Annotated in this window: 62 protein-coding genes (1 of these 62 cut by a window edge); 37 read left to right on the plus strand and 25 right to left on the minus strand. The window is 46.5% G+C overall.

The annotated features are described in order from the left end of the window. Positions 1 to 161 precede the first annotated feature (161 nt). Positions 162 to 881, minus strand: coding sequence for a transcriptional repressor LexA (gene lexA / locus ICN46_RS07295; RefSeq protein WP_216206662.1), 720 nt, complete (start codon positions 879 to 881; stop codon positions 162 to 164). 62 nt (positions 882 to 943) lie between these two features. On the opposite strand from lexA, the gene ICN46_RS07300 reads away from it, so the two are divergent. The 6 genes from ICN46_RS07300 to dnaB all read left to right on the plus strand — a co-directional run bounded on the left by ICN46_RS07300 (position 944) and on the right by dnaB (position 6158). After that, complete coding sequence (locus tag ICN46_RS07300) at positions 944 to 2020, plus strand: asparaginase (protein ID WP_216206664.1); 1077 nt, start codon at positions 944 to 946, stop codon at positions 2018 to 2020. A 138-nt stretch (positions 2021 to 2158) separates the two neighbouring features. Then, a complete protein-coding gene (gene rpsF, locus ICN46_RS07305; RefSeq protein WP_216206667.1) occupies positions 2159 to 2533 on the plus strand; it encodes a 30S ribosomal protein S6 in 375 nt (124 codons plus the stop codon). Positions 2534 to 2592: 59 nt separating this feature from the next. Next, positions 2593 to 2886, plus strand: a complete 294-nt coding sequence (gene priB, locus ICN46_RS07310) for a primosomal replication protein N (protein ID WP_216206669.1) — start codon at positions 2593 to 2595, stop codon at positions 2884 to 2886. Positions 2887 to 2899: 13 nt separating this feature from the next. After that, positions 2900 to 3172, plus strand: a complete 273-nt coding sequence (gene rpsR / locus ICN46_RS07315; RefSeq protein WP_096672288.1) for a 30S ribosomal protein S18 — start codon at positions 2900 to 2902, stop codon at positions 3170 to 3172. Between the two features lie 13 nt (positions 3173 to 3185). After that, the gene (rplI, locus tag ICN46_RS07320; protein ID WP_216206672.1) at positions 3186 to 3638 is read left to right on the plus strand and encodes a 50S ribosomal protein L9; all 453 of its coding nucleotides are present in this window, start codon (positions 3186 to 3188) and stop codon (positions 3636 to 3638) included. A gap of 69 nt (positions 3639 to 3707) precedes the next feature. Then, complete coding sequence (gene dnaB / locus ICN46_RS07325) at positions 3708 to 6158, plus strand: replicative DNA helicase (protein WP_370625500.1); 2451 nt, start codon at positions 3708 to 3710, stop codon at positions 6156 to 6158. Here dnaB and ICN46_RS07330 read toward each other — a convergent pair whose 3' ends face one another. The 10 genes from ICN46_RS07330 to ICN46_RS07375 all read right to left on the minus strand — a co-directional run bounded on the left by ICN46_RS07330 (position 6159) and on the right by ICN46_RS07375 (position 16224). Continuing rightward, the gene (locus tag ICN46_RS07330; protein WP_370625495.1) at positions 6159 to 6734 is read right to left on the minus strand and encodes a C40 family peptidase; all 576 of its coding nucleotides are present in this window, start codon (positions 6732 to 6734) and stop codon (positions 6159 to 6161) included. Next, positions 6673 to 8340, minus strand: coding sequence for a PhoH family protein (locus ICN46_RS07335; protein ID WP_216206676.1), 1668 nt, complete (start codon positions 8338 to 8340; stop codon positions 6673 to 6675). The genes ICN46_RS07330 and ICN46_RS07335 overlap by 62 nt, the downstream gene beginning before the upstream one ends. A 232-nt stretch (positions 8341 to 8572) precedes the next feature. Continuing rightward, complete coding sequence (locus tag ICN46_RS07340; RefSeq protein ID WP_216206679.1) at positions 8573 to 9040, minus strand: peroxiredoxin; 468 nt, start codon at positions 9038 to 9040, stop codon at positions 8573 to 8575. Positions 9041 to 9077: 37 nt separating this feature from the next. After that, the gene (locus ICN46_RS07345) at positions 9078 to 9995 is read right to left on the minus strand and encodes a polysaccharide deacetylase family protein (protein WP_216206681.1); all 918 of its coding nucleotides are present in this window, start codon (positions 9993 to 9995) and stop codon (positions 9078 to 9080) included. 12 nt (positions 9996 to 10007) lie between these two features. Then, the gene (locus tag ICN46_RS07350) at positions 10008 to 11054 is read right to left on the minus strand and encodes a bifunctional UDP-4-keto-pentose/UDP-xylose synthase (protein WP_216206683.1); all 1047 of its coding nucleotides are present in this window, start codon (positions 11052 to 11054) and stop codon (positions 10008 to 10010) included. Positions 11055 to 11098: 44 nt separating this feature from the next. Next, complete coding sequence (locus ICN46_RS07355) at positions 11099 to 11971, minus strand: formyltransferase (RefSeq protein ID WP_216206688.1); 873 nt, start codon at positions 11969 to 11971, stop codon at positions 11099 to 11101. After that, positions 11972 to 12934, minus strand: a complete 963-nt coding sequence (locus ICN46_RS07360; protein WP_216206691.1) for a glycosyltransferase — start codon at positions 12932 to 12934, stop codon at positions 11972 to 11974. A gap of 49 nt (positions 12935 to 12983) precedes the next feature. Next, positions 12984 to 14144: a DegT/DnrJ/EryC1/StrS family aminotransferase gene (locus ICN46_RS07365; RefSeq protein ID WP_216206694.1), complete on the minus strand. Its 1161-nt coding sequence runs from the start codon at positions 14142 to 14144 to the stop codon at positions 12984 to 12986. Positions 14145 to 14152: 8 nt separating this feature from the next. Next, positions 14153 to 15847: a glycosyltransferase family 39 protein gene (locus tag ICN46_RS07370; protein WP_216206698.1), complete on the minus strand. Its 1695-nt coding sequence runs from the start codon at positions 15845 to 15847 to the stop codon at positions 14153 to 14155. Further along, on the minus strand, positions 15847 to 16224 hold the full coding sequence (locus tag ICN46_RS07375) for an Mth938-like domain-containing protein (protein ID WP_216206702.1): 378 nt from the start codon (positions 16222 to 16224) through the stop codon (positions 15847 to 15849). The genes ICN46_RS07370 and ICN46_RS07375 overlap by 1 nt, the downstream gene beginning before the upstream one ends. A gap of 78 nt (positions 16225 to 16302) precedes the next feature. Here ICN46_RS07375 and ICN46_RS07380 point away from each other — a divergent pair, with 78 nt between their 5' ends. From ICN46_RS07380 to ICN46_RS07415, 8 genes are all read left to right on the plus strand, one after another. Next, positions 16303 to 17559: a pyridoxal phosphate-dependent aminotransferase gene (locus tag ICN46_RS07380; protein WP_216206705.1), complete on the plus strand. Its 1257-nt coding sequence runs from the start codon at positions 16303 to 16305 to the stop codon at positions 17557 to 17559. Then, a complete protein-coding gene (locus ICN46_RS07385) occupies positions 17556 to 18866 on the plus strand; it encodes a homoserine dehydrogenase (protein WP_216206707.1) in 1311 nt (436 codons plus the stop codon). Before ICN46_RS07380 ends, ICN46_RS07385 begins: the two co-directional genes overlap by 4 nt. A gap of 6 nt (positions 18867 to 18872) precedes the next feature. Further along, a complete protein-coding gene (gene thrC, locus ICN46_RS07390) occupies positions 18873 to 20315 on the plus strand; it encodes a threonine synthase (protein ID WP_216206710.1) in 1443 nt (480 codons plus the stop codon). A gap of 40 nt (positions 20316 to 20355) precedes the next feature. After that, on the plus strand, positions 20356 to 21597 hold the full coding sequence (locus ICN46_RS07395; protein WP_255538790.1) for a molybdopterin molybdotransferase MoeA: 1242 nt from the start codon (positions 20356 to 20358) through the stop codon (positions 21595 to 21597). Between the two features lie 18 nt (positions 21598 to 21615). Continuing rightward, positions 21616 to 21873, plus strand: coding sequence for a molybdopterin converting factor subunit 1 (moaD, locus tag ICN46_RS07400; protein ID WP_216206713.1), 258 nt, complete (start codon positions 21616 to 21618; stop codon positions 21871 to 21873). A 1-nt stretch (position 21874) separates the two neighbouring features. Next, positions 21875 to 22336: a molybdopterin synthase catalytic subunit MoaE gene (gene moaE / locus ICN46_RS07405; protein WP_216206716.1), complete on the plus strand. Its 462-nt coding sequence runs from the start codon at positions 21875 to 21877 to the stop codon at positions 22334 to 22336. Positions 22337 to 22452: 116 nt separating this feature from the next. Further along, the gene (locus ICN46_RS07410) at positions 22453 to 22794 is read left to right on the plus strand and encodes a hypothetical protein (protein ID WP_216206719.1); all 342 of its coding nucleotides are present in this window, start codon (positions 22453 to 22455) and stop codon (positions 22792 to 22794) included. A 26-nt stretch (positions 22795 to 22820) separates the two neighbouring features. Further along, positions 22821 to 23129: a hypothetical protein gene (locus tag ICN46_RS07415; RefSeq protein WP_216206721.1), complete on the plus strand. Its 309-nt coding sequence runs from the start codon at positions 22821 to 22823 to the stop codon at positions 23127 to 23129. On the opposite strand, the gene ICN46_RS07420 is transcribed toward ICN46_RS07415, so the two are convergent. Then, positions 23126 to 23368, minus strand: coding sequence for a GIY-YIG nuclease family protein (locus tag ICN46_RS07420; protein WP_216206723.1), 243 nt, complete (start codon positions 23366 to 23368; stop codon positions 23126 to 23128). The two genes, ICN46_RS07415 and ICN46_RS07420, sit on opposite strands and share 4 nt — an antisense overlap. A 103-nt stretch (positions 23369 to 23471) precedes the next feature. Between ICN46_RS07420 and clpB the strand changes: the two genes are divergently transcribed. The 7 genes from clpB to ICN46_RS07455 all read left to right on the plus strand — a co-directional run bounded on the left by clpB (position 23472) and on the right by ICN46_RS07455 (position 31839). Beyond that, positions 23472 to 26075 (plus strand): ATP-dependent chaperone ClpB, encoded by a 2604-nt coding sequence (gene clpB / locus ICN46_RS07425; RefSeq protein WP_216206725.1) that lies wholly within the window; start codon positions 23472 to 23474, stop codon positions 26073 to 26075. Positions 26076 to 26121: 46 nt separating this feature from the next. Beyond that, on the plus strand, positions 26122 to 27351 hold the full coding sequence (locus ICN46_RS07430) for an MFS transporter (RefSeq protein ID WP_216206728.1): 1230 nt from the start codon (positions 26122 to 26124) through the stop codon (positions 27349 to 27351). Between the two features lie 275 nt (positions 27352 to 27626). Continuing rightward, complete coding sequence (gene aceA, locus ICN46_RS07435) at positions 27627 to 28925, plus strand: isocitrate lyase (RefSeq protein WP_216206731.1); 1299 nt, start codon at positions 27627 to 27629, stop codon at positions 28923 to 28925. 103 nt (positions 28926 to 29028) lie between these two features. Further along, positions 29029 to 29469, plus strand: coding sequence for an HIT family protein (locus tag ICN46_RS07440; protein WP_216206734.1), 441 nt, complete (start codon positions 29029 to 29031; stop codon positions 29467 to 29469). Between the two features lie 65 nt (positions 29470 to 29534). Next, a complete protein-coding gene (locus tag ICN46_RS07445) occupies positions 29535 to 30206 on the plus strand; it encodes a 3-oxoacid CoA-transferase subunit A (protein ID WP_216206736.1) in 672 nt (223 codons plus the stop codon). Then, positions 30203 to 30865, plus strand: coding sequence for a 3-oxoacid CoA-transferase subunit B (locus tag ICN46_RS07450; protein WP_216206739.1), 663 nt, complete (start codon positions 30203 to 30205; stop codon positions 30863 to 30865). Before ICN46_RS07445 ends, ICN46_RS07450 begins: the two co-directional genes overlap by 4 nt. Further along, complete coding sequence (locus ICN46_RS07455) at positions 30862 to 31839, plus strand: Bug family tripartite tricarboxylate transporter substrate binding protein (RefSeq protein WP_216206742.1); 978 nt, start codon at positions 30862 to 30864, stop codon at positions 31837 to 31839. Before ICN46_RS07450 ends, ICN46_RS07455 begins: the two co-directional genes overlap by 4 nt. Position 31840: 1 nt before the next feature. On the opposite strand, the gene ICN46_RS07460 is transcribed toward ICN46_RS07455, so the two are convergent. The 8 genes from ICN46_RS07460 to ICN46_RS07495 are packed head-to-tail and all read right to left on the minus strand — an operon-like array spanning position 31841 to position 38867. Further along, a complete protein-coding gene (locus ICN46_RS07460) occupies positions 31841 to 32905 on the minus strand; it encodes an isocitrate/isopropylmalate dehydrogenase family protein (RefSeq protein ID WP_216206745.1) in 1065 nt (354 codons plus the stop codon). Between the two features lie 24 nt (positions 32906 to 32929). Beyond that, entirely contained in the window at positions 32930 to 33904 is a 975-nt protein-coding gene (locus ICN46_RS07465) for a tripartite tricarboxylate transporter substrate binding protein (RefSeq protein ID WP_216206749.1), read from the minus strand. 22 nt (positions 33905 to 33926) lie between these two features. Then, entirely contained in the window at positions 33927 to 34481 is a 555-nt protein-coding gene (locus ICN46_RS07470; protein ID WP_216206752.1) for a cupin domain-containing protein, read from the minus strand. Positions 34482 to 34518: 37 nt separating this feature from the next. Then, positions 34519 to 34944 carry a DUF1841 family protein gene (locus ICN46_RS07475; RefSeq protein WP_216206933.1) on the minus strand — a complete coding sequence of 142 codons (426 nt, stop codon included), beginning with the start codon at positions 34942 to 34944 and terminating at the stop codon, positions 34519 to 34521. Continuing rightward, on the minus strand, positions 34937 to 35593 hold the full coding sequence (gene nth / locus ICN46_RS07480; RefSeq protein ID WP_216206755.1) for an endonuclease III: 657 nt from the start codon (positions 35591 to 35593) through the stop codon (positions 34937 to 34939). Before nth ends, ICN46_RS07475 begins: the two co-directional genes overlap by 8 nt. Then, positions 35590 to 36294: an electron transport complex subunit RsxB gene (rsxB, locus tag ICN46_RS07485; protein WP_370625502.1), complete on the minus strand. Its 705-nt coding sequence runs from the start codon at positions 36292 to 36294 to the stop codon at positions 35590 to 35592. The genes nth and rsxB overlap by 4 nt, the downstream gene beginning before the upstream one ends. 52 nt (positions 36295 to 36346) lie before the next feature. Beyond that, a complete protein-coding gene (locus ICN46_RS07490) occupies positions 36347 to 37636 on the minus strand; it encodes a polyhydroxyalkanoate depolymerase (protein ID WP_216206760.1) in 1290 nt (429 codons plus the stop codon). A 28-nt stretch (positions 37637 to 37664) separates the two neighbouring features. Beyond that, positions 37665 to 38867, minus strand: a complete 1203-nt coding sequence (locus ICN46_RS07495) for an amino acid aminotransferase (protein WP_216206763.1) — start codon at positions 38865 to 38867, stop codon at positions 37665 to 37667. A 169-nt stretch (positions 38868 to 39036) separates the two neighbouring features. Between ICN46_RS07495 and uvrB the strand changes: the two genes are divergently transcribed. The 11 genes from uvrB to ICN46_RS07550 all read left to right on the plus strand — a co-directional run bounded on the left by uvrB (position 39037) and on the right by ICN46_RS07550 (position 47812). Next, complete coding sequence (gene uvrB / locus ICN46_RS07500) at positions 39037 to 41190, plus strand: excinuclease ABC subunit UvrB (protein WP_255538791.1); 2154 nt, start codon at positions 39037 to 39039, stop codon at positions 41188 to 41190. A gap of 117 nt (positions 41191 to 41307) precedes the next feature. Further along, positions 41308 to 41877 carry a Fe-S cluster assembly transcriptional regulator IscR gene (gene iscR, locus ICN46_RS07505; protein ID WP_216206767.1) on the plus strand — a complete coding sequence of 190 codons (570 nt, stop codon included), beginning with the start codon at positions 41308 to 41310 and terminating at the stop codon, positions 41875 to 41877. A 31-nt stretch (positions 41878 to 41908) separates the two neighbouring features. Continuing rightward, a complete protein-coding gene (locus tag ICN46_RS07510) occupies positions 41909 to 43168 on the plus strand; it encodes an IscS subfamily cysteine desulfurase (protein ID WP_370625496.1) in 1260 nt (419 codons plus the stop codon). A gap of 31 nt (positions 43169 to 43199) precedes the next feature. After that, positions 43200 to 43586, plus strand: a complete 387-nt coding sequence (iscU, locus tag ICN46_RS07515) for a Fe-S cluster assembly scaffold IscU (protein ID WP_216206770.1) — start codon at positions 43200 to 43202, stop codon at positions 43584 to 43586. A 7-nt stretch (positions 43587 to 43593) separates the two neighbouring features. Beyond that, positions 43594 to 43917: an iron-sulfur cluster assembly protein IscA gene (gene iscA, locus ICN46_RS07520; protein WP_216206773.1), complete on the plus strand. Its 324-nt coding sequence runs from the start codon at positions 43594 to 43596 to the stop codon at positions 43915 to 43917. Beyond that, positions 43895 to 44422, plus strand: a complete 528-nt coding sequence (gene hscB / locus ICN46_RS07525; RefSeq protein WP_370625497.1) for a Fe-S protein assembly co-chaperone HscB — start codon at positions 43895 to 43897, stop codon at positions 44420 to 44422. The genes iscA and hscB overlap by 23 nt, the downstream gene beginning before the upstream one ends. Positions 44423 to 44439: 17 nt before the next feature. Next, the gene (hscA, locus tag ICN46_RS07530) at positions 44440 to 46305 is read left to right on the plus strand and encodes a Fe-S protein assembly chaperone HscA (protein WP_216206779.1); all 1866 of its coding nucleotides are present in this window, start codon (positions 44440 to 44442) and stop codon (positions 46303 to 46305) included. 29 nt (positions 46306 to 46334) lie between these two features. Further along, positions 46335 to 46673, plus strand: coding sequence for an ISC system 2Fe-2S type ferredoxin (gene fdx / locus ICN46_RS07535; RefSeq protein WP_216206781.1), 339 nt, complete (start codon positions 46335 to 46337; stop codon positions 46671 to 46673). A gap of 230 nt (positions 46674 to 46903) precedes the next feature. Then, positions 46904 to 47221 (plus strand): ArsR/SmtB family transcription factor, encoded by a 318-nt coding sequence (locus ICN46_RS07540; RefSeq protein ID WP_216206784.1) that lies wholly within the window; start codon positions 46904 to 46906, stop codon positions 47219 to 47221. A 14-nt stretch (positions 47222 to 47235) separates the two neighbouring features. After that, the gene (locus ICN46_RS07545; RefSeq protein WP_216206786.1) at positions 47236 to 47448 is read left to right on the plus strand and encodes a YgaP family membrane protein; all 213 of its coding nucleotides are present in this window, start codon (positions 47236 to 47238) and stop codon (positions 47446 to 47448) included. 16 nt (positions 47449 to 47464) lie between these two features. Next, complete coding sequence (locus ICN46_RS07550) at positions 47465 to 47812, plus strand: carboxymuconolactone decarboxylase family protein (protein ID WP_370625498.1); 348 nt, start codon at positions 47465 to 47467, stop codon at positions 47810 to 47812. A 38-nt stretch (positions 47813 to 47850) separates the two neighbouring features. Here the strand turns inward: ICN46_RS07550 and ICN46_RS07555 are convergent, their stop codons facing one another. Together ICN46_RS07555 and ICN46_RS07560 are read right to left on the minus strand one after the other, a co-directional pair. After that, a complete protein-coding gene (locus ICN46_RS07555; protein ID WP_216206966.1) occupies positions 47851 to 48015 on the minus strand; it encodes a hypothetical protein in 165 nt (54 codons plus the stop codon). Positions 48016 to 48124: 109 nt separating this feature from the next. Continuing rightward, entirely contained in the window at positions 48125 to 48901 is a 777-nt protein-coding gene (locus tag ICN46_RS07560; RefSeq protein WP_216206791.1) for a ferredoxin--NADP reductase, read from the minus strand. A gap of 167 nt (positions 48902 to 49068) precedes the next feature. Here ICN46_RS07560 and ICN46_RS07565 point away from each other — a divergent pair, with 167 nt between their 5' ends. The 5 genes from ICN46_RS07565 (at position 49069) to ICN46_RS07580 (ending at position 53030) form a co-directional block, all read left to right on the plus strand. Then, the gene (locus ICN46_RS07565) at positions 49069 to 49548 is read left to right on the plus strand and encodes a disulfide bond formation protein B (protein ID WP_216206793.1); all 480 of its coding nucleotides are present in this window, start codon (positions 49069 to 49071) and stop codon (positions 49546 to 49548) included. 94 nt (positions 49549 to 49642) lie between these two features. Then, positions 49643 to 49765 (plus strand): hypothetical protein, encoded by a 123-nt coding sequence (locus ICN46_RS12005; protein ID WP_255538792.1) that lies wholly within the window; start codon positions 49643 to 49645, stop codon positions 49763 to 49765. Positions 49766 to 49863: 98 nt separating this feature from the next. Then, positions 49864 to 50862 (plus strand): tripartite tricarboxylate transporter substrate binding protein, encoded by a 999-nt coding sequence (locus ICN46_RS07570; protein WP_216206796.1) that lies wholly within the window; start codon positions 49864 to 49866, stop codon positions 50860 to 50862. A gap of 42 nt (positions 50863 to 50904) precedes the next feature. After that, positions 50905 to 51306: a cupin domain-containing protein gene (locus ICN46_RS07575; protein WP_216206798.1), complete on the plus strand. Its 402-nt coding sequence runs from the start codon at positions 50905 to 50907 to the stop codon at positions 51304 to 51306. Continuing rightward, positions 51303 to 53030: an acetolactate synthase catalytic subunit gene (locus ICN46_RS07580; RefSeq protein WP_216206801.1), complete on the plus strand. Its 1728-nt coding sequence runs from the start codon at positions 51303 to 51305 to the stop codon at positions 53028 to 53030. Before ICN46_RS07575 ends, ICN46_RS07580 begins: the two co-directional genes overlap by 4 nt. An 81-nt stretch (positions 53031 to 53111) precedes the next feature. On the opposite strand, the gene lysS is transcribed toward ICN46_RS07580, so the two are convergent. From lysS to recJ, 3 genes are all read right to left on the minus strand, one after another. Beyond that, entirely contained in the window at positions 53112 to 54656 is a 1545-nt protein-coding gene (gene lysS / locus ICN46_RS07585; RefSeq protein WP_216206804.1) for a lysine--tRNA ligase, read from the minus strand. A 29-nt stretch (positions 54657 to 54685) separates the two neighbouring features. Next, positions 54686 to 55790, minus strand: a protein-coding gene (gene prfB, locus ICN46_RS07590; protein ID WP_216206807.1) for a peptide chain release factor 2 whose coding sequence is annotated in 2 segments (ribosomal slippage) — positions 54686 to 55708 and positions 55710 to 55790 — 1104 coding nt in all. Because the reading frame shifts where the segments join, the coding sequence is not laid out codon by codon here. 35 nt (positions 55791 to 55825) lie between these two features. After that, positions 55826 to 56569, minus strand: partial view of a single-stranded-DNA-specific exonuclease RecJ gene (gene recJ, locus ICN46_RS07595; RefSeq protein ID WP_216206810.1) — the final stretch only. The gene runs 1002 nt beyond the window's last position; 744 of the gene's 1746 nt are visible here — the last part of the coding sequence; the start codon falls outside the window, past its right edge; the stop codon is at positions 55826 to 55828.

Genomic DNA, 56569 nt, shown 5'->3' on the forward strand with positions numbered 1-56569 from the left:
GTTTTAAAACCACCCCTACCGGAGAGGTAATGCTCAATGACTACTAGCTTGAACTCTTTGCTGTATTTGGACATGAGACTGACCCTGTTGAGTTGGATTGGGTGTCCAACTTTTGTGGGTCAGTTCAAACTGAGGTCTTTTTTATTGATGTTTGTAGCTATTTACAAGCCCTCAGCCCTGATCAGACCGACAGCTTGACCTTCTACTGCAAAGTTGGCTTGTCGCTCATCAACCAAGATATTTTTAAAGTCGGGATTTTCGGCTTGCAATTCGATTACTAAGCCAGTTGAGGTTTTTTTCTGGTTCCAACGTTTTACTGTTACCTCATCATCTAAGCGTGCGACCACGATATCGCCATTGCGCACTTCAGTAGTTTTTCTGACTGCCAAATAATCGCCATCCAAAATTCCCGCATCGCGCATACTCATGCCGACAACTTTGAGCAGATAATCTGCACCCTTGCTAAATAAGCTTGGATCAATGGGGACATGCTTTTCAATATGCTCCACTGCCATGATGGGCGAACCTGCAGCAACGCGTCCAATGAGTGGAAGCGTGAGTTGTTGAAGTGCGCCAGAAGGGAGCGACATCTGACGGTATTTATTTGGGTTGTGCGATTGATTAAAGCGTTGTGGAATCCGAATGCCGCGCGAAGTTCCTGGCGTGAGTTCGATATACCCTTTTTTTGCGAGAGCGCGGAGATGTTCTTCAGCGGCATTGGCAGATGCAAAGCCTAGTTGAGTGGCAATTTCTGCACGCGTTGGGGGAAGTCCACTCTCCCCAATGGCATTGGTAATTAAATCCAAAATCTCACTTTGACGTGCGGTGAGTTTTGGGAGGGCAGTTAGCTCCTCAATTAAATCGACTGTATTTATGTCCATACTGGGATTGTATACAGCTTTTTCGGTATTTCAAGAACTTTTCTGGCGGTAGATAATGGCTTATGAGTTCTATTGACCTAAAAGCAACGCAATCTCCCCATATTTTGGTTTTGGGCACGGGCGGAACCATTGCCGGTCTGGCAAAGGAGCCTGTTGGTAAGCCTTTGGAGTATCAAGCTGGTCAGGTTGGTATCGAGGGTTTGTTGGAGCAAATTCAAGAGTTGATTCCAGGCAGCCTCAAACTGCTCTCTAAACAGCTTGCCAATATCAACAGCAAGGACCTGAGTGAGGCCCTGTTGACTCAGCTTGGGAGTGTTGTTAGGACTGCTCTAGAAGATTCGGCTGTGCAAGGGATTGTGATTACCCACGGCACGGACACCATTGAAGAGACTGGATTCTTTCTTCAAGCAACTTGCGGAAAGGCTGCTCAACAATTGGGCAAGAGGGTAGTCTTGACGGGCGCTATGCTGCCAAGCAATGCAAGTGGTGCTGATGGCCCAGATAATCTATTGGGCGCCATTCGGTGGGCCTCCACCCCTCTAGAAAACTGCCCGGGAGGTATTTATGGCGTGTTTTCTGGCAAAGTTTGTATGGCGAGGGATCTTGCTAAGCGTCATGGCACCGCCTTAGGCGCCCCCTTAATGGATTCACCCTCCAGTCCAATTGGTTTGATTAATCCATCTTGGTTATCTGGTGTCAAGGCTGTTGAGTCAGCCTGGCATGAGGATTTGCCGATCCCTCAGGCAGCTCAATGGCCTTGGGTAGAGATTCTGACGAGTCATGCAGGTGCTCGCTCAGAAACAATTGATCATTGGTTAGCTAGTCAGGTTCAAGGCTTTGTAATAGCCGGCTCGGGGATGGGGGGAGTTCATGAGGCGTGGAAGATTCCCTTGGCTAAGGCCTTAACAATGGGCATTGCACTCATCAGGACTAGCCGGACTGGAGCTGGCAGAACCCGCCCTGATATTCCAGAGAAGGATCTGGAGGGAAGTATGGCTGCGGGCGTACTTTCTGCACCTAGAGCTCGGATTGCGCTCCAATTGGCTATCTATGCGGCAAAACAGGCACACTTGGTTGGTAAACCCCTGACTTGGCAGGATTTTTTTGCTAGAATAGCGGACTTACCTGAAATTCGGTAAGCGTTGTTAAATGAGTATTAAAAGTGTGTTGTAAGTTTTACCTACAATTTGTTACTACCTTGTCACACTGGCTCTAACTTTAAAAACCATCGAAAGTTAGCAAGACGCCCAGGTGACTTTATCCTTAAGGAGCGTTTGATGCGTCATTATGAAATCGTCTTTATCGTCCATCCGGACCAAAGCGAGCAAGTTCCAGCGATGATTGATCGTTACAAAGCTACATTAGCAGCTGCGGGCGGCAAAGTTCATCGTATTGAAGATTGGGGTCGTCGTCAGATGGCTTACATGATCGACAAGCTTGCTAAAGCCCACTACGTTTGTATGAACATTGAGTGCGACCAGAAAACTCTGGAAGAGCTTGAGCATGCGTTCAAATTTAACGATGCTGTTTTACGTCACCTCATCATTAAGACAAAGAAAGCCGAAACCGAGCCTTCGATCATGATGAAAGAAGTGCAACGTGAAGAAGCGCGCAAATCAGCTCAATCCGAAGCTCCTGTAGCAGCGGAATAAGTTAGAAATTTGAAGAGGAATACAGAGACTAGAAAACGTATCAGAGTGGCGGAACGGCGTTGAATCATTTCACCCTAACTGCATGCTTGGTAGCTAAAGACGCGATTCGATTTACACCTGCAGGAATACCAGTGATGCATTGTCAGCTAGAACATAGCGGCGAGGTAAACGAGGTAGGAGTGGCAAGGAAAATTCAGATGAGTGTTGAAGCCATAGCGATTGGCCCGATTCAAAAGGGTCTTGAGCAAATGGATTTAGGGGCCAAGGCAGTGTTTGAAGGATTCTTGGCACCCAAGACCCTACGTAATCAAAGACTTGTTTTCCATATCACCCATATTCAATTGAAAAATTAAAGAGGAAATCATCATGGCGTTTGGAAAGAAACCCGATTTCAAAAAGAAACCAGCTCAGAACCCATTGTTCAAGCGTAAGCGTTATTGCCGTTTCACCGTTGCTGGTGTTGAACAAATCGACTACAAAGATGTCGATACATTGAAGGATTTTGTTGGCGAAAACGCCAAAATTACTCCTGCTCGTTTGACAGGCACAAAAGCTAAGTATCAGCGTCAGTTAGACACCGCTATCAAGCGCGCTCGTTTCCTGGCTCTGTTGCCGTTCTCTGACCAACATAAGAAATAATTGGGAGCCCTCAATGCAGATCATTCTTTTAGAAAAAGTAACAAACCTGGGCAACCTCGGCGACGTAGTACGCGTTAAAGACGGTTTTGCTCGTAATTTCTTAATCCCACAACGTAAAGCGCGTCGTGCAACTGAAGCAGCGATTGCTGATTTCGCACTCCGTCGTGCTGAGTTGGAAAAGTTAGCTGCTGAGAAATTAGCTGCTGCTGAAGCAGTAGGTACAAAGCTTAAAGATCTCGTTCTCGAAATCGGTCAAAAGGCTGGCGTTGATGGTCGTTTGTTTGGTTCCGTAACCAATCACGATGTTGCTGATGGCTTGAAGGCAAAAGGCTTTGCAATCGAAAAATCTTCAGTGCGTATGCCTACTGGCCCATTGAAAATGGTTGGTGATCACCCTGTAGCGGTTGCTGTTCATACCGATGTAGTGGTTGATATCACTATCCGTGTGGTTGGCGAGCAAGCGTAATTTTAAAGTCTGTACACTAGCCTCATGGCTGAATCCCGCTCACGTTCCGTTATGCTCAATCCTGGCATGATGGGCTCTGGGGATTCAGTCGTGCAGGCTTTAAAAGTCCCACCACATTCTGTAGAAGCCGAGCAATCTTTGCTGGGCGGTCTACTGATCGATAACACAGCTTGGGATCGCTTGGGTGGCGTCTTAACCGATAAAGATTTCTATCGCCCAGAACATGCTCTCATCTTTAAGGCGATTCAGCGTTTAATTAGCGATAACCATCCAGCTGATGTCATTACTGTTCATGAGGCTGTTAAGTCAGAGCAGGGTGGTGATTTGGTAGGGATTGATTACCTTAATTCCTTAGCGCAAAACACCCCCAGTGCAGCGAACATCAAAGGCTATACCGATATTGTTCGTGATCGCAGTATTTTGCGTCGCTTGATTGAAGTTTCTGACAATATTGTGAGCTCTGCATTTGTGCCTGAAGGTCGTTCGGTGAGAACACTTTTGGATGAAGCTGAAGCCCGTATTCTGCAAATCGGTGAAGACGGTAGTCGTAAGGCAGACTATCTTGAGATTGAACCGCTTTTAAGAACAGTAGTTGCTCGTATCGATGAGCTTTATAACCGCCAAGGTGGCAGTGACATTACGGGCATTGCTACCGGCTTTATTGATTTGGATAAGCAGACTAGTGGCTTGCAAAAAGGCGACTTAGTGATTGTTGCTGGAAGGCCCTCGATGGGAAAAGCGCAACCGCTAGATGCAAAGATTAAAACCCTAGATGGCTGGAAGCTTATGGGGGAATTGCAGTATGGGGATCAACTTGCCTCTGTTGATGGTGAGCGCTCCATGGTTACGGGTATCTATCCTCAAGGCCTCAAGCAAATATACAAAGTCACTTTTTCAGATGGGCGTCAAGCCGAATGTTGCGATGAGCATTTATGGCAAGTGATGTATCGCGATTGGTCTGAGCCGCGCGTGATAAATACCGCTCGCCTAATTGAAATGTTGCAATGTGTTCGGTACAAAAATAGATTATGGATTGAGCCAGTCACTGGAGATTTTGGCTGCTCTGAAGATCTTCCTATTAATCCTTGGGTACTGGGCGCTCTTTTGGGGGATGGAACTTTAGCCTTGTCTCATGGGAGCGTGTCATTTTCCACTAACTCTCCTGAGTCGCTAGAGCGCATGAATGCGCTGGCAGGATATGAGATGGAATTGGTTCATGCTGGTGCATACGACTGGAGGCTAGTTTCAAAAGCCAGAGTTGCTGTTAATGGTCAAAGATCTGCAGTAAAAACTAATTACTTTAGGGCTGCATTGGATAGCTTAGGCGTATTGGGCTGCAGGAGTTTTGATAAATTTATTCCTTCGCAATACTTAGAGTCAGATAAGGCCTCTCGCTTAGCTTTATTTCAGGGCTTGATGGATACCGATGGATGGATTGAAAAATGGGGCTCTATTCGTTTTTGTTCTGTGAGCGAGCAATTAGCGAAAGATGTAGCATCTTTAGCGAGATCTCTGGGTGGATTTTGTTCGATCTCAACCAAGAAAACGAGCTATTCCTATAAAGGCGAGCTCAAGCAGGGTCGTTTGGCCTATATTTTAAATATGAGCTTTAAGGCAGGATTTCAAGCCTTTACCTTGCCACAAAAGAAAGAAAGACTCAGAATGAGCTGGGATCGACAGCGCAGATTAACTTTCAAAAGCATTGAGCCCGTTCGAGTCGCCCAAGCTCAGTGCATATCCGTCAGTCATCCCGCTAGAACTTACGTAACCAATGATTATGTAGTGACTCACAACACTGCGTTTGCCCTAAACATTGCCGAGAACGTTGCCCTAGCAGAAGGTTTGCCAGTCGTTATTTTCTCCATGGAGATGTCAGGCGAGCAATTGGCCGCGCGTTTATTGGGTTCAGTAGGGCGAGTTGACCAAGGTCGCATGCGTACTGGTAAATTGCAAGATGATGAGTGGCCACGTGTAACGGATGCTATAGCTAGGCTTAGCAATACCCAGATTTTAATTGATGAGACTGGCTCTTTATCAAGCATGGAGTTGCGTGGGCGCGCACGCCGGATTGCCCGAAACTTTGGTGGAACACTCGGTCTTGTTGTGATCGACTATTTACAACTAATGAGTGGCTCGGGCTCTGAAAATCGCGCAACCGAGATCTCTGAGATTTCACGTTCTTTAAAATCTCTCGCAAAAGAATTGCAATGTCCAGTAGTTGCTTTGTCACAGTTAAATCGTGGTCTAGAGCAGCGGCCTAACAAACGTCCAATCATGTCTGACTTACGCGAGTCAGGAGCGATCGAACAAGACGCTGACTTGATTATGTTTATCTATCGCGATGAGGTGTATCACCCAGATACCACCACTGATAAAGGTATGGCAGAGATCATCATTGGCAAACAACGTAACGGCCCGATTGGCACTGTGCGCTTAAGTTGGCAAGGGCCATATACCAAGTTTGATAACCTGGCGATGGGCTCGGTTGCTTACTCCTCAGGCGGTTACGAGCCCTTCTAGTTAAGGGGGTGTTAGCCTTCTTGCCTCGGTAAATCTTGCCGCCCAGTATGGGCTATCAATTTGCTCTAAACGAACTGTGCCACCAGCGCTTGGGGCATGCACAAATCTTCCTTGACCTACATAGATTCCAGCATGAGAGTATTTTTCGCCGGTAGTGTTAAAGAATACAAGGTCGCCTGGGGCAGGCGGCTGATTGTCAATTCCTCTGCCTTTGGCGCTCATTAACTGGATGGTGCGCGGCAGTTTAATATCAGCCGCTTTGTTATAGACGTAGACAATCAGCCCGCTGCAATCAAAACCACCTTTGGGGGTATTGCCACCATACACATAGGGCACACCTACGAGACCAACTGCTGCAATAGAGATATCTTCTGTGCCGACACTCGTGTCTTGCTTGAACTGAACAAGCTTTGAGGAGGCCGATTTACTGCCAAATGTGCCGCAGCCCGATAGCGTCAATAGAGCGCAAATAAAAATGCCGCACCCTATTAGAGTGCGGCATGAGAGAGGTCTATCAGAGTGCGTCGGCTGCATGATCCGCAAGACGTGAACGCTCGCCACGAGCAAGCGTGACATGACCACCATGACGCCAGCCCTTAAAGCGGTCGACTACATAAGTAAGGCCTGAAGAGCCTTCGGTTAAGTACGGCGTATCGATCTGGGCAATATTACCCAGGCAAACAATCTTGGTTCCTGGGCCTGCACGGGTTACCAAGGTTTTCATTTGTTTGGGGGTTAAGTTTTGCGCCTCATCAATGATTACAAATTTGCTGACAAAAGTTCTGCCACGCATGAAGTTCATGCTCTTCACCTTAATTCGTGAACGAATTAGCTCTTGTGTAGCAGCGCGACCCCATTCACCCGCATTATCTTCATTGCGATGCAGTACTTCAAGGTTATCGTCAAACGCACCCATCCAAGGCTGCATCTTTTCTTCCTCGGTGCCTGGTAAGAAACCAATATCTTCGCCAACGGGTACGGTAGCGCGGGTAATGATAATTTCGTTATAGCGCTTGCTGTCGAGGACTTGTTCTAAACCGGCAGCCAGTGCTAGCAAGGTTTTTCCTGTACCCGCCTGACCCAAGAGAGTTACAAAGTCTACATCTGGGTTCATCAGTAAATTCATGGCAAAGTTTTGTTCGCGATTACGCGCAGTCACACTCCAGACATTATTTTTCTGATGCGAGAAGTCTCTTAGTGTTTGCAGGAGGGCGGTCTTGCCATTGATTTCTCGAACTTGGGCATAGAAGGGGGTAGAGCCATCAGGATTTTCTTGATATACAAACTGATTTACCAGCATACTCGGTACGCTCGGTCCAGTAACGCGATAGAACATAGTGCCAGATTTGCTATCAGCCCAACTTTCCATTGCTTTGCCATGTTTAGGCCAAAAATCAGCCGGTAAAGTCATGACGCCTGAGTACATCAGGTCGCGATCTTCTAAAACCTGGTCATTGAAATAATCTTCCGCAGGCAAGCCCAGGGCGCGAGCCTTGATGCGCATGTTGATATCCTTGGATACCAGCACTACTTCTTGACCCTTGCGGGTCTTTTGCAGCTCGCTAACTACTGCCAGAATCATATTGTCGCCCTTGCCTTCGGGCAGACCTTCAGGGAGTGACTGAGTAGTCAGTTTGGTTTGGAAAAAGAGACGTCCCGATACATCTTGGTTGCCCAACTTGTTTAAGGGAATGCCTTCATCCAGCGAACCACTAGTACCGGCTACCAGTTGATCTAAGGATCTACTAACAGTACGAGCATTACGTGCAACCTCAGTCATACCTTTTTTATGGTTGTCCAACTCTTCGAGTGTGGTCATTGGCAAAAACAGGTCGTGTTCAGAGAAGCGGAACAGAGAGCTTGGATCATGCATTAATACATTGGTATCAAGCACAAACAAACTTGGGGGGCCAGTGCGAATTACACGCTTTGGTTTTTCTGGGGTGCTGACGGATTTACCGTTATTGCGCTCAGGGCCAACATCTCGGTGATCTGCTTTAATTTTTTCCAGAGCCACTTCTGCAGCAGAGAGGTCTTCTTGGGCGCCGCTTGTCCAATCAGAGGCATGACTTTCCATAGCAACTGGTTTTGCTGGAGAAGGGCGTTTCTTTAAGTCAGGAGTATCTTTACGACCCAATTTCACCTGATCAGCAATTTGAGTTGGGATGGGGGGTAGTGGCATGCAGATTCTCCTAAAAGAAAAAACCGTCAGGCAGAGCTTTGACGGTTTGTGATGAAACTGGACTTGAAGCGCTGATTGGTAAAACGAAGGGGGTTGCTGGCCGTGCCTGTTAGGTGCTCAGGCTGTTGATTCAAACGGATTGTTAGTCTTTCCCGTCGTTTACGGTGCATATGACTTTACTTTACCCCAAATTTTGGGCTTTGCAAGCTCCCAATCAAAAATTATTAATAAATTACTTTATGGCCTGGGCTGCTTGTAATACTTCTGTCACATGGCCAGGAACTTTCAGCCCGCGCCACTCTTTTGCCAGCTTTCCGGAAGAGTCAAAAAGAAAGGTGCTGCGCTCGACGCCACGAACTTGTTTGCCATACATATTCTTCATTTTCATAACACCAAAGAGTTGGCAAAGCTTCTCTTCCGTATCGGCCACCAATTCAAAGGGCAGATCCAGCTTGCTGCGGAAGTTATCGTGTGACTTAAGGCTATCGCGTGATACGCCCACTATCAAGGTGTTGGATTTAGTGAAGGCTTCAATATTGTCGCGGAATTCACCTGACTCAGCAGTGCATCCAGGGGTCATGTCTTTGGGGTAAAAATAAATGACTAATTTTTTTCCTTGCGCAGATGCGGGTGTAAATGTAAGACCTGAAGTAGCAGGGATTGCACACTCGGGAATGGGTTGGCCAATAGCTACTGTCATATTAATCCTCTTGAAAAATAAAATGTCGCGGGTGCTTCTAATTACTTTGAATAATTAACTCGCCACTGCGGTTCGGAATTTCGCCCCAGCTAACGGGTAATACTGCTATTTTATCGAGTTGTTTGGTAATGTCCCAAGAATGGTGTAGCTCGCCCATGGTGACCAAGTCGTGGCCTTGGTTTAGCCAGCCAGCTAGCAATTGCTCAAATGCCGGAAGTAGTTTTTGACCTTCGAGCTCAGCATGGAGGGTAAAGACTTGATCATTTGGGTTGCTTTGGGTTATTTCTAGTAGCTTTCTGACTGCTCCGAATTCATCGGCATCATTTATCCCAATCAACTCATCAAAGGTTGGGAGGGTGGTCGGGTATTGGACGTGTTTAGCTTTCCCGTGAGGGAGGGTTAAGCGGTAGGGCATAAGGTTCGGCTCCGCCCTGCCATCGGAGGAGTATTTCATGCCCCATTGGTCCAGTTGCTCGAACGCCGCTTCATTCATTTGCCAGCCAGCTGCACCGTAAGTTGCCGGTACATGTCCAAAGATTTCAACAAAGCGATTCCAGCTCTTTTGCATTTGAGCCTTAGTCCACGCGGCATCTTTAGAACGGACTGCATCTTGCCAGGCCACATGATCCCAAGTGTGGATACCTACTTCATGACCGGCCTGATCAATAGCGCGCATTTCAGCAGCAGCCTTTTTACCAATATCGGGCCCAGGAAGTAGGACGCCATACAGCAGTGTTTTGATGCCGTAGTGTTCGACAACGGAGGTGCGACTTACCTTCTTTAAAAATCCTGGGCGAAAGACACGCTTGAGAGCCCAGCCAGTATGATCAGGCCCAAGACTAAATAAGAAAGTGGCCTTTAGACCAAAGCGCTCCAGGGTGCGAGCTAGGTTCGGAACACCTTCTTTGGTGCCACGTAAGGTATCAACATCTACCTTGAGGGCGATCTTTGCCATGGACCTTGGGACTTATTCGTTGTCTACTAAGTGACGTGCTTTTTCGACGTCTTCACGGTAGGCCTCAAATATATTTTTTAGCGCATCAGTCATATTGGTTGTTGGCTTCCAGCCTAATTCATTCATCGTGTTATCGATAGCAGGAACGCGATTCTGAACGTCTTGATAGCCTTCACCATAGTACGCACCGGAGGTCGTTTCTTGAATCTTGACTTCATTGGCAGTCTTTGCATACTCAGGAATGCTTGTGGCAATTTCTAGCATTTGTGTGGCAAGTTCGCGAACGGAATGATTATTTTTTGGGTTGCCGATGTTGTAGATTTTGCCGTTAGCAACACCATCTTTATTGTCGATAATTTTCATCAAGGCGTCGATGCCATCATCGATATAAGTAAAGGCGCGTTTTTGAGCTCCGCCATCGACAAGATTAATGGGCTCACCGCGAACGATGTGACCTAGGAATTGAGTTACTACGCGTGAGGAACCTTCTTTAGGTGTATAGATGCTGTCTAGGCCGGGTCCTATCCAATTAAATGGGCGGAATAGGGTGAAGCGCAGACCTTCCATTCCATAACCCCAGATCACGCGATCCATCAATTGCTTAGAGCAGGCATAGATCCAGCGTGGTTTGTTGATGGGGCCATAAACCATATTGGAAGCAGCTGGATCAAACTCACCGTCTTCGCACATTCCATAAACTTCAGAGGTGGATGGGAATACCAAATGCTTTTTATATTTCACAGCTGAGCGAACGATGGGAAGATTTGCTTCAAAGTCGAGCTCAAATACTTTTAATGGTTGCTGCACATAAGTTGCCGGAGTGGCAATTGCTACTAAAGGGAGAATCACATCGCACTTGCGGATGTGATATTCCACCCATTCTTTATTGATGGTGATGTCACCTTCAAAGAAGTGCATGCGCGGATGTTCAATGAGATCTCCAAGGCGATCATTTTGCATATCCATGCCATAGACATCCCAGTCGGTTGTCTCCAGAATGCGCTTTGATAGGTGGTGGCCAATAAAGCCATTTACGCCAAGAATGAGTACTTTTTTCATCTTTACTGCCTCGTTTTAATCTAATAAGTTTGTTGCTGCATTTGTTACTGATCTAAAGCAGGGAACCAATCCAGGATTTCAACTGCCTGATGGTCGCCACAAACGCCGAATACCCGATTATCAACCACTTGTATACCTGGCGCCCGAAGATCTAGGTTGGCTGGAAATGGTCCTTTTAGTGTGGTACGCGCCACAATCATCTTCTGACCTAAATTATCAGTAAAAGCCCCTGGATACGGGGGCGCTACAGCCCGCACGAGATTGTGGACCTGTTTGGCGCTTTGCTCCCAATGAATGCATCCATCTGCTGGCTTGCGACCGCCAAAATAACTGCCCTGATCTATTCGATTTGGTTTTTTGGGAACCCGTCCTTGAATGAGCTCCGGTAATGCCTGCTGAATAACCTCAACCGCAGCTTCACTTACTTTGCCAAAGACATCCGTAGCGGTTTCATCAGGGCCAATTGAGACGGCAGATTGGCCAACGATATCTCCAGCATCAGGCTTGACTTCCATAATGTGCAAAGTGGCACCAGTTTCAATTTCTCCATGAAGGATCGCCCAATTGACTGGCGCTCGACCACGATATTTGGGTAGTAGAGAGCCATGCATATTTAGGGCGGCAATTTTGGCGCAAGCAATTAGCTCCGCTGGAATCATATGGCGATAGTAGAAAGAGAAAAGATAGTCTGGTGCTAGATTCTGAATTCTGGGAATAAGTCCCGTTAACTCTTGTGCCGAGGGAGTAAGGAAGGGAATGCGTTGATCTTCGCAGAGTTTGGCTACACTTCCAAACCACACATTTTCATTTGGATCGTCTAGATGAGTTAATACCAAATCAATCCGGATGCCAGCGTTAATTAAGGCCTTTAAGCAATTGACGCCAACGTCATGATAGGCAAAGACGACTGCGTGCAATTATTTTTTCTCTAAAACAGTTTGTACAACATAACGTGGACGTTGTCTTACTTGTTGATAGATTCGGCCAATATATTCGCCCAGTAAACCTAGACCAAAGAGCATTACACCAATTAAGAAGAAGGTAAGGGCGAAGAGTGTAAATACACCCTCCACCTCAGCGCCCAATACAAAGCGCCGTACAAGTAAGTAGATAAATAAACTACCTGCCGCTAAAGAGAGCAGCATCCCAAGCGCCGAGAAGATCTGCAGGGGCATTACCGAGAAACCAGTTACCAAGTCAAAATTCAGACGAATGAGCTGATACAGACTGTATTTAGATTCCCCGGCATAGCGCTCTTCGTGTTTAACGATAATTTCAGTGGGGTTTGCTGCAAAGGTATATGCCAGCGCCGGAATAAACGTATTGCTTTCATCACACTGGCGTACTAGATCCACAATCCGACGACTATAGCCCCGCAACATGCAACCTTGATCGGTCATCGTAATGCGAGTGATGCTTTGGCGCAGATGATTCATCGCGCGTGAGGCAAATTTTCTAAACAAGCTGTCGCGACGATCTGCGCGAATAGTGCCGACATAATCATGACCTTTTAATAGCTCATTGGTCAGGGCATCAATTTCTTCGGGAGGATTTTGTAAGTCTGCATCCAAGGTGATGATGTATTCACCGCGAGCATACTCAAAGCCAGCCATGATGGCCATGTGTTGTCCAAAGTTGCTATGAAATAACACTGCACGCGTGACATCGGGACGAAGTTCAACTTGTTTGGCCAGTATTCCGGCCGAGCGATCTTTGCTGCCATCATTAACAAAAACTACTTCGTAGTTAATGTTGTGCTTTGCGGATAGAGTGTCTAGCGCTGGGTAGAGGCGATCAAAGAGTGCCTGCAGGCCATCTTCCTCGTTGTAAACGGGGATAACAATACTGAGCTTTGGGGCGGCATCTAAATTGGCTGTCATGGTGCAATTTTGCCTGATCTTGGCAATCAAGCCTATTTATCGCAAGTGGCTAGTTTTTATGGTGTTTTTTCAGGATGCCGCATAGTCCTTGGGCAATTCGACTGGTATCCCCAGCTACCATCCCAGGAAATAAGGGGAGAGTCAAAATGGAGCGACCAATGCGCTCTGCAATTGGGGTGTCTGTCGTTTTATAGGCTAAATTTTTGTAAAGAGTAAAGCCCGTAATGGCTGGGTAATGAACGCCGGTCCCAATTCCCAGGTCTTTGAGTTCTGTCATCACTTGAGCCCGATCTACGGTAAGTTGATCCAGTGGCAGGATGACTTGAAACATATGCCAATTACTGTCCGTGAAATTTTCAGGAGGCAATTCTAATTTGAGATCTCCGATGCCAGCGGATTTCATTTCAGCGCGGATGACGCTAAAGTACTCGCGCGCTAGATCAGTTCGTCGCGCTTGAAACGCGGGCAGTTGTTTGAGTTGATGTAGACCAATAACAGCGTTAACATCGGTTAAATTATCTTTGCCGCCAAGTAGATCTACATCCATCCCATCGATACCTTGACGCGTTAATCCTTGCAGACGAAATTTCTCTGCTACTTTTGCTTCATCTAGGGTATTAAAAACCAAGCAACCACCCTCAATGGTAGAGAGGTTTTTGTTTGCCTGAAAGCTGAAGCTCACGAGATCTCCAATGGCGCCAATCTTTTGATCTTTCCAACGAGAGCCAAAGGCTTGTGCAGCATCTTCAATCACGCGCAGATTGTATTGCTTGGCTAGCGCATACAGTTGATCCATGTCCACAGGCAGCCCAGCTAGATAGACCGGCATGATAGCACGTGTTTTGGGGGTAATGGCAGCAGCAACTTTACTTAAATCGATGTTGCGAGTGATGGGATCAATGTCCACAAAAACAGGTTTTGCCCCAACGCCTAAAATCACATTGGAAGTAGCAACCCATGAGATGGGGGTGGTGATCACTTCATCACCTGCGCCGATACCCAGTACTTGCAGGGCAATTTTCATGGTGGCAGTGCCATTGGCAAAGCAGCGAACTGGTCTGCCACCAAAATATTCGCTTAATGTGGATTCAAATTCGGTGAGTTTTGGACCTGAAGTTACCCAACCGGAACGCAAGACTTCACTTACTGCATCAATTGTTTCTTGATTGAAGCTTGGGCGGGTGAAGGGGATGAATGGCAGTTCTGACATAAGGAGCCTTATGGTTTTGTGGGGTTTGCAAAATCTGGGTGTTTCACAATCACTCTACGCGAATCTCTGCCAACCTCTTGCATTGGCAGCCCTTGTTTTTGCAGTTCAATGTATTGCTCGGGCACCATTAATGCATAAGCGGTGGAGTCTTCTTTCCAGCGAGTAATGAAAGCAGCTAGAGTTGCTAGCCATAGACCAGGCTCCTGATGAACGCCAAACTCTAGCTCATCCGGGGATTGGACCATGATCATGGTCCTACCTAAGTAGAAGGGCATTGTGTGGTCTAGGATATTGACCGAGTAGAAATTCACCTTCTCGGGAAGGTTTACTTTGACTCGCTCAGCTAAATCAACCCCAGAAACTGCGCGACCCAGAGTTTCGTGACCTGTGCCAGCGATAATGGCACAGAGGAAAAATCCCCCAGCAAAGCTAGCGATACTCAGTAGGCCATTGCGCTTGCTTTGCCATGCGGCTAGAAGACTAAAGATCATGAGCGCTATTAATGCTGCAACGACCCACTGAGTGTATTGCGCATAAGCCATGATTTCATCTGGTCTCGCCTGTCGGCCAATCTCAGACAGGAAGCCAAAGCCAACTGCACTCAAGATGGCAAAAGCAATGGCTTGCAATTTCCATGACACTCCAAGTGAATTAGATTGACCAAGGAGTTGATCAAGCTTGATTCCAACCAGCATTGCCAATGCGGGAAAAATAGGAATGATGTAACCCGGCAACTTAGAGTGGGAGGCGCTAAAAAAGGCAAAGATTACAGCGGACCAGCATGCCAATAACCAGCTACTGGAGAAGTCACGACAATGAGTCCTCCAGGCTTTTCTGAATGCTCCAGATAACTGCATGACCCAAGGCAGAAAACCGACAACTAGTAAAGGAATGAAATAGTAGACAGGTCCTGTTCTGCTGTGAGCATTCTGCGTAAAGCGTTGCAAATGTTCGTGTATGAAAAAGAATTCTAAGAATTCAGGATTGCGTTGAGCTACCAACAGAAACCATGGCGCCGTGATGACTAGGAAAAGGAGCATGCCGCTCACAATGTGCAGGCGTTTCCAAATCTTCCAGTCCCAGTTGGTAAAGGAATAAGCGATCAACACCATAGCGGGAATAGCCCCACCAATTAGACCTTTAGATAGGGTGGCGAGCGCCATGAAGGTCCAGCAAAGCCACATCCAATGACGAGTAGATGATTTGCTTTGCGAAGACTGCGCTAGCAATAGACTGCATAGTGCTGCTACTAAAAATGCCGATAGGCCCATATCAAGAGAGTTCATGTGCCCACTGATAATCCACATGGGGCTAGATGCCAAGACGGCAGCTGATAAAAACCCTGCTCTTGAGCCATAGAGTTTGGCGCTGGTAAGACCAACTGCAATGATAGTCAGGAAACCAGTCAGCGCAGTCCACAGCCTAGCTTGCCAATCGCCTATCCCAAAAGCTTTAAAGGCAAGTGCGGTAGCCCACACCTGCAGTGGTGGCTTCTCAAAATATTTATAGCCGTTATAGCGGGGCGTTACCCAGTCGCCCGTAACCAGCATTTCTCGCGCCATCTCTGCATAACGACCCTCATCCGAGGGGATTAAGTGTCGATAATTTAATGTACCAAACCACAGAAGCGCATAAATCAGAGCAAGCAGCAGAATTTTGCTGGGGCTTAAGAGATTCAGCCGTTTGGTTTGCTCTAATTCCATCAACTGGGTTCCACAATCAAAGCTAATAGAACTTGACGACCTTCGCCAACTAAGATGTTGTAGGTTCGACAGGCTGCTTGGGAATTCATGATTTCAAAGCCAATCTTGGCTGAAATGAGGGCTTTCATGAGCTCAGGCTTGGGAAAATGCTGTTTATTGCCGGTGCCGATAATGATTAATTCAGGCTGAAGCGTAACCATTTGCTCAAAATGACTGGTTTCCAGGTCTTTAAATGCCTTGATTGGCCATTCTGAGATAGCTCCAGCGGAGCTAATCAAGACGGCATGGCTATAGGGGATCTTGTTGATTTCGACATAGCCATCACCGTAGCCAGTGATCGTATTCGATCCGAAGTGGGGGTCAGATTGAAGCTTCACGTGCACTCTCTGTCATAATTATATTGATTATAGCCAGCTGTTTTTTCCTAGATTTCAAGAACTTACCTTTAATTTATTGTGAAACCGATCCTAAAGTCCGAAAAACTCAATCACGTCTGTTATGACATTCGTGGGCCGGTGCTTGAGCTTGCTCAGCGCATGGAGGAAGAGGGTCAAAAAATCATCAAATTAAATATTGGGAATGTGGGGGTATTTGGCTTCGATCCGCCCGAAGAAATCCAGCGGGACATGATCCGTAATTTAAGCAATGCCTCAGCGTACTCTGATTCCAAGGGAATCTTTGCGGCACGTAAGGCCATCATGCAGTACTCCCAGGAAAAAGGCATCCAAGGTGTCACTTTGGATGATATCTATACTGGCAATGGCGTTTCCGAGCTCATTGTGATGTCCATGAATGCATTGCTCAACAATGGCGATGAAGTGTTGGTTCCTGCTCCTGACTATCCTTTATGGACGGCTGCTGTAAGTCTTTCAGGTGGCACCCCCGTGCATTACCTATGTGATGAATCAAAAGAGTGGGCGCCCGATTTAGTTGACTTGCGTAAAAAGATTACGTCTCGCACAAAAGCGATTGTGGTGATTAACCCCAATAATCCAACGGGCGCGATTTATTCCCAGGAAATATTGCTGGAGTTAACTAAGATTGCACGCGAACACGATTTAATTTTGTTTGCCGATGAGATTTACGACAAGATGTTGTATGACCAGGAGAGACATGTTTCTCTGGCGTCACTGTCTACCGATGTGGTTGTCATCACGTTTAATGGTTTATCGAAAAACTACCGTTCCTGCGGCTATCGTGCTGGTTGGATGGTGGTGTCCGGCGATAAAGAAATGGTCCGCGACTACATTGAAGGGCTTAATATGCTCTCCTCTATGCGGCTGTGTGCAAATGTCCCAGGTCAGTACGCAATCCAAACTGCGCTTGGTGGATATCAAAGCATTAATGACCTTGTGAGTGAGGGTGGGCGTTTGGCTAAGCAGCGCGATCTTGCCTGGAAGCTCATTACAGATATTCCGGGTGTGACATGTGTCAAACCCAAATCTGCTTTGTACCTCTTTCCAAAATTGGATCCAGAGATGTATCCGGTTGAGAATGACCAGCAATTTATTGCTGATTTCTTGAAGGAGGAAAAGGTATTACTCGTTCAGGGATCTGGATTTAATTGGGCCAAGCCTGATCATTTCCGTGTAGTGTTCTTGCCCCATGAGGATGTGTTGAAGGAGGCAATTAGTCGCCTTGCACGTTTTCTGGAGCGCTATCGTCAAAAGTATGGCCGCAAGGCTTCTTCAACTGCAGCAAAGGCATCATGAAACCGATTCAAGTAGGTCTATTAGGTATTGGCACTGTTGGTGGTGGTGTATTCACTGTTCTCGAGCGTAATCAAGATGAAATTCTGCGTCGCGCTGGTCGCGGCATTCGGATTCATACGGTTGCCGACCTCAATGTAGAAAAAGCCAAAGAGTTGGTCAAAGACCATGCGCTGGTTGTGAACGATGCTCGCGCTGTAATCAATAATCCTGAGATTGACATTGTTGTCGAGCTGATTGGTGGCTACGGCATTGCTAAAGACTTGGTGCTTGAGGCAATTGCTGCTGGCAAGCATGTGGTCACTGCTAACAAGGCGTTAATTGCAGTTCATGGCAATGAAATCTTTAAAGCTGCACATGAAAAAGGCGTAATGGTTGCGTTTGAAGCTGCCGTAGCTGGCGGTATTCCTATTATTAAAGCCTTGCGTGAAGGCTTGACAGCGAATCGTATTGAGTGGATTGCCGGCATTATCAACGGCACAACTAATTTCATTTTGTCGGAGATGCGTGACAAAGGTTTGGACTTTGCTACCGTCTTAAAGGAAGCGCAACGCTTGGGTTACGCAGAAGCTGACCCCACTTTTGATATCGAAGGTGTTGATGCCGCTCATAAGGCAACCATCATGAGTGCAATTGCATTCGGTATTCCTATGCAATTTGAAAAAGCGCACGTCGAGGGCATTACAAAATTAGATGCCATTGACATTAAATATGCCGAGCAGTTGGGCTATCGCATTAAATTATTGGGTATCGCTAAAAAGACAACAACCGGTGTTGAATTGCGCGTTCACCCAACCTTAATTCCGACAAAACGCTTGATTGCAAACGTTGAAGGCGCTATGAATGCGGTACAAGTCTTTGGTGACGCTGTTGGCACGACCCTCTATTACGGCAAAGGCGCAGGCTCTGAACCAACTGCTTCGGCGGTGATTGCAGACCTGGTCGACATTACTCGCTTACTGAGCGCTGATCCTAAAAACCGCGTTCCTTACTTAGCGTTCCAGCGTGATTCAGTGCGCGATACACCGGTACTGCCCATGGGCGAGATTACTACTAGTTATTACCTGCGGCTGAGGGTTGCTGATCAAGCTGGTGTGCTAGCTGATATCACCAAGATCTTGGCGGCACATGGCGTTTCAATTGATGCACTTTTGCAAAAAGAGGCGGACGAGGGTGAGAGTCAGACTGATCTAGTTGCGCTTACCCATGAAACCAAAGAAAAGAATATGCTGGCGGCAATTGAAGAGATTCAGAATCTAAAAACAGTTGACGGTGAAGTGGTCAAGATCCGTTTAGAAAATCTTTCTTAATACACGATGCGTTACCAATCGACACGCGGTAATAGCCCGCAACAATCTTTTCTAGAAATTCTGCTGGGCGGCTTAGCTCCAGATGGCGGCTTATATTTGCCTGTAGAGTACCCCACAGTAACAACTGCACAACTTGATTCTTGGCGCGGCTTGTCTTATGCCGATCTAGCCTATGAAGTTTTGAGTTTGTACTGTGATGACATTCCTGAAGATGATTTACGTACCTTGTTGCGTAAAACTTATACAGAGCAGGTCTACTGCAATGGCCGATCACAAGATAGCGCTAAAGACATTACGCCTCTACACTGGCTGGGTGAAGAGCACGGCACTCGCATTGGTTTGCTAAGTCTTTCTAATGGGCCAACCTTGGCATTCAAAGATATGGCCATGCAGTTATTGGGCAATCTTTTTGAGTACGCATTAAAGCGCGCTGGTCAAAAGCTTAATATCTTGGGTGCCACATCTGGAGATACTGGTAGTGCTGCTGAATATGCGATGCGTGGCAAAGAGGGCGTGACAGTTTTCATGCTTTCTCCCCGCGGCAAGATGAGCTCCTTCCAGTCTGCGCAGATGTACTCTTTACAAGACCCCAATATTTTTAATTTAGCAGTTGCAGGCGTATTTGATGATTGTCAAGATATTGTGAAGGCGGTGAGTAATGATCACGCCTTTAAAGCAAATAACCATATTGGGACGGTCAACTCCATTAATTGGGGTCGCGTTGTTGCTCAAGTGGTGTATTACTTCCAAGGCTATCTCCTGGCCACTAAATCCAGTAGTGAAAAAGTATCTTTTACTGTGCCATCCGGTAACTTTGGCAATATCTGCGCTGGCCATATAGCGCGCATGATGGGTTTGCCAATTGCACATTTAGTGGCAGCCACGAATGAGAATGACGTCCTAGATGAGTTCTTTCGCACAGGGGTATATCGTGCTCGCAAGTCAGCTGAAACGCTCCATACCTCTAGTCCTTCAATGGATATCTCCAAGGCGAGTAACTTTGAGCGCTTTGTTTTTGATCTCCTCAGTCAGGATGGCAAAGCGACTGCAGAGAAATTTAAGCAGGTTGATGAGGTTGGCGGCTTTGACATCTCTCACGAGCCCATCTTTAAAGAGATGGGTAAATATGGCTTTCAATCGGGTCGTAGCACTCACGAAAATCGCTTAGAAACTATTCGTAATGTTTATCAACAGTACGGAACGATGATCGATACGCATACTGCTGATGGCGTGAAGGTTGCCCGCGAGCATTTGCAGGCGGGTATTCCGATGATTGTGTTGGAAACGGCGTTACCAATTAAATTTGAAGAGACTATCGAGATCGCTCTTGGCCGTCCTGCTGAGTGCCCTCCTGCATTTAAAAACATCAAGTCTTTACCGCAGCGCGTTGAAAACATTGACGCTGATATTAATCAGGTTAAGAATTTCATTACGACACATCTCAACTAGATTTATAACCAATTCATCTAAAGTATTACTCCCTATTGCTATGACTAAGCCACCAATGTTGACCGCTCAGCAGGCATTAGATCATTTGCTCTCACATGCGCATGCCGTGAGTGAGTGGGAGATGGTCACTACGCAGGCTGCTCTTGGGCGAGTCTTGGCGGAGGATGTCAGCAGTCTGGTCGATGTGCCGCCACTCAATAACACTTCAATGGATGGTTATGCCGTGAGAACGGCTGATACCCAAGTTTTAGGAAGTATTCTTAAGATTGCACAACGTATTCCAGCAGGATCCGTTGGTACTCAACTCGAGCCGGGTACTGCGGCACGTATTTTTACTGGCGCCCCTATTCCTGCTGGCGCGGATGCGGTAGTGATGCAGGAAGATTGCGCCATTCCTGAAGGCCAGGTCGAGGAAGTCCAAGTCAACACTATTCCAGTTGCTGGACAGTGGATTCGTCGTCAGGGCGAAGATCTGACGGCAGGCAAAACAGCATTAGTTGCGGGAACATTTCTGCGCCCACAAGAGTTAGGTGTTGCCGCTTCAGCAGGTTTAACGCATTTAAATGTCAAGCGCCGCGTTAGGGTGGCAGCGTTCTTTACGGGCGATGAATTGGCCTTGCCGGGCGAGTCTTTGAAACCCGGTGGCATTTACAACTCTAATCGCGATACTTTATTGGCATGTCTCAAATCTCTGGGGTGTGATGCTACTGATCTAGGTATCATTCCCGATCGCTTGGATGCAACTCGGGATGCCTTACGTCGCGCAAGCAAAGATCATGATCTGATCATTACCTCAGGTGGTGTATCGGTTGGTGAAGAGGATCATATTAAGCCTGCCGTTACTGCAGAGGGGCGTTTAGATCTTTGGCAAATTGCTATTAAACCAGGGAAGCCATTGGCCTTTGGTGCAGTCCGTAAATCTGATGATCCTGCACAGGGCGAGGCCTGGTTCATGGGTCTGCCGGGCAATCCTGTATCGAGTTTCGTTACGTTCTTATTATTTGTAAGACCCTTCATTCTGAAGCTTCAGGGGCGAGAGATGATTGCCCCGCAGCCTTATCCTATGCGAGCTGATTTTGATTGGCTTAAGGCAGATCGCCGTAATGAATTCTTGCGTGTCAAAATCAATCCTCAGGGTGGTCTGGATTTGTTCCCTAATCAAAGCTCAGGCGTCCTCACCAGCGCTTCTTGGGGTGATGGCTTAGTAGATTGCCCTCCTGGAGTCACTTTTAAGACTGGCGATCTGGTCAAGTACATTCCATTTAGTGCACTTTTGAGTTAATCGGATTACGATTCCCCCATGAAAATCGAATTACGATTCTTTGCTTCCTTACGCGAGGCCCTTGGTATTTCCCAAGAGAGCATCACCACTCCTGTGGAAGTGAAAACGATTGCGGATCTACGCAGCCACCTTGCTCAACGAAGTGAGGTGTGGGCAAAAGTGTTAGGTAATAACCAAGTGATCCGCTGCGCCTTCAATCATCATATGGTGGATAGCAACACTCTTCTGGAAGAGGGTGCTGAAGTAGCTTTCTTTCCCCCGGTGACTGGTGGATAGGATGGCCAATACCTTCATACGTGTTCAGGAAGCTGATTTTGATCTCACCACAGAGATTAAAAATCTTCGTAACGCTGATCCTCAAGTTGGCGCAGTAGTGAGTTTCTTGGGTACTGTGCGCGATATGAATGAGGGTAGCGAGGTTAAGGCAATGACACTAGAGCATTACCCGGGGATGACCGAGAAGGCCCTCCAAAACATCATGGATCAAGCCAGAGTCCGTTGGGATATACGCAATTCATTGGTGATTCATCGGGTGGGAGCATTGCTGCCGGAAGATCAAATTGTTTTGGTTGCCGTCACAAGCGCGCATCGTGGTGAAGCTTTCTCAGCCTGCGAATTCATCATGGATTACCTCAAAAATGCTGCCCCATTCTGGAAAAAAGAAGAGACGGCAGAGGGTGGACGCTGGGTAGACGCCCGCGTGGCCGATGGGGCTGCAATGGCTCGCTGGAAGATATAAGTATTTATTGCCATGACTACAGTAGGTTAATTTTTCAGCATAGCTATAAGTTTTAAATATAAAAGTTATTTTCGATTCCCTTAGGTGAATAGCCTAACAGGGAATACGATAAACGCATGTCTGAATTAAGCTTTAAATACCTTCATTTCTCCAATTCTATTAGGAGAATTAATAAACGCTACAAGTTGACCGAATATAAACAGGTCATGGTGCTTGAGGCCGTTCTTTTTGCCCATTCAGAAAAAGTTTCCTTATCAATACTGGATTTAATACTGCAAAACGAGATCGCCTCCCAAGCGACCCTCCATTCAATTACAAGGCAGTTAATGGATTTAAAGTTGATTAAGACTGAAGTTTCCAAGACCGACGCAAGGCGCAAATATGTCTCGCCAACCAAATTGGGGATGTCTTGGTTAAATGACTGCTCAGAAGCCTTGGCTTCAGCGAGTCAAAAATGATGCGATTGGTATTCAGGAGTAGCCTATTGATTGCATGCGTATTGTTATTCATGCCACTAGTAAGCTCTGCAGAAGCCCCAAAAGAGGATGCCATTCTTTGTTATAAAACGGCCATTAAAGAGCCATTAACCTTTTATGGCAACCCGCTAGATAGCTTCACGCTCTATGACAATAGTAAATGGAAGGTAAGTAGCGGTGGTACCTATGAATTCATTCCTTTACGCTATCGTAAAGTACTGATTTGCCCTAGCGAGCAAATGCTCATCATAGACAAGAAGGTGTTGTTCGTTGAGAAACTTCAAGCTGCAAATTCAAAACCTTCGTCTTTGAATTAGCCTTTAAAAAAATCCAGCTTTTCAGATCGCGGAAGCTTCTTCAATCTAGCCTCGGCCCTGGAGGCTTCAGATCGATCTGGGTGCGCTTGAGTTGCTAACAGGCTAACTGGTCTGCGCGATCTTGTATAGCGAGCACCTAGCCCCGAGTTGTGGGCTTCTAGACGATGTTCAAGGCGGTTGGTGATGCCAGCATAAAAGCTGCCATCGGAGCATTCAAGAAGGTATACAAGCCAAGTCAAAGTAGGGGTAAATCCGTCTCAAAAAGGGTGATAAAGCCTTGAAATTCGGCATATTGTCCTTATATTCTATAGGTAGATACACATAGAGTGGATAGGTACAAAAATGAGAATAGATAAATTAACAACTAAGTTTCAAGAAGCGTTGAGTGAGGCTCAAAGCCTCGCCTTAGCTAAAGATAATCAATATATCGAGCCAGCCCATTTGCTGCTGGCTATGTTGCGTGATTCTGATGCTGGCGCTAAGGGCCTCTTAACAAGAGCCGGGGTCAATGTTTCTGGCTTAGAAAAAGGCGTTGAAAAACTGATTAGCAACTTGCCTGAGGTGCAGGGCACGAGTGGCGAAGTTCAGGTCGGGCGCGATTTAAGTAATTGGCTCAATTTATGTGAAAAAGAAGCCAATAAACGCAATGATCAATTTATCGCTGGTGAATTGTTCTTGCTCGTGGTTGCCGATGATAAGGGTGAGTTGGGTAAGCTTGCTCGTGAGAATGGATTAAATCGTAAATCATTAGAAGCGGCTATTGATTTAGTGCGCGGGGGAGAGTCGGTGAATAGCGCAGATGCAGAAGGGCAACGTGAGGCCTTAAAAAAATATACGATAGATTTAACCGAGCGTGCACGAATGGGTAAGCTCGATCCTGTCATTGGTCGTGATGATGAAATTCGTCGCACTATTCAAATTCTTCAGCGTCGTGGCAAAAACAATCCCGTACTTATTGGCGAGCCTGGTGTAGGTAAGACTGCGATTGTGGAGGGTTTGGCGCAGCGCATTGTGAATGGCGAAGTGCCTGAAACTTTAAAAAACAAGCGCGTCTTAGTTTTGGATATGGCTTTGCTATTGGCGGGTGCTAAGTATCGCGGTGAGTTTGAAGAGCGCTTGAAGGCTGTACTCAGTGATGTTGCTAAAGATGAAGGTCAAACCATAATCTTCATCGATGAAATTCACACCATGGTTGGCGCCGGTAAGGGTGATGGCGCAATGGATGCGGGTAATATGCTCAAGCCTGCCTTGGCTCGGGGTGAACTGCATTGCATCGGCGCAACTACTTTAGATGAATATCGCAAGTACATCGAAAAAGATGCTGCCTTAGAGCGTCGCTTCCAAAAGGTGATGGTCGACGAGCCTACCGTAGAGGCAACCATTGCCATTTTGCGTGGTTTGCAGGAACGTTATGAGCTACACCATGGCATTGAAATTACGGATCCGGCGATTGTGGCAGCTGCAGAGTTATCTCATCGCTATATTACCGATCGTTTCTTGCCAGACAAAGCAATCGACTTAATCGATGAAGCGGGCTCACGCATTCGGATGGAGATTGATTCCAAGCCGGAAGTGATGGATAAGTTGGAGCGTCGTTTAATTCAATTAAAAATTGAGCGTGAAGCCGTTAAGAAGGAGAAGGACGAAGCTTCGCAGAAACGTCTTGCTTTGATTGAGGATGAAATCAAGCGCCTCGGCGCAGAGTACGCTGATTTAGAGGAAATCTGGAAGGCTGAAAAGGGCGCTGTTCTAGGTGCCGCCAATATTAAAGAGGAGATCGAGAAGATCAAGGCCGACATTGTTAAATTTCAGCGTGAGGGTAAGTTAGAAAAGGTGGCTGAGTTGCAATATGGCAAATTGCCTGAACTTGAAGCCAAGCTCAAATCTGCCGCTGCTGCTGAAGCAAAGGGCGCCAAAGATGGGGTTGTAAAGAATAAGCTTTTACGAACTCAGGTTGGCGCCGAAGAAATTGCTGAAGTGGTCTCGCGCGCCACAGGTATTCCGGTTTCCAAGATGATGCAGGGTGAGCGCGATAAATTGCTAAAGATGGAAGAGTTGCTCCATCAGCGTGTGGTTGGTCAAGAAGAGGCTATTCGTGCAGTCTCTGATGCTATCCGCCGTTCGCGTGCTGGCTTGGCTGAAGAGCATCGACCTTATGGATCATTCTTATTCCTTGGGCCTACAGGCGTTGGTAAAACGGAACTCTGTAAAGCGTTAGCCGGTTTCTTATTTGATAGCGAGGATCACTTAATTCGTATCGACATGAGTGAGTTCATGGAGAAACACAGTGTCGCCCGTTTAATCGGTGCGCCTCCAGGCTACGTTGGCTATGAAGAGGGTGGATACTTAACTGAAAAAGTACGCCGTCACCCCTATAGCGTGATCTTGTTTGATGAAATCGAGAAAGCGCACCCTGATGTATTTAATGTACTCTTGCAGGTATTGGATGATGGTCGCTTAACCGATGGTCAGGGTCGAACAGTTGACTTTAAAAACACTGTGATTGTCATGACCAGCAATATTGGATCGCAACTGATTCAATCGATGACCGGCAAAAAACAGGCAGAGGTGAAAGAGGCCGTATTTGGAGAACTAAAGAATCATTTCCGTCCGGAATTTTTAAACCGAATTGATGAGATTGTTGTGTTCCACGGCTTAGATAAGGGCAACATTGCCAATATTGCGAAGATATTGCTTAAAAACTTGTCAGATCGGTTGGCTAAGGTTGATATGCAGCTTGAGGTAAGTGATGCCGCCTTAAATAAGATTGCTGAAGTTGGGTTTGATCCGGTGTTTGGCGCAAGACCTCTCAAACGAGCCATTCAGCAGCATATTGAGAACCCTGTATCCAAGATGATTTTGGAAGGCAAGTTCGGTCCCAAGGATGTAGTGCCGGTTGATGTAGATAAGAAAGGTGACTTTAGCTTTACTCGACAAGTACACTAGCATCGAATAGCAAGCAGGAAAATTCCTGTGCCAGTAAACTCGGTACATGACTGATACGCTTAGTAGGCGTGCCAGTGATGTCCGGGTTATTGGTCTCATTAGCCTAGCGCACGGCAGCTCTCACTTCTTTCATCTAATTCTTCCTCCCATGTTCCCATGGTTGATGAAGGATTTCGCCTTTACCTACGCTGAGCTTGGTTTGCTCATGTCCATATTTTTTGTGGTGTCCTGCGTGGTGCAGGCTGCTTCGGGATTTTTAGTTGATCGAGTGGGGGCTCGCCCCGTTTTATTTTCTGGCGTTGGCCTATTGGTGCTTACAGCACTACTGTATTCCCAAAGCAATGGATACCCTATGTTGGTTATCGCTGCCATCATTGCCGGGTGTGGAAATGGCATTTTCCATCCAGTAGATTACACCCTGATTAACCATAAAATCTCCCCGCCTAATTTGCCTTACGCTTATTCATTGCATGGTGTTACAGGTTACTTGGGTTGGGCTTTAGCTCCTGCCTTCATGGTGGCCATAGCAGAGCTTGCTGATTGGCGAATTGCTTTTTTGTCAGCAGCAGCCTTAGAGGCCATCGTCTTATTCGTTTTGTGGCTCAATAAAGATGAGTTATTCGATGATGTTCAGAAACGCCACGCTACAACGCAGGCAAGTGCAGAGGCCTCTAACCCGGGCGGCCTTCCTGTAAGTGCTTTTGCATTTTTAAAGTTGCCTGCAGTTTGGTTTTGCTGGCTGTTCTTTTTCTTTAGTATGGCAGCGACATCGGGTTTGCAGTCTTTCTCCCCAAGCGCCTTATTTAAAATTTATGCCTTACCTGTCAGTACCGGTAGTTATTTTTTGACTTTAATGTCTTTAGGTAGTGTCTTTGGGGTTTTATTAGGTGGTTACATTGCTGCCCTTGTAAAAGCTTCTGAGAGGGTGGTCACTGCTTGCTTGTCTGTTGGCATGGCGATGAGCTTACTGATGGCTAGTGGCTGGATGCCAATCTACACCATAGTGGTCTTATTTATTGTGCTTGGTACCGGACTTGGCATAGCTGCGCCCTCACGTGACTTAATGATTCGGGCCGCAACACCCCTTGGGGTTTCGGGCAGGGTGTATGGAATTGTGTATTCCGGGATTGATTTAGGCGCCGCACTTGGACCGCTGATCTTTGGAATATTTATGGATGCGAATCTTCCAAAACTGCTCTTTATTGGAGTAGCGTTTTTTCAGTTGATGATTATTTTTATGGCCTTTAGGGTCGCAAATAAAACAACGGGATCTTAAGGGTTTGGTATTTCTCTTATTTCACAATGTGGAAAGTCATTTTTCACCTTAAAATGCGCTGCAACAATTTACTAATGCTTTGATTTCAGGCAGTGAATATTCATTTTGTATTATGAAATTAATATCATAAGCATCTAATTTTAATAGAATTAATTATTTGATTATTTTTCTTCTCTAGACTTGTTTGCTTGGCAGATTTCCCTAAACTCTTATATAAGACATAAGACTTAAATGTCTCAATTTAAGAAGTATTTGTTTAACTTAGGGAGAGAAGCATGACAGACCGCAAAGCAGAAATCGCAGCACTTCAAAAAGACTGGGACACTAATCCACGTTGGCACGGCATTACCCGTGGCTACACCGCAGAAGATGTTGTGCGCTTGCGTGGCTCATTAAAGATTGAGCACACGCTAGCTAAGCACGGCGCTGAAAGACTTTGGAACTTAGTCAACAATGAGGCTTATGTAAATTGCTTAGGCGCTTTGACTGGCGGTCAGGCAATGCAGCAGGTTAAGGCTGGCGTTCAGGCAATTTATTTATCTGGCTGGCAAGTGGCTGCTGATGGGAACTCCTATGCGGCGATGTACCCAGACCAATCGCTCTATCCAGTGGACTCAGTACCTAAAATGGTCGAGCGCATTAATAACTCGTTTCAACGTGCTGATGAAATTCAAACTGCTAAAGGTATCCAGCGCGGAGATGCGGGTTTCATTGAATATTTTGCCCCCATCGTTGCTGATGCTGAAGCCGGTTTTGGTGGCGTATTGAATGCATTTGAATTAAGCAAGGCACTTATCAAGCAAGGTGCGGCTGGCGTTCACTTTGAAGATCAATTGTCCTCCGTTAAGAAGTGTGGGCATCTAGGTGGCAAGGTGTTACTGCCTACAGCTGAGTCTGTCCAAAAATTGATCTCAGCACGTTTGGCAGCGGATGTAATGGGTGTTTCAACTATTATCTTGGCTCGCACCGATGCTGAAGCTGCTGACTTATTGACATCTGACTATGATGCTAACGATAAGCCATTTTTAACAGGTGAGCGGACCCCAGAAGGCTTCTATAAGACACGTAAGGGATTAGATCAGGCGATCTCCCGTGGCTTGGCATATGCAGCATATGCCGACATGGTTTGGTGTGAAACGGGTACTCCTGATCTGGATTTTGCTCGTAAGTTCGCTGAAGCAATTCGTGCGAAGTTTCCAGGCAAGATGTTGGCGTATAACTGTTCGCCATCTTTTAACTGGAAGAAGAACTTGGACGATGCCACGATTGCGAAGTTCCAACGTGAATTAGGAGCGATGGGTTACAAGTATCAATTTATTACTCTCGCGGGCATTCACTCTATGTGGTACAACATGTTCGACCTAGCTCAAGATTACATGCAGCGTGGCATGACTGCTTATATCGAGAAAGTACAAGAGCCGGAGTTTGCTGCCCGTGATCGTGGATACACTTTTGTTTCACATCAGCAAGAAGTTGGCACCGGTTATTTTGATGATGTCACTACCGTTATTCAGGGAGGCAAATCATCTGTAACTGCTTTGACAGGCTCTACCGAAGAAGAGCAGTTCCACTAAAAACATCCCAGTAGTGTGTTGATGCAGTAATACCAGTACTGCTGCGGCGCCTAAATTACCTCACAAGGGTGACTTAGGTGCCGTTTTCGTATACATTTATTAGATGAAAAATTGTGTACTCTGTGCAGAGCATTTGAGGTCGGAAGAGGGTGAGCTCATTTGGCGTGGCGATGATTGTCGCGTTATCTTAGTCAATGACCCAGATTTGCCTGGTTTTTGCAGGGTGATTTGGAATCGCCACATCGGCGAGATGTCCGAGCTCACATTTGGGGAGCGTGAAGTATTGATGTCACTAGTCTTGGTGGTTGAGGAGGCTGTGCGCCATATCATGCAGCCGGCAAAGGTAAATTTGGCTTCGCTGGGGAATCAAGTCCCCCATCTTCATTGGCATGTGATCCCCCGTTATCAAGATGATGCCTTTTTTCCTGGATCTGCATGGTCGGCAAAGGTGCGGGAGACTTCCGCCGTCATACTGCAGGCCCGTAAAGCCAAGGCCAGTGGTCTGCCTGCAGCAATTCGAGCCGCAATTTCACAATTGCATTAAATTAGCACTATTGGTGCTAAAAATTGGATTCGTAGCGCCCATAATAAAAATAGACGGAGACTTTTGTGATTCAAAAAATTATTCCTAGCGTTGCTGAGGCTTTGCGGGACATTGCTGATGGTTCAACCATCCTAATTTCTGGGTTTGGTGATGCTGGCTCGCCAGTCTTTTTGTTGGATGCTTTATATGAGCAGGGCGCCAAAGACTTAACTTTTGTCAGTAACAATGCTGGGAGTTCAGGGGTTGGAATTGCCAAATTAATTGGTGCTGGTCGTGTGAAAAAGATTTTATGTTCTTTCCCGCGTCAGCCTGAATCTGTTGCTTTTGACGATCTCTATCGTGCTGGCAAAATTGAATTAGAGCTAGTTCCACAGGGAACCCTGGCAGAACGGATTCGCGCAGGTGGTGCTGGTATTGGCGGTTTTTTTACGCCCACTGGATTTGGTACCGAGTTGGCCAAGGGCAAAGAAGCGCGCGAGATCGATGGAGTTAATTACATTTTTGAGAAAGCTATTAAGGCTGACTATGCCTTAATTAAGGCGGATAAAGGTGATCGTTGGGGTAATTTGACTTATCACGGTACTGGACGAAGTTTTGGGCCGGTCATGGCAACTGCAGCCCGCTGTTCGATTGCTCAAGTCAATGAGGTGGTTGAGTTAGGGTCTCTTCATCCGGAAATTATTGTGACCCCGGGAATTTTTGTAAAACGCGTTGTACAGGTAAAGGGGGCGTCATGATCGATCTTTCTAAAATTACAAGACGCTCTACCGCTGATATTGCCAGGCGGATTGTTCAGGATATTCCAGAAGGGGCTACGGTTAATTTAGGGATTGGTCAGCCTATGGCTATTTCTAATTATCTGCCTAGCGATCGGGAGATATTGCTCCATAGTGAAAATGGTTTATTGGGTATGGGGCCATTGGCTACTGGTGACCAAATCGATCCGGAAATTGTGAATGCAGGAAAGCAGCCAGTCACTATGCTGCCTGGCGCCTCAATTTGCCATCATGCAGATTCCTTTGCGATGATCCGTGGCGGGCATTTAGATATTTGCGTTCTGGGAGCTTTTCAGGTCTCAGTTAAGGGCGATATTGCCAACTGGCGTACTGGCGATCCTAGGGCTATTCCTGCGGTAGGCGGCGCCATGGATTTAGCCTTGGGCGCAAAGAAGACCTTTGTGATGATGGAGCATCTCACGAAAGAAGGTCAATCTAAGCTTGTTCAGGAATGCACCTATCCATTGACTGCTCTTGCTGCTGTTGGTTGTGTCTACACTGATTTGGCGACGATTGAGGTCACCCCCGAGGGCTTACTTGCAGTAGATTGGGTAGATGGCTTAAGTTTTGACGAGTTGCAGGAAATTAGCGGTGTTCCATTGATCAATTCCCAAAAATGAAATTGCGCCTTCTGACCTCTCTTTTAGGTTTCGTTCTTTTGGCTGGTGGCATTACGCACGCCGCTGATTCTGCAAGTGTCTACCCTAATAAACCAATTCACCTCATTGTGGGATTTTCCCCTGGTGGCTCAGCTGACACTGTCGGACGAGCTTTGGCAGAGGGTTTATCAACCCGTCTTGGACAGCCTGTGATTGTTGAGAATAAGGCGGGAGCTAACGGTAATATTGCTGCAGAGATGGTGGCACGTGCTGTGCCTGATGGATATACGATTTACTTTCCATCCATTGGTCATGCAGTAAATGCATCCCTTTATAAAAATTTACCTTACGATCCTGTAAAAGATTTCACGGCGATTGGTGGAGTGTTCTCGGCACCAAATATGTTGGTAGTGCCAATCAATTCGCCCTATAAATCGGTGGCGGATGTGATTAGTGCAGCCAAGGCGAATCCTGGAAAATTAACATTTGCCTCAAGTGGTAGCGGTACCTCGGTGCATCTCTCTGCTGAGTTATTTGAGAAGATGGCTAAAATTGATATGATTCATATTCCTTATAAAGGAACTGGCAACGCTATGCCCGATGTTATTTCGGGTCAAGTTGATATGAGCTTTCCAAATCTACCTAGCGCAGTCCCCCAAGTAAAGGCGGGTAATTTGCGTGCTTTAGGCATTACAACTGCCAAACGCTCAGCTGCTGCCCCTGGTATACCCACTATTGCTGAGTCGGGTCTGCCTGGGTATGAAATGGCTACCTGGTATGGATTAGTTGCACCAGCAAACTTACCAGTCGCAATTCGTAATCGCCTAAACAAAGAATTACAAAGCATTTTGGCTGATCCAAAATTTAAAGACAAATTAATTGCGCAGGGTGCCGATCCTATGCCCGGCACACCTGAGCAATTTTCTCAACTGATTAAAAGTGAAATCGAGCGCTGGAGAAAGCTGATTGCGCAATCACAAATTACGATTGAGTAGTTCAATCTAAGGCTAGCAATCCTTTTGCTAGGGCTGCACCTGTTTCTTTTGTGCCAAGGTGTCCACCAATATCTTTAGTCACCTCTTTAGATAGGATTAAAGAGGTGGCAACATCTGCAATTGCTTTCGCAGCCTGACCGAATTCAGATTTCCCAGATCGATGTGAGTACCACTCTAACAACTGAGCCGCCGAAAGAATCAGCGAGTAAGGGTTGGCAATATTTTGGTTGGCAATATCCGGAGCCGAGCCATGTGCTGCTTGTGCCATTGCGTGATGAGTACCCGCATTCACCGATGCTGCCAGGCCAAGACTTCCAGATAGTTCAGCAGTCAAATCTGAGAGGATGTCCCCAAACATATTAGTTGTCACAATGACATCAAATTTTTGAGGGGCCCTGACAAGATGGGCGGCCATGGCATCAACGATAAAGTCATCGATAGATACTTCCGGAAACTCCTTGCCGACTTGATGACAGATGTCGATAAACATCCCATCGGCAATTTTCAAAACATTCGCTTTATGAACAATAGTGACATGCTTTTTTCTGGATTGTGCGAGTTCAAAGGCGGTGCGTGCAATCCGTTCGCAGCACTGACGGGTGATTCTGCGTAGAGAGATGGCAACATCGGGGGTGACTAGGATTTCACCATTGCCTTGTTCCATATTGCGATCAGCATAGAAACCTTCAGTGTTTTCACGAACTACGATTAAATCAAAATCACTAACCGGAGAGCGAAGCCCCTGATAAGTTTTAGCGGGTCTAATGTTGGCATAGAGGTCCAAGGATTTTCTAAAAAACTTAGATGGGTTTATCTCCCCCTTAGCCTCGTCTTTAAAGTCGTAAGTAGACATTGGCCCAAGAATGAGGCCGTCCACCTGTTTTACCTTGTTAAGCAATGCTTCGGTTACTGTTGCTCCGTGCATTTTCAGGCTGGCGTGACCAGCGATTTCATCTTCTATTTGAAGCCCGAGCTTAAATTTGGTATTAACTGCTTGAAGTACTTCTTTAGTGGCGGCGGAAATTTCTGGCCCAATGCCGTCGCCAGCGATCATGATGATTTTCATTGCTTACTTTCAGTAGGTATTGAATTATTCAATTTTAAGATTGGCGCTCTTAACAACGCCCTGCCAAAGTTTGAGCTCGCTATTCAGTGCCTTTTGAAATTCAGCAGGGGAGAGCTTGTAGGATTGCGCACCTTCTTTAGCAAGCCTGGCTTTTAGGGGGTCTTTATTTGCGGCGTAGTTAATTTCTTCATTTAACTTTTTAACAATAGCGGGTGGTGTGCCGGGTGGCGCAACAACACCCCACCATGTGCTGATGTTGAATCCTGGAATTCCGGACTCGCTTGCAGTTGGTATATTAGGAAAGAGGGGAGAGCGTTTTTCACTGGTGATGGCTAAAACGTTGACTCGATCTGTTTCCACATAAGGCAGAATGGTGGGGATGGTGGCAAAAAATACTTGTACCCTTCCCGCTAGAAGATCGATGGTGGCTGGCCCACTGCCTTTATAGGGGATATGAGTTAATTGAGCGCCAGTTTTCTGCTTAAACAGCTCTCCTGAAAGGTGATTAATGCTTCCCAATCCTGCCGAGCAGTAATTTAGATTTTCTTGAACTTGTGTGCTCAAATGAATTAATTCAGGCAAAGTTTTTACTGGGAGTGATTTATTGGTCACCACTAGTAGCGGACCTCTACCGATCATTGCTACCGGTGAGAAATCTTTTTCAATGTTGTATCCGGCATTTGGATCGGTTGCCGCATGCGTTACAAATGTTGAGGTAACAAATAAAAGGGTATACCCATCGGGTTCAGCTTTTGAGCCCATAGCGGCACCAATCGAGCCGCCGCCGCCGCCGCGGTTATCCACTATCACTGCTTGACCCAATCTTTCCGTTAGGGTCTTGGAGAGATCTCGTGCAATGCTATCCGTTCCTCCGCCAGGGGCGAATGGAACGATTAAGGTTATCGGTTTCTGGGGGAAGTTTGCCGCGTTAGTGGTGATACTAAATGCGGCAAACAAGCCGCTGAGAATCCATTGCGAGATAGAAAGAGGAGTTTTCATATTTATTGATAGATGTCGACCACTAAAGATCAAATTTTCCATCAATCAAGACAAACAGCATTTTGCAAGGTTTGCCAGAGCGGTTGCTCCAAGCATGATTGGTTCCACGCTCAACTAGAAAATCACCCTGCTTCATCAACTTCTCCCCCTTTTCCAATACGATGTAAATCTCACCTTCTAGAACCAGCGCGTAGTCCACTGATTCAGTTCGATGCATAAAAGGGTGGCCACCTTTTTTAAAAGTTGATGCTTTTTCAGTACCCAATGCCCCAAAAGCAATTTGGGCATCAGACGCACTTAAGTTTTGACTCCACTCACCTTCAGGACCAAATTCAACAACCCTCACTACAGTTCCGTTCTTTGGGGGGATGAGTTGGAGAGGGCGACTGGTGGTGTCTGGATTATTGTTAATTTTTGCAGGGGTTTCATCGGTATGCCAAAGATCAGTGAGGTAGTAACCCACTCTCTTGGGATTATCGTGAATTGAGGGTGCGATACCATCTTCCGTGAAAATAGATTGCCCCTCAGCATCATGCCCAGTAATGATTCTTCGAATTGCGCCTTTTTGATTTTCCATTTTTTATCTCCATACTGATTTTAGTTCTGTTAAAGGATTAGTTTAGCTGCTTGAGTGATTCGAGATATTTCTCTGGGTTTAGCGGGGAGCCTTCACGCTGCGCCTCCCACATGACTTGTCCTAAGCATTCCATGATGCGATGCTGAGCTTCATGTTCTGACCCTAGTGTTCTAGCAAGATTCTCAGCGATTGATTTGATTCCTGGCGGTTGATCGATGGCAATTTGCTCGCTAATGGATAAATGCATTGAGAGGTGTAAGAAGGGGTTGGTCGCGCCATCCTCAGGGGTATAGTGTCGAGACAGTGCACCTTCAGGGTCCTCAAGAAGGCTCTGATATTCAGGATGCTGCCCCATCCAGTCCCCCGCGATTGTCTCTAATGGCGTCAAAATTTGTCCTGTAGTTTTTTTCTCCCAGGTATCACAAAAAAAACGACGTACATCTTCGCGAGTAGGATTAAATATCGCCACGAACTTTTCCTTTGCTTGTTTTTTGTTTGAAGCTACATAAGGGCTCCACAATACATTGAGCACATGCGGGATTGCGAGCTTTGCAGGTATATCGGCCATGCAAGATAAGCCAATGGTGAGCATCCTGCAGAAATTCCTTTGGTACCCGTTTTAGTAATTGCTCCTCGACTTTGGCAACATCTTTGCCTGGGGCTAGTCCAGTACGATTCGAGACACGAAAGATATGAGTGTCTACGGCGATAGTGGGTTGTCCAAAAGCGGTATTGAGAATGACATTAGCTGTTTTTCTGCCAACACCGGGAAGTGCCTCTAGTGCCTCACGATTTTGCGGTACTTCACCATGATGCTTTTCTAGTAGGAGGCGGCAGGTTTCTTGAATATGCCTGCCCTTGGAGTTAAATAGACCAATATGTTGAATGTAGGGTTTGACACCTTCCTCACCCAAATCCAGTAATGCTTGCGGGGTATTGGCAATCTTAAAAAGCTTGCAAGTACCTTTATTGACTGAGACATCGGTTGCTTGGGCTGAGAGCAATACAGCAATGAGCAATTCAAAGGGAGAGCTGTACTCTAGTTCAGTTTCTGGGTGGGGGTTGTTGGCTTTCAGTTGCTCAAAAAAAGCACGGCGCTGATCTAAATTCATAGCTGTGATTTTGTTTTTGCTGCCCTTGCCATCGCCGCAGCAATGATGGCGCGCTTACGTTCTTGCTCTCTTTTTTCTTCATCGGAGGATGGAGATTCAGCATTAATGGCCGCTAGCTTTGCAGTTGCCTTTTTGGCTAGGCGTGCGTCGTTATCTTGCCTTTCACGTTCAAGGCGGAGTTCTCTGGCATGATATCTATCATGCGCTTCATCGGCCAGCTCTTGTGACCACGCTTGCCAGCCAGTTTGATCATTGGTGACATCGATCATCGTGATGCAGTCTACTGGGCAAGGCGGGATGCAGAGGTCGCAACCAGTGCACCAATCCTGTAGAACAATATGCATTTGTTTTGATGCGCCAACAATGGCATCAACAGGGCAGGCCTGAATGCACAGAGTGCAGCCAATGCATTTCTGCGGGTCAATTTTGGCCACAGGCCTTGGGCGCTCGATGCCACATTCTGGATCGATACTGGAATTTAGTGCAAAAGCATCTTGTGGGTAAATCGGCTCAAGCAGAGCACTGAGTCTGGCTATACCTTCAACTCCACCAGGTGGACAGCGATTAGGCTTGGCATCTCCGGCTGCAAGGGCTTGAGCATAGCCTCTGCAATCGGGGTAGCCGCATTTGGTGCATTGGGTTTGGGGAAGTTGATCTTCTAGGCGGTCGGTAAGTGTATGTGCCTGCATCAGCTTCATGATATTACGGACCCCGAAAGAATTAGAAGCCTCAAGGGCCTCTAATCATGAAGGATTACTTAGCTCCCAATTTAGGAAGCCTGGCTTTAGTCTTGGGTTGGGCAGGTTGATGTTCACGAATGAAGGACTTAATTTTTGGGTAGACCTTTTCCCGCCAGCGACGGCCTGAGAAGATGCCATAGTGGCCGGCACCAGCAACTTCGTAATGGTCTTTGTGCGCACTTGGAATGCCTGCACACAATTTATGGGCGGAGCGCGTTTGACCACTTCCAGAAATATCGTCTAGCTCACCCTCAACTGTGAGTAGGGCTGTTTTTTGGATATCTTGCGGCCTTACTAATTCACCGGAAACTTTCCATGTGCCATTTGGTAAGGCGAACTCTTGGAAGACTGTTTTGATGGTGTCAAGATAGTACTGAGCGTCCATATCCAGCACAGCATTGTATTCATCATAGAAGCGGATATGTGATTCGGCATCTAGTTCGTCGCCACGCACTAGGTTCTGGAAGTAATCCCAGTGGGATTGCAAATGATTCTGTGGGTTCATTGCAATAAAGCCAGTGTGCTGTAGGAACCCAGGGTAGACCTTGCGCCCCGCGCCGGGATAGCTAGGCGGTACTTTATAAATCACGTGACTCTCAAACCACTCGTAGGATTTTTGGTCTGCCAAATTGTTTACAGCGGTGGGGGATTTGCGCGCATCGATTGGACCGCCCATCATGATCATCGATGCAGGCGTTTCTTCGCCTGCAGATGCCATTAGAGAAATGGCACCTAAGGTGGGCACGGTTGGTTGACATACAGAAATGACATGCAAATCTTTTGCACCAATGGCTCTGATGAATTCTTGAATGTAGTGAACATAGTCATCAAGACTAAAGCTACCATCTTCAGCAGGCACAATGCGGGCATCAATCCAGTCGGTAATGTATACCTTGTGATCTTGCAATAAGGTGCGCACGGTATCGCGTAATAGTGTGGAGTGGTGGCCGGAGAGCGGGGCAACCACAAGTACCACCGGATCATCTTTTAACTTCTTGATGACTTCGACATCATCGGAAAAACGTTTGAAGCGAATTAATTTACAGAAGGGCTTAGCTAACGTAGTCATTTCATGGATGGCGACTTCACGGCCATGGGCTTGTACGGAGCGAATGCCAAACTCAGGTTTCTTATAGTCTTTACCTAGGCGGTAGAGTAATTCGTAGCTGGCAGCTAAGCGCTCTGAGCCAGGCACCATTGAAGCGGGATTTGAGGCGTTGATAAAAGCCTCAGAAGCGGCGCGAGCCCATGAACTAACGGGTTGAAGTAAAGCTTTTTGAAACTCGTGCAATTGGTATAGCATGGTGCCTCCAGTAAATCAGTGTAACCGCTTATGACGCTAGAACGCGGGCGATAGCTTTCGCTACCTTATCAATATTTTTGGTATTGAGTGCAGCAACGCAAATACGTCCGGTAGAGAGGGCATAAATGCCATCTTCTTTTTGCAGGCGTTCAACTTGTTCGACAGTCAAGCCAGAGTAAGAAAACATTCCTCGTTGTGCTTCAATGAAAGCAAAGTCCTGCTTAGCACCTGCAGCAGCGAGTTTTTCAACCAGCGAATGACGCATCAATTTGATGCGATCGCGCATTTGGGCTAGCTCATCTTCCCAGAGCTGTCTGAGTTCTGGTGAATTCAACACGGTGGCAGCAATTGCGGCGCCATGAGTAGGGGGGTTTGAGTAGTTGGTGCGAATCACGCGTTTTAATTGAGAAAGTACTCTAGTAGATTCATCTTTACTCTGTGTCACGATTGACAATGCGCCAACGCGCTCACCGTAGAGTGAGAAAGATTTTGAGAACGAGCTGGACACAAAGAAGGACAGGCCGGATTCAGAAAAGAGACGAACGGCAACACCATCTTGCTCAATGCCAGAAGCAAAGCCCTGGTAAGCCATATCCAGGAAGGGAATAAATCCTTTTGCTTTACAGATCTCAATCACTTGACGCCATTGCTCTTCAGTAATATCCGCACCAGTCGGGTTGTGGCAGCAAGCGTGGAGTAGTACTGTGGTGTTCTTTGGAAAAGACTCCAAAGACTTCACCATGCCATCAAAATCAACGCCACGAGTTTTATCGTCGAAGTAGGTGTACTCGACAACATTAAAGCCGGCGGATTCAAAAATACCGCGGTGGTTTTCCCAAGTTGGGTTGCTAATAGCGCAAGGCGCATTGAGATCAAGGCGTTTGATAAAGTCGGCGCCAACGCGTAAGGCACCCGTGCCACCTAAACACTCAGCAGTAACAACGCGCCCATCTTTAATGAGTGCAGAGTCTGCGCCAAATAGCAGGTTTTGAACGGCGCTGTTATAGGGATTTGGGCCTTCGATTGGAATGTAGCTGCGAGGAGAATGTTTGGCAACAATACCCTCTTCCGCTTGAATGACCGCCTTCAATAGGGGTACTTTGCCTTCATCGGTGTAATAGACGCCCACACCCAAGTTCACTTTATCTGGACGTTGATCGGCAACATAGGCTTCTGTGAGGCCAAAAATAGGGTCTTTGGGGGCTAATTGAACAGAGGAAAACAGTGTCATTTGGGGGTCGTATACGATGGTTGAAGGGGTTTTTGGTGTTATTTATGCATAAATTCGGATTAATTTGGGGTAATTTCTGGGTTTTGAAGCCAAATTCCACTTTTTCCAAATAAAAACGGCAAAATCATTGTTTGTACAAAATTCGCTGTGAAGATGTCTCACAGGTGAAATGATAGCTGAGATGCCCCCTAAGTCACCTAAAACTGCTCTAAAAACCCAAGCTGCCGACGCCTCAAAAACTCCGGTGGCTGACCCATTGGGCGAGTCAGGTCACGACCTAGATCCAGCAAAGTTTGTTTCTTTCCCGGATTCTCCATTTCAGCTCTACCAGCCATTTCCGCCGGCTGGCGACCAGCCGGCCGCAATTGATGCCTTGGTAGCGGGAATTGGGGACGGTCTGACCTTCCAGACGCTTTTGGGGGTAACAGGCTCCGGGAAGACTTTCACGATGGCCAATGTGATCGCTAGAACAGGACGCCCAGCCATTATTTTTGCCCCAAATAAGACCTTGGCGGCGCAGCTTTATAGCGAGTTTCGGGAGTTTTTTCCTCGCAATGCGGTTGAGTACTTTGTTAGCTACTACGATTACTATCAGCCCGAGGCATATGTTCCCACGCGTGATTTGTTCATTGAAAAAGATTCATCGATTAATGAGCATATTGAGCAGATGCGTTTGTCTGCAACGAAGAGTTTGTTAGAGCGGCGTGACGTCATTATTGTTGCCACTGTATCTGCTATTTACGGCATTGGTAATCCTGGTGATTATCACAGCATGGTGATGACTTTGCGTCCTGGTGACAAGATGAGTCAGCGTGATATTTTGATGCGCTTGATTGCTATGCAATACGATCGCAATGAAACCGATTTCAAGCGCGGTGTTTTTAGAGTGCGTGGTGACACGATTGATATTTTTCCAGCCGAACATAATGAATTGGCGGTTCGTGTAGAGTTATTTGATGATGTAGTTGAAAGTCTGCAATTTTTCGATCCCTTGACTGGAAAGATTCGCCAGAAAATCCCACGCTTTACTGTCTACCCAAGCTCTCACTATGTAACACCTCGTGAGACTGTTCTCAAGGCGATTGAGACTATTAAAACTGAACTACGCAGTCGTTTGGACGAGTTCATCAAAGACGGCAAACTAGTTGAGGCGCAGCGTCTGGAACAGCGCACCCGATTTGATCTAGAGATGCTCAACGAGTTAGGATTCTGCAAGGGGATTGAGAATTACTCTCGCCATCTCTCTGGGGCTAAGCCCGGCGAGGCACCGCCAACTCTGGTGGACTATTTGCCAAACGATGCACTGATGTTTCTAGATGAAAGCCACGTCTTAATTGGCCAATTGAATGCCATGTACAACGGTGATAAATCTCGCAAACATACCCTAGTGGAGTTTGGTTTTCGCTTGCCTTCTGCGATGGATAACCGACCACTAAAATTTATTGAGTTTGAAACAAAGATGCGTCAAACAGTCTTTGTATCAGCGACACCTGCTGATTATGAAAATACACACACTGGTCAAGTGGTCGAGCAAGTTGCAAGACCAACCGGTTTAGTTGATCCTGAGATTGAAGTTCTGCCAGCTAGTTCACAGGTAGATGATCTGTTGGGTCAGATTCATGAGCGCGTCAAAGTGGGTGAACGTGTTTTAGTCACCGTGCTCACAAAGCGAATGGCGGAACAATTAACCGACTACTTATCAGATCACAATGTGAAGGTGCGTTATGTGCACTCCGATATTGATACGGTTGAACGTGTGGAGATTTTGCGAGATCTCCGCCTAGGAGTATTTGATGTGTTGGTCGGTATTAATTTATTGCGCGAAGGTTTAGATATTCCAGAGGTTTCTTTGGTGGCGATATTAGATGCCGACAAAGAGGGCTTCTTGCGCTCTGAGCGCAGTTTGATTCAGACCATTGGGCGCGCTGCTCGCAATATCCGAGGTAAGGCTATTTTGTATGCTGATCGAGTAACTGACTCTATGAAGCGTGCGATGGGAGAGACTGAGCGCCGCAGAACAAAGCAAATTGCCTTCAATAAGCTGCACGGCATTGAGCCCAGGGGCGTTACTAAGAGGATCAAGGACATTATTGATGGCGTCTATGACGTCAATGAGAAGCGTTCAGAGATGCAGGTGGCTGAGGAGAGGGCGCGGTATGAGGATATGGGCGAAGGCGAGCTCTCAGGAGAAATCAAGCGTCTAGAGAAGCAAATGAACGCTGAGGCCAAAAATTTAGAGTTTGAAAAGGCCGCCGCCACCCGAGACCGCCTCACAAAGGTCAAGGAAATGGCTTTTGGAGCACGATCCAGAGATGCCCTTTAGTTTTTTGGGATAATTCTTGAGCGGATTGGTAGGGTATATGGTATAGTTGACAGGAATAGTCGGGTATTACCCATTCGACTGTTAGCTGTCCATAACAATCCATTACCAAGGTGACATATGAGACTTACAACTAAAGGCCGTTTTGCTGTAACTGCAATGATCGATTTAGCCCTGCGTGAAACGCATGGCCCTGTAACCCTGGCTGGCATAAGCCAAAGACAAAAAATTTCACTCTCTTACCTAGAGCAGTTGTTTGGCAAATTACGCCGCTTCAATATCGTAGAGAGCACTCGCGGTCCTGGAGGTGGATATACCCTAGCGCGTAAATCTGATGAGATTAGCGTGGCTGACATCATTGTTGCCGTTGATGAACCATTGGATGCTACACAATGTGGCGGTAAGGGGAATTGTCACAGTGACGAAGAAAATCAAGGTCGTTGCATGACTCATGACCTATGGGCAAACCTCAACTCCAAAATGGTTGACTATTTAAGCTCTGTTTCTTTGCGCGACTTAGTGCAGCAGCAGGAAGGGCGCGGTATTGTGCTGCATGACTTGCGCCACAAAAAAATCAAAATTGAAGGTGTGAAGCCTGAGAAGGCTGCACCAGTAGTAGCGGTAAAAAAAGAGCTTGCACCTAAGCGACCCCTCGTGAACTCCGTTTTTAATCTAGCCCAGCAAAGCTAAATGCTAGCGAGCTAATTTCTATAAGTAAATCATGAACGCACCACAAGACATTCCAGCGCAAGCAATTCCCATGTTTAGTCCTAAACACTTTCCGGTATACATGGATTACTCGGCAACAACGCCGATTGACCCACGGGTTGTGGATAAGATGTTGCCTTATTTGCGTGAGCAGTTTGGTAACGCCGCCTCCCGCAGTCACGCTTATGGCTGGGCGGCTGAAGAGGCGGTTGAGTGGGCGCGTTCAGAAGTTGCTCAATTAGTTCATGCTGATCCAAGAGAGATCGTATGGACTAGTGGGGCCACAGAAAGTATTAACTTGGCCTTAAAAGGTGCCGCCCATTTCTATAAAGACAAGGGTAAGCACATCATTACTGTAAAGACTGAGCACAAGGCTACTTTAGATACCTGTCGCGAGCTAGAGCGCGAAGGCTACGAAGTAACTTACTTGGATGTATTGCCTAATGGCATGATCGACATTGAGCAGCTTGAAAAAGCCATGACGCCTGGCACCATCATTGTGTCAGTAATGTTTGTTAACAATGAGATTGGTGTTGTGCAAGACATTCCACGCATTGGTGATTTGTGCCGTTCACGCGGAGTGATTTTTCATGTGGATGCAGCGCAGGCTACCGGCAAGGTAGAAATTAATTTAGAAACGCTCAAAGTAGATCTCATGAGTTTTTCTGCTCATAAGACTTATGGTCCTAAGGGTATTGGTGCATTGTTTGTACGTCGCAAGCCACGTATTCGGATTGAGGCACAGATTCATGGTGGTGGACATGAGCGCGGTATGCGTTCAGGCACATTAGCCGTTCACCAAATTGTTGGCATGGGGGAGGCATTTCGTATTGCCCGCGTTGAGATGATCGAAGAGAATTCGCGTATTCGGACTTTGCGTGATCGTTTGCTGACAGGTTTAAAAGATATCGAAGAGGTATATGTGAATGGTGATATGGATCACCGCGTTCCACATAACCTCAATATCAGTTTTAACTATGTTGAAGGTGAGTCGATGTTGATGGCCTTGAAAGACTTGGCGATTTCATCGGGTTCTGCTTGTACTTCGGCTTCGTTGGAGCCTTCTTATGTATTACGTGCCTTGGGTCGTAATGATGAACTAGCGCATAGCTCGATTCGCTTTACATTAGGACGCTTTACAACTGAAGAAGAAGTGGATTTCACAATCAAGCTCGTAAAAGAAAAGATTGCTAAGTTGCGTGAACTTTCGCCATTATGGGAAATGTTTAAAGACGGAATTGATCTGAGTACGATTCAGTGGGCTGCACACTAAAAAAATATTGAAACGATAAAGAGAAAATATCATGGCATATAGTGACAAAGTAATCGACCATTATGAAAATCCCCGCAACGTAGGTTCGTTTACCAAGGGAGATGACAACGTTGGCACTGGGATGGTGGGCGCGCCCGCATGCGGGGATGTTATGAAACTGCAAATTCGTGTCAATGATCAAGGCGTGATTGAGGATGCGAAATTTAAGACCTATGGTTGTGGTTCGGCAATTGCCTCCTCTTCTTTGGTAACCGAGTGGGTTAAGGGCAAAACCTTAGATCAAGCCTTAGAGATTAAGAACTCTCTGATTGCTGAAGAGTTGGCTTTACCACCAGTAAAAATTCACTGCTCAATCTTGGCTGAAGATGCGATTAAGGCGGCGGTGGCAGATTACAAAGAAAAACATCCAGCGAAGTAAGCAAATCATGGCAATTACCTTAACCGACAAAGCAGCCCAGCACGTTCAACGCAATTTAGATAAGCGTGGCAAAGGCTGTGGCTTGCGCCTAGGTGTTCGTACCACGGGTTGTTCAGGCTTAGCCTATCAATTGGAATATGTTGATGAGGCCGCCCCTGAAGACACTCTATTTGAGTCCAATGGCATCAAAGTATTTGTGGATCCTAAGAGCTTGGCTTATCTGGACGGAACAGAATTAGATTTTGTGCGTGAGGGTTTGAACGAGGGATTTAAGTTTCAAAATCCAAACGTAAAAGATGAGTGTGGTTGTGGCGAATCCTTCCGCGTCTGACGATTACTTCCGTTTCTTTGGTTTAGATCAGCAATTCCAAATTGATTTGCCTGCATTAGACCAGGTGTATCTAGCGATTCAAAAAGAAGTGCATCCTGATCGCCATGCTCGCGGGAGTGATGTCGAACAACGTCTTGCAATGCAGATGGCGACCTTCGCTAATACTGCATATCAAACGCTCAAGAATCCAATCCAGCGCGGTCTTTATCTCTGTCAGCTGCATGGTGTAGATGCTAAATTGGAAACTAATACTGCCATGCCAGCTGCTTTTTTAATGAAGCAAATGGAGTGGCGTGAAAATCTTGATGAGCAATCCGAGGATCTTCCGGGGCTTGAAGTGCTGATGAGCGAGGTTGACCAAGCGAAGCGAGAGACTATCGCCGAGGTAGTTCAAGCTATTGATGGTGCCAAAAATTATATGCGAGCTGCTGAGTTATTGAGAGGCCTGCTTTTTATTGATAAGTTTGCTATTGAATTAGATGATGCTATCTCGGATTTGGCATAGCTTTACACTGATTAACTATGGCCTTATTACAAATCTCTGAACCTGGTAAATCTCTAGCCCCACATCAGCGACGGGTCGCTGTAGGCATTGATCTGGGAACTACCAATTCTTTAGTGGCAGTCGTCAGAGACGCGCTACCTAAAGTTTTGCCCGACTCACAGGGAAGGGAATTGCTTCCTTCCGTGGTGCGTTATTTGTCAAATGGTAGAACTCAAGCTGGTTTTGAGGCGCTAGAGAGTGTCGTTTTAGATCCTAAGAATACGATTGTCTCTGTAAAGCGTTTCATGGGGCGGGGCTTGCTGGATGTAGAGCATCTTGAAAGTGCCCCTTACGATTTTGTAGATGAGCCTGGCATGTTGAAGTTGCGAACAGTTGCTGGCGATAAAAGCCCGATTGAGGTCTCAGCAGAAATTTTGGCACGCTTACGTCAGTTGGCCGAAGACTCTGTTTCTGATGATATCGTTGGCGCAGTCATTACCGTTCCCGCTTACTTCGATGATGCACAGCGTCAGGCAACTAAGGATGCGGCAAAGTTAGCTGGCATTGAAGTATTGCGTTTATTGAATGAGCCAACTGCGGCCGCGATTGCCTATGGTTTGGATAATGCCTCTGAGGGTATTTATGCTGTTTACGACTTAGGCGGTGGTACCTTTGATATTTCTATATTGCGAATGAGCAAAGGGGTATTCGAGGTTCTTTCCACAGGCGGCGATTCTGCTTTGGGTGGCGATGACTTTGATCATCGAGTGTATTGCTGGGTTATTGAGCAGGCCAAACTCCCGCCTTTGTCGGTGTATGACCATTCCACTCTCTTACAATCTTGCAGGCATGCCAAAGAATCACTGAGTCACAATCCTCTTGCGCGCGTTCATGTGACACTTGCTGATGGCACAGTAGTGAATGTTGGCGTGAGTCAGGCTCAGTTCTTTGAGATTACGCAGAACTTGGTTAATAAGACATTGGTTGCTGTCAAAAAAGCACTGCGTGATGCCGGCCTTAAGGCTGATGAAGTTAAGGGTGTTGTGATGGTTGGCGGCGCAACGCGTATGCCCAATATACAGCGTGCAGTCGGTGAATTATTTGGTACTAAGCCTTTAAATAATTTAAATCCTGATCAGGTGGTCGCCTTAGGCGCCGCGATGCAGGCCGACCTGCTAGCCGGCAATCAAAGCAAGGATGATGAGTGGTTATTATTGGATGTCATTCCGCTATCCCTTGGCATTGAGACTATGGGTGGTTTAGTGGAAAAAATTATTCCGCGTAATACACCTATCCCTGTTGCGCGCGCTCAGGACTTCACAACCTTTAAAGATGGTCAGACTGCATTGGCAATTCAAGTGGTGCAGGGTGAGCGTGAGTTAGTGCAAGACTGTCGCTCTTTAGGGCGATTTGAATTACGTGGCATCCCTCCAATGGCTGCTGGTGCGGCACGGATACGAGTGACTTTTCAAGTAGATGCCGATGGGCTCTTATCAGTAAGCGCTACTGAGCAAGGCTCCGGCGTTCAAGCTTCGATTGATATCAAGCCTTCATATGGTTTAACTGATACTGAAATTACTCGCATGCTGCAAGATGGATTTGCTTCTGCCAAAGAAGACTTGCTTTCCAGATCTCTGCGTGAAGAGCAAGTGAATGCGCAGCGTTTATTGGATGCTGTACAGACTGCATTGGATAGTGATCGTGCATTACTGAATGCGGCAGAACAAGCTAGTATTGATCAAGAGATGAGCGCGCTGCAAAAAATTCTGAAAGAAGAGAAAGATAGCGCTGTAGTTCGGAAAGCGGTAGATAGAGCTGCAAAAGCTACTGATGAATTTGCTCAGATGCGCATGAATGCAAGCATTCAAAAAGCACTGGCTGGTAAGAATGTTGCAGAAATATAAGAAGTTTAAAAACCCCTAGAAACCAAGTCATGACCCAAATCGTTGTTCTTCCTCATAGTGAATATTGCCCAGATGGTGCGGTGGTTGAAGTTGCTCCAGGCACCTCCATTTGTGAGGCTTTATTGGAGAATGACATTCCAATTGAGCATGCCTGCGATATGGTTTGCGCATGCACTACCTGTCATGTAATTATTAAAGAGGGGTTTAATAGCCTCAATCCTGCGGATGAAAATGAGGATGACATGCTCGATCGTGCTTGGGGCCTCAGCCCTCAGTCACGTTTGTCCTGTCAAGCCATTGTGTCTCGTGAAGATTTGGTTATTGAGATTCCGAAGTATTCGATTAACCATGCCAAAGAGAATCACTAAAGCAGAACTCACTGTATGCATCAAATTGGTGCATTAGACACCTTAATCGCACATTTGTCATAAATTGCTGATGCGTACGGGATTAATATGAACTTGTTGTTCATTTTTTAGCTGTACCTCCATAGATTTTCTTTAAGCCATCCTTCGGGGTGGCTTTTTTCTTGCTTATTTCCTAAATAATATGTTAAATTACATAATGTTAATATACATAATAAATAGTAAATATATAAATGACATCAGCCGCTCAAAAACTTGACCTGAAGAAGATGCGCAACTCTGCAGACTCCGCCTGTAAGTTGATGAAGGCATTAACTCACCGAGATCGTTTGATGCTCTTGTGTGAAATAAGTCAAGGAGAGAAGTGCGTTGGAGAATTGGAAGAGATTTTGGATATTCATCAGCCAATGTTGTCTCAGCATTTAACTAGCTTGAGAACAGCAAAGCTAGTGAAGGCTCGCAGAGAGGGTAAGCAGATTTATTACTCGCTGTGGAGTGATTCAGCGATGGCGGTCATCGAGGTTTTGTATCAGCAGTTCTGTAAGAAATAAAAAAGGGGAATCAAATGAAATGTAACGTTGGCGGTATCGATCGCGTGCTACGCATCGCTGTGGGTTTAGTGTTAGTTGGTTTGGCTGCAAGTAATGTCGTTGGCTTATGGGGATGGGTTGGTATTGTTCCCTTGGCAACAGGATTATTCAAGTTCTGCCCGCTGTACCCATTGCTTGGGATTAATTCCTGTGGAACAGGTTGTGGTGGCGGCGGTTGCTGTAAATAAACGCCTTAAAAGGGAAATGCATATGTCAAAAGATTACAAGCAAATCACCAAGGATATCTCTGGATCGCTGGCGAAATTAAGGGTTGAGGCGCCGGAAATGATGAAGGGATTTAGCGACTTGGCAGCAGCTGCAACAAAAGATGGCGCTTTGGATAAGAAAACTAAGGAGCTCATTGCATTGGCGCTAGGCGTGGCAGCTCGATGTGATGGATGTCTTGGTTTTCATACTCAAGCCTTGTCTAAGTTAGGAGCAAGCAAACAAGAGGTGGTTGAAACCTTAGGCATGGCTACCTATATGGGCGGCGGACCATCACTCATGTATGCAGCCGATGCTCTCAGTGCATTTGAGCAAGCGCAAGCTTAGTTAGAGAATTCGCAGAAAAGAAAAGGGCTCGCGGTTGCCTAAGAAAAAGACTGCTCAAATTCATCGAGCTTGATGGCATTCATGAGAAACAGAATTTGGCGCTGAAAGCTTTTGCGTTCGTCAATCTTGTCGTGTGGTAGACGATCGTGTTCACGCAGTAGGTTGGTGATAACGGGGTTGTAATGCTCTCTAGCTGGGGACACATCGATTCCTTGGTAAATATCTCGTAAGAGACAATGTACCAAGGGGTCTATATATCTACAAGAAATATATAGAGATATCTAAATTACTTTTAGATATATAGATTTATTATCACTTCTCAACAAAAGCACGTTCGTAGACGTAGTCACCTAGCTGACCAAGACTTGGAGAAACCTTAAAGCCTTTGGCATCGAGCATCTCGGAGGTTTCTTTGAGCATTGAGGGGCTGCCGCAGATCATGGCGCGATCGACTGCTGGATTCAAAGGGGGTAGGCCGATATCTTTGAACAACTGACCTGATTCAATTGCAGTCGTTAGGCGGCCGGTATGTTTGAATGCTTCGCGAGTGACGGTTGGATAGTAGATTAATTTCTCGCGAATGATTTCGCCTAAGAATTCATCTTGTGTAAGTTCATTTTTAAGGTAGTCAGCATAAGCAAGCTCGCTCACCAAGCGGACGCCATGAATGAGTACGACTTTTTCAAATTTGTCATACGTTTCTGGATCACGAATGATGCTCATGAATGGCGCAAGGCCTGTGCCGGTGCTAAACAGGTAAAGATGTTTTCCTGGGTTCAAGTCATCGATCACCAATGTGCCCACAGACTTCTCGCTCACCAAGATGGGATCGCCAACCTGGATTTTTTGTAAGCGTGAGGTGAGTGGACCGTCTTGCACTTTAATGCTTAAGAACTCGAGGTGCTCTTCATAATTTGGGCTTGCAACGCTATACGCTCTGACAAGTGGTTTTCCTTCAACCTCTAGGCCAATCATCAAGAAGTGGCCGCTACGAAATCGTAAACCTTTATTTCTGGTGGTGGTAAAGCTAAACAGGGTGTCGTTCCAGTGGTGAACGGTAAGAACGGTTTCAGTCTGATATGCGGCCATAAATACGGATTAGTTAGAAGATAGCAAAACCTTAATTATCCCATTCTTGAGATGAAAAATTCGTAGGAATCCTGCAAAAATAGGACTCACTAGTGATATAGGTCAGATTTTTGGTAATAAAGAAGCGATTTATATGCTGTGCACAGCCTATTAGCTATTATCTCTATATGAAAAGAAGTCAATACCAATTCCTGTCATTCATTTGCCTAGGTTTGGTTGCCTTTGCTGTCATTCTTCAGCAGGTGGGCTATCAAGGGGTGAGTTTTCTGCCATGCCCTTTATGCATTTTGCAAAGAGTGGGCTATTTGGGTATTGCGCTCGCTTGTTTGTTGGCTGGTGGCATTAGCCCCATGAGAAGGTTTTTTCATGGATTGGCAATTTTGGCTGCAGGTTATGGAGTGGCAGTAGCTGGCCACCATGTTTGGTTACTCTTTCACCCGGGAGAATCCTGTGGAGTTGACCCTCTAGAACTCTGGATTAATCAATTTCAGATAGTGCAGGGCTTGCCTTGGCTATTTAAGGCAGATGGGCTCTGCTCTGCTCAATTGCCAGCCATTTTAGGGTTGCAGGTGCCGGAGTGGTCCTTAGCGTGGTTTTCGGTATTCTTAATTGTGCTGATAGTGACTTTCTTCAGAAGGCCCCGTTAGAACTTAATGTGCTGAACTTACAACAAGAACTTCGTTTGCTAGATGACGGCGTTCCTATAAGACCTGTTGATTATTTTTGCTTTAAGGGTGCTCGATGACCAAGAGGTCAGGGCAGTCAGCTAAAAGCATTGTGGTGATTCTTTCGGATACTACTGAGCGTTTTTTAAGTTCAGCTTTATTTGAGAGCGTCTTTGATGAGAAAGGTTTGCATGCCTAACTGAGGTAAGGGCGCCAAATATACCGGCCTTACTCTATAAGAGGTATGTGCTATAACGGCATATACCAAGAGTAGCTTCGCCTAGGGGAAACATACTTATGTTCAGAGCATTGACTTGTAAATATTTGAGTATTGGCCTGTTGGTCAACATGATTTTTTTGAGCGCAGTTGATATTGCTTGTGCCCAGTCGATTACAAAACCCTATCCAAATCGTCAAATTACCCTATACGTTCCATTTCCACCCGGGGGTGCAACCGATTTAATGGCGCGCACGATTGGACAGCGTATCTTGAAGAAATGGGGTCAAGGCGTTGTGATTGAGAACAAGCCAGGAGCAGGGGGTATGTTAGCTGCTGCGCAGGTAGCTAAAGCGTTGCCCGATGGCTATGCTTTATTTTTTGGATCATCAGCTCAGCTTTCGGTCAATCAAAGTATTTACCCAAAAATGTCCTATGACGCGCAAAAAGATTTTGCGCCAATCATCCTGGTCGGCGGAGTGCCCAATATCTTAGTTGCCAACCCTAACGCACCATTTAAGAGTCTGGCTGAGTTAATTCAATATGCTCGCGCCAATCCTGGCATTCTCAGTTACGCCTCTCCCGGATCGGGTTCAACTGCCCATCTCACTGCCGAACTATTCAAAACGCAATCAGGAATTAATATTGTTCATATTCCCTATAAAGGAGCGGCTGGGGGCGTTACCGATGTGATTGGTGGCCAGGTGCCATTAATGTTCGTCAGCATGCCATCGGTGATGGAGCATATTAAATCTGGCAAATTAATTGGCATTGCGGTGGCTGGTGCAAGTCGATCAAGTGTTCTGCCGGATGTTCCAACTTTTGCAGAAACTTTCCCTGGTTTTGAATCAACCAGCTGGTATGGGCTTGTTGCTCCAACTGGCACACCACCTTCGATTGTTGCACTACTGAATAATGAAATTAATTTAATGCTGACGGATCCAGAAGTGAAAAAAATCTTTGAAGATCAAGGAATCCGTATTTATGGCGGAAGCCCCAGCCAGTTCTCGGCGCACATTAAATCGGAAGCCACTAAATGGGCTAAGGTAGTTGAGAAAGCAAATGTAAAGGCAGATTAAATTTAAAACCAAGAAATACTAAAAAAGAAAAGTAAAGCGGAGATGACTACAACAAAAATAGTACGTGTATTTACAGGGCCTGACCAGAAATCCCATTTTGAAGATATTCATTTAGAAATGAGCGAGTTTCGACTCGGATCACTTTTTTCATTGAAATCTCAGTTGGTTCCGGTTGAGGGAGTTGTATTTCGTGAAAACCCTCTGGAGGGTAATGAGGATTTTCATTGTCCGCCACGCAAACAATTCGTAATTACTCTTTTTGGCGCAGTTGAGATTTCAGTCGGCGATGGCTCTTCTCGTATTTTTGGACCGGGCGATATTTTGTTTGCTGAGGATCTGCAGGGTGAGGGGCATAAGGCACGCGAATTAATTGGGCCTAGAAAAAGCCTCATACTGCCAGTTGATAGTGGTTTTTCTATTTCAGATTGGAAGCAAGCGAAATGAGTGATCAGCAAATTAATCCGGCGCTATTAGCCCCTGGACTGAAGTTTTCTGGAACTGTTGCGCATTTGGTTGCAGAATGTTTACAGCGTCATGGAGTCGAGTACTTATTTGGACAGAGCCTACCATCGATGCTTCATTTGGCTTGTGAACAGATGGGCTTAAAGCAAGTTGCCTATCGCTCTGAGAATGCGGGCGGTTATATGGCCGATGGATATGCCCGTATTTCTAATTTTCCTGGAATTGTGACGGCTCAAAATGGTCCTGCCGCAACTTTATTAGTTGCACCTTTGGCCGAGGCTTTAAAGGCCTCAGTTCCGCTAATTGCCTTAGTGCAGGATGTGAACCGGTCAGAGACGGATCGCAACGCTTTTCAGGAATTTGATCACATTGCGCTTTTTTCGTCTTGCACAAAGTGGGCGCGTCGTGTCACGGAGGCAAGTCGCGTTGAGGATTACATTGACCAGGCTTTTGTTGCAGCATGTTCGGGTGTGCCCGGTCCTGTGGCATTAATGTTGCCAGCGGACTTGCTTTTAGAGCTGGCGCCCAAATCAAAACGTTTGAATACTCTGGGTTATTTCCCGTTAGATCGAACAGTTCCAGTCAGAAGTGAATTAAAAATTGCCGCTGATGTTTTAGCAAAAGCCAAAAATCCTTTGATTATTGTGGGTGGAGGCATTCATTTATCGGGTGCGCAAGATGCGCTGGCTCAGTTGCAAGAACAAATTAACTTGCCTGTTGCAACAACGGTGATGGGGAAAGGGGCCGTTGATGAGCAACATCCGCTATCTGTTGGTGTCATCGGTTATTTCATGGGGCCTAATGGAAATGCCCATTTTCAGAAAGATTTGGTTTCAAAGGCTGACGTCATAGTATTGATTGGCACCCGCACAAATCAAAATGGCACAGACTCTTGGAAGCTTTATCCTCCTACGGCTAAATATATTCACATTGATTTCAATGGGAATGAGGTGGGCAGGAATTATGAGGCAACGCGTTTAGTTGGCGATGCACGTGAAACTATTTTGGCCTTGACTGAGGAATTGCTGGTTTTGGATCTTGGTGAGCGTAAGGCTGCACGTTCGGCGTTGGAGAAAAAAATTCATGCAGGCCGAAATGCTTATTTAGAGCAATCGAAATCTATTCGTGAGTCCAATTTAGTTCCCATTCGTCCCGAGCGCGTGATGGATGAGTTAAACCAAGTATTAACGCAAAATAGTATCGTCGTGTCGGATGCGAGTTACGCCTCTGTATGGACGGCTAACTATCTCACATCGCTGGTGGCGGGTATGCGGTTTTTGGCCCCCCGTGGCTTAGCTGGAATTGGGTGGGGTTTTCCAATGGCATTGGGTGCCAAGGTAGCCAAGCCTGCAGCTGATGTCTATTGCGTTGTTGGTGATGGAGGGTTTGCACACGTTTGGTCCGAGCAGGAAACGGCCGTCCGAATGGGGCTTAAGGTTGTCCTGATTGTTCTGAATAATGGCATCCTTGGATTTCAAAAGCATGCTGAAAACATTAAGTATGGACTACATACCAGTGCGGTTCATTTTGCTCCTGTAGATCATGCTGCTATTGCTCGGGCATGTGGATGTCAGGGGATTACCGTGACGAAACCTGAGGAGCTGGCACCCGCTTTAGAACTTGCTAAAGCTTCTAAGACGACGACTGTCATTGATGTTATTTGCGACGAGAATGCTTTCCCGCCCCTCTCTTTGTATCACCCCTAAGCGCCCCGAATGAAAAAGCCACCGATATTGGTATATGGGTGGCTTTTGTTCTGATGACTACCTAATTTCTGTAAGCGAGACTTAATCTTCTTCGCGGCGCAGATGTGGAAACAGAATCACATCACGAATATTGGGTGCATCAGTCAGCAGCATCACTAAACGATCAATACCAATACCGCAACCACCGGTTGGAGGCATGCCATACTCAAGTGCGCGAATAAAGTCATGATCGAAGTACATCGCTTCTTCGTCACCAGCCTCTTTCTGCTCTACTTGTTTGCGGAAACGATTAGCTTGATCCTCGGCATCATTTAATTCCGAGAAGCCGTTAGCAATTTCACGTCCGGTAATGAAGAGTTCAAAACGCTCAGTAATGCCTGGGCGTGTATCAGATTCACGGGCGAGGGGGCTGACTTCAATTGGGTAATCAATGATGTAAGTTGGCTCCCAAAGATGTTCTTCAGCAACCAATTCAAACAGTGCTAATTGCAAGGCGCCAATGCCAGCGTTCTTCAGGGTTGGGCTATCCGGATTCTCCCCACCTTTTTTCAATTCGGCGCGAATAAAATCAGCATCCTCTAATTGAGCTGCTTCGTAAGTCTTATTCGATTGTGGTCCGTACTTCAGGATGGCTTCGGTAATACTGAGGCGATGGAATGGCTTGCTAAGGTCGAGATCACGACCCTGATGGGTTAATACTGCAGTACCTTGCGCATCGATTGCCGCTGCACGTATCATCCCTTCAGTAAAGTCCATCAACCAGCGGTAATCCGTATACGCCGCATAGAATTCCATCATGGTGAACTCTGGATTATGGCGCGGGCTTACACCTTCGTTACGGAAGTTGCGGTTAATTTCAAACACACGCTCAAAACCACCAACTACTAAGCGCTTGAGGTAAAGCTCTGGAGCGATACGCAAGAACATTTGCATATCCAAAGCATTGTGGTGGGTGATGAAAGGTTTGGCAGTGGCTCCACCAGGAATAGGGTGCAGCATCGGTGTTTCGACTTCCATGAAGTCGGCATTCAACATATGGCGACGCAAGGAGGCGATGGCATTGCTACGTGCCTTAAAGGTGTTGCGACTTTCTGGGTTAACAATTAAATCTACATAACGCTGGCGATACTTGGTCTCGAGATCCGAAAGGCCGTGGAACTTATCTGGTAGAGGGCGCAATGACTTGCTGAGTAAGCGTAAATTGCTGCATTCAACCGAGAGCTCGCCTTTATTGGTCTTAAAAAGATGACCCTCAGCGGCAATGAAGTCACCCATATCCCAGTGTTTAAATGCTCCATGAGTATCGGCGCCACTAATCTCATCGTTAATGTAGAACTGAATCTGCCCGCTACGATCTTGGATGGTTGCAAAGCTGGCTTTACCCATGACGCGCTTGAGTACCATACGCCCTGCGACTTTTACGTGAATTTTCTTGGCAGCTAATTCTTCTTTGGTAAGGCCATCATAGTGATTGTGTAGGTCAGCTGCTAAATGGGTAGGCACAAAATCATTGGGGAAGGCAACGCCATCTGTGCGCAGTTTTGCCAACTTTTCACGACGCTCTGCAATGATGTGATTCTCATCAACTGCTTCAGTAGCTGGGGTAGGGGTAGTCTTATCGTTCATATGTTTGGAATTGGCAGTAATGGGGGGGGTTAGACGCCTTGCTTTAGGCTGGCTTCAATAAATGCGTCAAGATCACCGTCCAATACTTTTTGAGTATTGGAGATCTCAACGTTGGTGCGTAGGTCTTTGATGCGGCTTTGATCTAAAACATAAGAGCGGATCTGGTGACCCCAGCCCACATCTGTTTTGCTGGCCTCCAACTTATCCTGCTCCACTCGGCGTTTTTGCATTTCATGCTCATACAAACGGGACTTGAGCATGGTCATGGCTTCGGCGCGGTTGCGGTGCTGGCTACGGTCGTTTTGACACTGCACCACAATACCGGTTGGTAAATGGGTTAGGCGAACGGCGGAGTCAGTTTTATTGATATGCTGGCCACCAGCGCCAGAAGCGCGATAGGTATCTGTTCGAATATCTGCAGGATTGACATCAATCTCAATCGAGTCATCAATCTCTGGATAAACATAGATGCTGGCAAAAGAAGTATGGCGACCATTTGAAGAATCAAATGGAGACTTGCGCACCAAGCGGTGAACACCAGTTTCAGAGCGAAGATGACCATAGGCATATTCTCCATCCACTTTAATCGTGGCGCTCTTGATGCCTGCTACATCACCATCCGACTCTTCGAGAATTTCTGTTTTATAGCCCTTGCGTTCACAGTACTTTAAATATTGGCGATAAAGCATGCTGGCCCAATCGCAAGCTTCGGTGCCACCCGCACCAGCCTGAATATCGATAAAGCAGTTGCATGAATCCATTTCGTTATGAAACATTCGACGAAATTCAAGATCGCCAATGATCTTGCTATAGCCTTCAACATCTTTTTCGATTGCGGCAATAGTTTCAAAATCACTTTCTTCTTTCGCCATATCGAACAGTTCGAGGGCGCTAGTGATGTTGGTATTTAAATCGGTGAGGGTCGATACCACGCCATCGAGCAATTTTTTCTCTTTGCCGAGCGCTTGGGCCTTCTTTTGATCATCCCAAATAGTGGGATCTTCAAGAATAGAGTTAACTTCAGTAAGGCGTCGTGACTTTACTTCGAAGTCAAAGATACCCCCGAAGCGCATGCTCACGGGTGAGCAGGTCAGAGAGGGTATTTGAAATTGTGTTTAGTTGTTCAGCTTCCATCCCCTAATTATAAGGGGGTTATTACTCCGGAGTCCCTAGCTCTCGTCATGCGCTTCAATCATGAGCTGGACCCTAGCTCGCCCTTGGTAGCGGTCAGTCACCAAGCGATATGCCAGTTTGGCTGTTTCTGGCAGGGTCTGGGTGTGGTTAAACCAAACGCCAGTAAATGGTTTGCTATTGAGCGAACCTTCCCCTAGAGGTCGCAATTGCAGGCGAAGATGTTTATCTTTCATCAGACTTTGTTGGGAGATCTCAAACTGGCCATAAAAGATGGGTTGAGGAAAGCCTTGCCCCCAGATTTCTTCAGCAAGAAGGTCGCCGATTTCAGGGGTGAATTCAGATAGGGCAAGGGGGCCATCATGAATGTGGCGGCGCTCCAATAACTCATCATTTAATAATTCGCTAGCGACTTGCTGGAATAGGGTATCAAAGCGATCAAAATCTACTTTACGTATCGTCAGGCCAGCAGCCATTGCATGACCACCAAACTTTAAGATAAGCCCTGGCTCGCGCTTGGAAACCAAGTCCAAGGCATCTCGTAAATGAAATCCCGCTAGAGACCTGCCTGAGCCCCTGAGTTCTTCGCCAGTAGCTCCTTCGCCTGGCGCAAACACAATTGCAGGTCGATTAAAGCGTTCTTTTAATCTTGAGGCAACGATCCCGACCACCCCTTGATGCCACCCTGGATTCCAAAGACAGATACTGGTACGGTCAGTCATCACTCCAGCTAATTGGTCTTCAGCTAGATGAGCCAGAGCCGCTTCTTGCATCCCAGATTC

Source organism: Polynucleobacter sp. Latsch14-2, assembly GCF_018881925.1.
Lineage (GTDB): Bacteria > Pseudomonadota > Gammaproteobacteria > Burkholderiales > Burkholderiaceae > Polynucleobacter.

What these genes read in the sequence shown, in the direction of transcription:
- ICN46_RS07470 (WP_216206752.1), bottom strand. Translation starts at nt 34,481, where the DNA reads ATGGAAAATCAAAAAGGCGCAATTCGAAGAATCATTACTGGGCATGAT.
- ICN46_RS07565 (WP_216206793.1), top strand. Translation starts at nt 49,069, where the DNA reads ATGAAAAGAAGTCAATACCAATTCCTGTCATTCATTTGCCTAGGTTTG.
- thrC (WP_216206710.1), top strand. Translation starts at nt 18,873, where the DNA reads ATGCGTTACCAATCGACACGCGGTAATAGCCCGCAACAATCTTTTCTA.
- ICN46_RS07540 (WP_216206784.1), top strand. Translation starts at nt 46,904, where the DNA reads ATGACATCAGCCGCTCAAAAACTTGACCTGAAGAAGATGCGCAACTCT.
- ICN46_RS07350 (WP_216206683.1), bottom strand. Translation starts at nt 11,054, where the DNA reads ATGAAAAAAGTACTCATTCTTGGCGTAAATGGCTTTATTGGCCACCAC.
- ICN46_RS07345 (WP_216206681.1), bottom strand. Translation starts at nt 9,995, where the DNA reads ATGGCAAAGATCGCCCTCAAGGTAGATGTTGATACCTTACGTGGCACC.
- clpB (WP_216206725.1), top strand. Translation starts at nt 23,472, where the DNA reads ATGAGAATAGATAAATTAACAACTAAGTTTCAAGAAGCGTTGAGTGAG.
- ICN46_RS07570 (WP_216206796.1), top strand. Translation starts at nt 49,864, where the DNA reads ATGTTCAGAGCATTGACTTGTAAATATTTGAGTATTGGCCTGTTGGTC.
- iscU (WP_216206770.1), top strand. Translation starts at nt 43,200, where the DNA reads ATGGCATATAGTGACAAAGTAATCGACCATTATGAAAATCCCCGCAAC.
- ICN46_RS07360 (WP_216206691.1), bottom strand. Translation starts at nt 12,934, where the DNA reads ATGACAGCCAATTTAGATGCCGCCCCAAAGCTCAGTATTGTTATCCCC.
- ICN46_RS07455 (WP_216206742.1), top strand. Translation starts at nt 30,862, where the DNA reads ATGAAATTGCGCCTTCTGACCTCTCTTTTAGGTTTCGTTCTTTTGGCT.
- moaE (WP_216206716.1), top strand. Translation starts at nt 21,875, where the DNA reads ATGGCCAATACCTTCATACGTGTTCAGGAAGCTGATTTTGATCTCACC.
- ICN46_RS07300 (WP_216206664.1), top strand. Translation starts at nt 944, where the DNA reads ATGAGTTCTATTGACCTAAAAGCAACGCAATCTCCCCATATTTTGGTT.
- ICN46_RS07430 (WP_216206728.1), top strand. Translation starts at nt 26,122, where the DNA reads ATGACTGATACGCTTAGTAGGCGTGCCAGTGATGTCCGGGTTATTGGT.
- ICN46_RS07560 (WP_216206791.1), bottom strand. Translation starts at nt 48,901, where the DNA reads ATGGCCGCATATCAGACTGAAACCGTTCTTACCGTTCACCACTGGAAC.
- ICN46_RS07545 (WP_216206786.1), top strand. Translation starts at nt 47,236, where the DNA reads ATGAAATGTAACGTTGGCGGTATCGATCGCGTGCTACGCATCGCTGTG.
- ICN46_RS07330 (WP_370625495.1), bottom strand. Translation starts at nt 6,734, where the DNA reads ATGTCACGCTTGCTCGTGGCGAGCGTTCACGTCTTGCGGATCATGCAG.
- rplI (WP_216206672.1), top strand. Translation starts at nt 3,186, where the DNA reads ATGCAGATCATTCTTTTAGAAAAAGTAACAAACCTGGGCAACCTCGGC.
- lysS (WP_216206804.1), bottom strand. Translation starts at nt 54,656, where the DNA reads ATGAACGATAAGACTACCCCTACCCCAGCTACTGAAGCAGTTGATGAG.
- ICN46_RS12005 (WP_255538792.1), top strand. Translation starts at nt 49,643, where the DNA reads ATGACCAAGAGGTCAGGGCAGTCAGCTAAAAGCATTGTGGTGATTCTT.
- aceA (WP_216206731.1), top strand. Translation starts at nt 27,627, where the DNA reads ATGACAGACCGCAAAGCAGAAATCGCAGCACTTCAAAAAGACTGGGAC.
- ICN46_RS07460 (WP_216206745.1), bottom strand. Translation starts at nt 32,905, where the DNA reads ATGAAAATCATCATGATCGCTGGCGACGGCATTGGGCCAGAAATTTCC.
- fdx (WP_216206781.1), top strand. Translation starts at nt 46,335, where the DNA reads ATGACCCAAATCGTTGTTCTTCCTCATAGTGAATATTGCCCAGATGGT.
- ICN46_RS07340 (WP_216206679.1), bottom strand. Translation starts at nt 9,040, where the DNA reads ATGACAGTAGCTATTGGCCAACCCATTCCCGAGTGTGCAATCCCTGCT.
- ICN46_RS07410 (WP_216206719.1), top strand. Translation starts at nt 22,453, where the DNA reads ATGTCTGAATTAAGCTTTAAATACCTTCATTTCTCCAATTCTATTAGG.
- moaD (WP_216206713.1), top strand. Translation starts at nt 21,616, where the DNA reads ATGAAAATCGAATTACGATTCTTTGCTTCCTTACGCGAGGCCCTTGGT.
- ICN46_RS07580 (WP_216206801.1), top strand. Translation starts at nt 51,303, where the DNA reads ATGAGTGATCAGCAAATTAATCCGGCGCTATTAGCCCCTGGACTGAAG.
- ICN46_RS07495 (WP_216206763.1), bottom strand. Translation starts at nt 38,867, where the DNA reads ATGACACTGTTTTCCTCTGTTCAATTAGCCCCCAAAGACCCTATTTTT.
- ICN46_RS07550 (WP_370625498.1), top strand. Translation starts at nt 47,465, where the DNA reads ATGCATATGTCAAAAGATTACAAGCAAATCACCAAGGATATCTCTGGA.
- dnaB (WP_370625500.1), top strand. Translation starts at nt 3,708, where the DNA reads ATGGGCTCTGGGGATTCAGTCGTGCAGGCTTTAAAAGTCCCACCACAT.
- ICN46_RS07465 (WP_216206749.1), bottom strand. Translation starts at nt 33,904, where the DNA reads ATGAAAACTCCTCTTTCTATCTCGCAATGGATTCTCAGCGGCTTGTTT.
- iscA (WP_216206773.1), top strand. Translation starts at nt 43,594, where the DNA reads ATGGCAATTACCTTAACCGACAAAGCAGCCCAGCACGTTCAACGCAAT.
- ICN46_RS07385 (WP_216206707.1), top strand. Translation starts at nt 17,556, where the DNA reads ATGAAACCGATTCAAGTAGGTCTATTAGGTATTGGCACTGTTGGTGGT.
- ICN46_RS07450 (WP_216206739.1), top strand. Translation starts at nt 30,203, where the DNA reads ATGATCGATCTTTCTAAAATTACAAGACGCTCTACCGCTGATATTGCC.
- iscR (WP_216206767.1), top strand. Translation starts at nt 41,308, where the DNA reads ATGAGACTTACAACTAAAGGCCGTTTTGCTGTAACTGCAATGATCGAT.
- lexA (WP_216206662.1), bottom strand. Translation starts at nt 881, where the DNA reads ATGGACATAAATACAGTCGATTTAATTGAGGAGCTAACTGCCCTCCCA.
- ICN46_RS07575 (WP_216206798.1), top strand. Translation starts at nt 50,905, where the DNA reads ATGACTACAACAAAAATAGTACGTGTATTTACAGGGCCTGACCAGAAA.
- ICN46_RS07510 (WP_370625496.1), top strand. Translation starts at nt 41,909, where the DNA reads ATGAACGCACCACAAGACATTCCAGCGCAAGCAATTCCCATGTTTAGT.
- rpsF (WP_216206667.1), top strand. Translation starts at nt 2,159, where the DNA reads ATGCGTCATTATGAAATCGTCTTTATCGTCCATCCGGACCAAAGCGAG.
- ICN46_RS07395 (WP_255538790.1), top strand. Translation starts at nt 20,356, where the DNA reads ATGACTAAGCCACCAATGTTGACCGCTCAGCAGGCATTAGATCATTTG.
- uvrB (WP_255538791.1), top strand. Translation starts at nt 39,037, where the DNA reads ATGATAGCTGAGATGCCCCCTAAGTCACCTAAAACTGCTCTAAAAACC.
- rpsR (WP_096672288.1), top strand. Translation starts at nt 2,900, where the DNA reads ATGGCGTTTGGAAAGAAACCCGATTTCAAAAAGAAACCAGCTCAGAAC.
- ICN46_RS07440 (WP_216206734.1), top strand. Translation starts at nt 29,029, where the DNA reads ATGAAAAATTGTGTACTCTGTGCAGAGCATTTGAGGTCGGAAGAGGGT.
- ICN46_RS07335 (WP_216206676.1), bottom strand. Translation starts at nt 8,340, where the DNA reads ATGCCACTACCCCCCATCCCAACTCAAATTGCTGATCAGGTGAAATTG.
- hscA (WP_216206779.1), top strand. Translation starts at nt 44,440, where the DNA reads ATGGCCTTATTACAAATCTCTGAACCTGGTAAATCTCTAGCCCCACAT.
- ICN46_RS07370 (WP_216206698.1), bottom strand. Translation starts at nt 15,847, where the DNA reads ATGGAATTAGAGCAAACCAAACGGCTGAATCTCTTAAGCCCCAGCAAA.
- nth (WP_216206755.1), bottom strand. Translation starts at nt 35,593, where the DNA reads ATGAATTTAGATCAGCGCCGTGCTTTTTTTGAGCAACTGAAAGCCAAC.
- ICN46_RS07490 (WP_216206760.1), bottom strand. Translation starts at nt 37,636, where the DNA reads ATGCTATACCAATTGCACGAGTTTCAAAAAGCTTTACTTCAACCCGTT.
- ICN46_RS07365 (WP_216206694.1), bottom strand. Translation starts at nt 14,144, where the DNA reads ATGTCAGAACTGCCATTCATCCCCTTCACCCGCCCAAGCTTCAATCAA.